General features: G+C 72.5%; 47 protein-coding genes (1 of these 47 running past the window's edge). 26 read left to right on the forward strand and 21 right to left on the reverse strand.

The window, feature by feature from the left end:
• Nucleotides 1-265: 265 nt before the first annotated feature.
• From ACFXAZ_RS06840 to ACFXAZ_RS06855, 4 genes are all read right to left on the reverse strand, one after another.
• Complete coding sequence (locus ACFXAZ_RS06840; RefSeq protein ID WP_384586056.1) at nt 266-1,948, reverse strand: BCCT family transporter; 1,683 nt, start codon at nt 1,946-1,948, stop codon at nt 266-268.
• Nucleotides 1,949-2,065: 117 nt separating this feature from the next.
• Nucleotides 2,066-3,286 (reverse strand): M14 family metallocarboxypeptidase, encoded by a 1,221-nt coding sequence (locus tag ACFXAZ_RS06845; RefSeq protein WP_384586272.1) that lies wholly within the window; start codon nt 3,284-3,286, stop codon nt 2,066-2,068.
• Between the two features lie 62 nt (nt 3,287-3,348).
• Complete coding sequence (locus tag ACFXAZ_RS06850; RefSeq protein ID WP_384586058.1) at nt 3,349-5,307, reverse strand: Xaa-Pro dipeptidyl-peptidase; 1,959 nt, start codon at nt 5,305-5,307, stop codon at nt 3,349-3,351.
• Between the two features lie 223 nt (nt 5,308-5,530).
• Entirely contained in the window at nt 5,531-7,180 is a 1,650-nt protein-coding gene (locus tag ACFXAZ_RS06855; RefSeq protein WP_384586060.1) for a TROVE domain-containing protein, read from the reverse strand.
• 566 nt (nt 7,181-7,746) lie between these two features.
• On the opposite strand from ACFXAZ_RS06855, the gene ACFXAZ_RS06860 reads away from it, so the two are divergent.
• Nucleotides 7,747-8,640 (forward strand): arginase family protein, encoded by an 894-nt coding sequence (locus ACFXAZ_RS06860; RefSeq protein WP_384586062.1) that lies wholly within the window; start codon nt 7,747-7,749, stop codon nt 8,638-8,640.
• A 226-nt stretch (nt 8,641-8,866) separates the two neighbouring features.
• On the opposite strand, the gene ACFXAZ_RS06865 is transcribed toward ACFXAZ_RS06860, so the two are convergent.
• From ACFXAZ_RS06865 to mmpA, 5 genes are all read right to left on the reverse strand, one after another.
• A complete protein-coding gene (locus ACFXAZ_RS06865; protein ID WP_384586064.1) occupies nt 8,867-11,044 on the reverse strand; it encodes a 3-hydroxyacyl-CoA dehydrogenase NAD-binding domain-containing protein in 2,178 nt (725 codons plus the stop codon).
• 44 nt (nt 11,045-11,088) lie between these two features.
• Nucleotides 11,089-12,303 (reverse strand): acetyl-CoA C-acetyltransferase, encoded by a 1,215-nt coding sequence (locus ACFXAZ_RS06870; protein ID WP_384586066.1) that lies wholly within the window; start codon nt 12,301-12,303, stop codon nt 11,089-11,091.
• A 150-nt stretch (nt 12,304-12,453) separates the two neighbouring features.
• Entirely contained in the window at nt 12,454-13,596 is a 1,143-nt protein-coding gene (locus tag ACFXAZ_RS06875) for a CaiB/BaiF CoA transferase family protein (RefSeq protein WP_384586068.1), read from the reverse strand.
• A gap of 117 nt (nt 13,597-13,713) precedes the next feature.
• Nucleotides 13,714-14,094, reverse strand: a complete 381-nt coding sequence (locus tag ACFXAZ_RS06880; RefSeq protein WP_384586070.1) for an MmcQ/YjbR family DNA-binding protein — start codon at nt 14,092-14,094, stop codon at nt 13,714-13,716.
• Nucleotides 14,095-14,297: 203 nt separating this feature from the next.
• Nucleotides 14,298-14,444 carry a morphogenic membrane protein MmpA gene (gene mmpA, locus ACFXAZ_RS06885; RefSeq protein ID WP_384586072.1) on the reverse strand — a complete coding sequence of 49 codons (147 nt, stop codon included), beginning with the start codon at nt 14,442-14,444 and terminating at the stop codon, nt 14,298-14,300.
• A 243-nt stretch (nt 14,445-14,687) separates the two neighbouring features.
• Between mmpA and ACFXAZ_RS06890 the strand changes: the two genes are divergently transcribed.
• Nucleotides 14,688-14,876, forward strand: coding sequence for a hypothetical protein (locus ACFXAZ_RS06890; protein WP_384586074.1), 189 nt, complete (start codon nt 14,688-14,690; stop codon nt 14,874-14,876).
• Here ACFXAZ_RS06890 and ACFXAZ_RS06895 read toward each other — a convergent pair.
• A complete protein-coding gene (locus ACFXAZ_RS06895) occupies nt 14,792-15,559 on the reverse strand; it encodes an endonuclease V (protein ID WP_384586076.1) in 768 nt (255 codons plus the stop codon). The genes ACFXAZ_RS06890 and ACFXAZ_RS06895 overlap by 85 nt on opposite strands.
• Before the next feature lie 641 nt (nt 15,560-16,200).
• On the opposite strand from ACFXAZ_RS06895, the gene ACFXAZ_RS06900 reads away from it, so the two are divergent.
• From ACFXAZ_RS06900 to ACFXAZ_RS06920, 5 genes are all read left to right on the forward strand, one after another.
• Entirely contained in the window at nt 16,201-16,617 is a 417-nt protein-coding gene (locus tag ACFXAZ_RS06900; protein ID WP_384586078.1) for an SsgA family sporulation/cell division regulator, read from the forward strand.
• A 313-nt stretch (nt 16,618-16,930) separates the two neighbouring features.
• Nucleotides 16,931-18,553: an ABC-F family ATP-binding cassette domain-containing protein gene (locus tag ACFXAZ_RS06905; protein ID WP_384586080.1), complete on the forward strand. Its 1,623-nt coding sequence runs from the start codon at nt 16,931-16,933 to the stop codon at nt 18,551-18,553.
• Between the two features lie 10 nt (nt 18,554-18,563).
• Nucleotides 18,564-20,933, forward strand: a complete 2,370-nt coding sequence (locus tag ACFXAZ_RS06910; protein WP_384586082.1) for an ATP-binding cassette domain-containing protein — start codon at nt 18,564-18,566, stop codon at nt 20,931-20,933.
• A gap of 97 nt (nt 20,934-21,030) precedes the next feature.
• Entirely contained in the window at nt 21,031-21,807 is a 777-nt protein-coding gene (gene ddaH, locus ACFXAZ_RS06915) for a dimethylargininase (RefSeq protein WP_384586084.1), read from the forward strand.
• A gap of 224 nt (nt 21,808-22,031) precedes the next feature.
• A complete protein-coding gene (locus ACFXAZ_RS06920; protein ID WP_384586086.1) occupies nt 22,032-23,009 on the forward strand; it encodes an acyl-ACP desaturase in 978 nt (325 codons plus the stop codon).
• A gap of 196 nt (nt 23,010-23,205) precedes the next feature.
• Here the strand turns inward: ACFXAZ_RS06920 and ACFXAZ_RS06925 are convergent, their stop codons facing one another.
• Nucleotides 23,206-23,451 (reverse strand): WhiB family transcriptional regulator, encoded by a 246-nt coding sequence (locus ACFXAZ_RS06925; RefSeq protein ID WP_384586088.1) that lies wholly within the window; start codon nt 23,449-23,451, stop codon nt 23,206-23,208.
• Between the two features lie 309 nt (nt 23,452-23,760).
• Here ACFXAZ_RS06925 and ACFXAZ_RS06930 point away from each other — a divergent pair, with 309 nt between their 5' ends.
• Both ACFXAZ_RS06930 and ACFXAZ_RS06935 read left to right on the forward strand, forming a co-directional pair.
• Entirely contained in the window at nt 23,761-24,555 is a 795-nt protein-coding gene (locus ACFXAZ_RS06930) for a VOC family protein (protein WP_384586090.1), read from the forward strand.
• A gap of 281 nt (nt 24,556-24,836) precedes the next feature.
• Nucleotides 24,837-25,451 carry a hypothetical protein gene (locus tag ACFXAZ_RS06935; RefSeq protein ID WP_384586092.1) on the forward strand — a complete coding sequence of 205 codons (615 nt, stop codon included), beginning with the start codon at nt 24,837-24,839 and terminating at the stop codon, nt 25,449-25,451.
• 19 nt (nt 25,452-25,470) lie between these two features.
• Here ACFXAZ_RS06935 and ACFXAZ_RS06940 read toward each other — a convergent pair whose 3' ends face one another.
• From ACFXAZ_RS06940 to ACFXAZ_RS06950, 3 genes are all read right to left on the reverse strand, one after another.
• Nucleotides 25,471-26,505, reverse strand: coding sequence for a LacI family DNA-binding transcriptional regulator (locus ACFXAZ_RS06940; RefSeq protein ID WP_384586094.1), 1,035 nt, complete (start codon nt 26,503-26,505; stop codon nt 25,471-25,473).
• A 136-nt stretch (nt 26,506-26,641) separates the two neighbouring features.
• Complete coding sequence (locus tag ACFXAZ_RS06945) at nt 26,642-27,574, reverse strand: ornithine cyclodeaminase family protein (protein ID WP_384586096.1); 933 nt, start codon at nt 27,572-27,574, stop codon at nt 26,642-26,644.
• A gap of 89 nt (nt 27,575-27,663) precedes the next feature.
• The gene (locus ACFXAZ_RS06950; protein ID WP_384586098.1) at nt 27,664-28,758 is read right to left on the reverse strand and encodes a multicopper oxidase domain-containing protein; all 1,095 of its coding nucleotides are present in this window, start codon (nt 28,756-28,758) and stop codon (nt 27,664-27,666) included.
• 275 nt (nt 28,759-29,033) lie between these two features.
• On the opposite strand from ACFXAZ_RS06950, the gene ACFXAZ_RS06955 reads away from it, so the two are divergent.
• Together ACFXAZ_RS06955 and ACFXAZ_RS06960 are read left to right on the forward strand one after the other, a co-directional pair.
• A complete protein-coding gene (locus ACFXAZ_RS06955) occupies nt 29,034-31,463 on the forward strand; it encodes a ThuA domain-containing protein (protein WP_384586274.1) in 2,430 nt (809 codons plus the stop codon).
• Nucleotides 31,464-31,522: 59 nt separating this feature from the next.
• Nucleotides 31,523-33,697: an OmpL47-type beta-barrel domain-containing protein gene (locus tag ACFXAZ_RS06960; protein WP_384586276.1), complete on the forward strand. Its 2,175-nt coding sequence runs from the start codon at nt 31,523-31,525 to the stop codon at nt 33,695-33,697.
• A gap of 69 nt (nt 33,698-33,766) precedes the next feature.
• Here ACFXAZ_RS06960 and ACFXAZ_RS06965 read toward each other — a convergent pair whose 3' ends face one another.
• The gene (locus ACFXAZ_RS06965) at nt 33,767-34,045 is read right to left on the reverse strand and encodes a hypothetical protein (RefSeq protein WP_384586100.1); all 279 of its coding nucleotides are present in this window, start codon (nt 34,043-34,045) and stop codon (nt 33,767-33,769) included.
• Between the two features lie 274 nt (nt 34,046-34,319).
• On the opposite strand from ACFXAZ_RS06965, the gene ACFXAZ_RS06970 reads away from it, so the two are divergent.
• Entirely contained in the window at nt 34,320-34,514 is a 195-nt protein-coding gene (locus ACFXAZ_RS06970) for a hypothetical protein (RefSeq protein ID WP_384586102.1), read from the forward strand.
• A gap of 61 nt (nt 34,515-34,575) precedes the next feature.
• Here the strand turns inward: ACFXAZ_RS06970 and ligD are convergent, their stop codons facing one another.
• Nucleotides 34,576-35,592: a non-homologous end-joining DNA ligase gene (gene ligD, locus ACFXAZ_RS06975; protein WP_384586104.1), complete on the reverse strand. Its 1,017-nt coding sequence runs from the start codon at nt 35,590-35,592 to the stop codon at nt 34,576-34,578.
• A 75-nt stretch (nt 35,593-35,667) separates the two neighbouring features.
• Between ligD and ACFXAZ_RS06980 the strand changes: the two genes are divergently transcribed.
• The gene (locus ACFXAZ_RS06980; RefSeq protein WP_384586106.1) at nt 35,668-36,738 is read left to right on the forward strand and encodes an ATP-dependent DNA ligase; all 1,071 of its coding nucleotides are present in this window, start codon (nt 35,668-35,670) and stop codon (nt 36,736-36,738) included.
• A 222-nt stretch (nt 36,739-36,960) separates the two neighbouring features.
• Here ACFXAZ_RS06980 and ACFXAZ_RS06985 read toward each other — a convergent pair whose 3' ends face one another.
• The gene (locus tag ACFXAZ_RS06985) at nt 36,961-37,107 is read right to left on the reverse strand and encodes a hypothetical protein (RefSeq protein ID WP_384586294.1); all 147 of its coding nucleotides are present in this window, start codon (nt 37,105-37,107) and stop codon (nt 36,961-36,963) included.
• Here ACFXAZ_RS06985 and ACFXAZ_RS06990 point away from each other — a divergent pair.
• Nucleotides 37,064-38,002 carry a DUF3048 domain-containing protein gene (locus ACFXAZ_RS06990; RefSeq protein ID WP_384586278.1) on the forward strand — a complete coding sequence of 313 codons (939 nt, stop codon included), beginning with the start codon at nt 37,064-37,066 and terminating at the stop codon, nt 38,000-38,002. The two genes, ACFXAZ_RS06985 and ACFXAZ_RS06990, sit on opposite strands and share 44 nt — an antisense overlap.
• 26 nt (nt 38,003-38,028) lie before the next feature.
• Here the strand turns inward: ACFXAZ_RS06990 and ACFXAZ_RS06995 are convergent, their stop codons facing one another.
• A complete protein-coding gene (locus ACFXAZ_RS06995; RefSeq protein ID WP_384586108.1) occupies nt 38,029-38,493 on the reverse strand; it encodes a MarR family winged helix-turn-helix transcriptional regulator in 465 nt (154 codons plus the stop codon).
• 255 nt (nt 38,494-38,748) lie between these two features.
• Here ACFXAZ_RS06995 and ACFXAZ_RS07000 point away from each other — a divergent pair, with 255 nt between their 5' ends.
• From ACFXAZ_RS07000 to pcaD, 7 genes are all read left to right on the forward strand, one after another.
• Nucleotides 38,749-39,504, forward strand: a complete 756-nt coding sequence (locus tag ACFXAZ_RS07000; RefSeq protein WP_384586110.1) for a CoA transferase subunit A — start codon at nt 38,749-38,751, stop codon at nt 39,502-39,504.
• On the forward strand, nt 39,504-40,166 hold the full coding sequence (locus ACFXAZ_RS07005; protein ID WP_384586112.1) for a CoA transferase subunit B: 663 nt from the start codon (nt 39,504-39,506) through the stop codon (nt 40,164-40,166). The genes ACFXAZ_RS07000 and ACFXAZ_RS07005 overlap by 1 nt, the downstream gene beginning before the upstream one ends.
• Nucleotides 40,163-41,365, forward strand: coding sequence for a thiolase family protein (locus tag ACFXAZ_RS07010; RefSeq protein WP_384586114.1), 1,203 nt, complete (start codon nt 40,163-40,165; stop codon nt 41,363-41,365). The genes ACFXAZ_RS07005 and ACFXAZ_RS07010 overlap by 4 nt, the downstream gene beginning before the upstream one ends.
• 8 nt (nt 41,366-41,373) lie before the next feature.
• Nucleotides 41,374-42,147: a protocatechuate 3,4-dioxygenase subunit beta gene (gene pcaH, locus ACFXAZ_RS07015; protein WP_384586116.1), complete on the forward strand. Its 774-nt coding sequence runs from the start codon at nt 41,374-41,376 to the stop codon at nt 42,145-42,147.
• 5 nt (nt 42,148-42,152) lie between these two features.
• Nucleotides 42,153-42,758, forward strand: a complete 606-nt coding sequence (pcaG, locus tag ACFXAZ_RS07020; protein WP_384586118.1) for a protocatechuate 3,4-dioxygenase subunit alpha — start codon at nt 42,153-42,155, stop codon at nt 42,756-42,758.
• Complete coding sequence (gene pcaB / locus ACFXAZ_RS07025) at nt 42,755-44,092, forward strand: 3-carboxy-cis,cis-muconate cycloisomerase (RefSeq protein ID WP_384586120.1); 1,338 nt, start codon at nt 42,755-42,757, stop codon at nt 44,090-44,092. Before pcaG ends, pcaB begins: the two co-directional genes overlap by 4 nt.
• Before the next feature lie 354 nt (nt 44,093-44,446).
• Nucleotides 44,447-45,580 (forward strand): 3-oxoadipate enol-lactonase, encoded by a 1,134-nt coding sequence (gene pcaD / locus ACFXAZ_RS07030; RefSeq protein WP_384586122.1) that lies wholly within the window; start codon nt 44,447-44,449, stop codon nt 45,578-45,580.
• Between the two features lie 78 nt (nt 45,581-45,658).
• Here pcaD and ACFXAZ_RS07035 read toward each other — a convergent pair whose 3' ends face one another.
• Nucleotides 45,659-48,349, reverse strand: coding sequence for an ATP-binding protein (locus ACFXAZ_RS07035; RefSeq protein WP_384586124.1), 2,691 nt, complete (start codon nt 48,347-48,349; stop codon nt 45,659-45,661).
• A 181-nt stretch (nt 48,350-48,530) separates the two neighbouring features.
• Between ACFXAZ_RS07035 and ACFXAZ_RS07040 the strand changes: the two genes are divergently transcribed.
• The 3 genes from ACFXAZ_RS07040 to ACFXAZ_RS07050 all read left to right on the forward strand — a co-directional run bounded on the left by ACFXAZ_RS07040 (nt 48,531) and on the right by ACFXAZ_RS07050 (nt 53,143).
• Complete coding sequence (locus tag ACFXAZ_RS07040) at nt 48,531-49,841, forward strand: MFS transporter (RefSeq protein WP_384586126.1); 1,311 nt, start codon at nt 48,531-48,533, stop codon at nt 49,839-49,841.
• A gap of 106 nt (nt 49,842-49,947) precedes the next feature.
• The gene (locus tag ACFXAZ_RS07045) at nt 49,948-51,111 is read left to right on the forward strand and encodes an anhydro-N-acetylmuramic acid kinase (protein WP_384586280.1); all 1,164 of its coding nucleotides are present in this window, start codon (nt 49,948-49,950) and stop codon (nt 51,109-51,111) included.
• An 808-nt stretch (nt 51,112-51,919) separates the two neighbouring features.
• Entirely contained in the window at nt 51,920-53,143 is a 1,224-nt protein-coding gene (locus ACFXAZ_RS07050; protein WP_384586128.1) for a DUF2510 domain-containing protein, read from the forward strand.
• Nucleotides 53,144-53,285: 142 nt separating this feature from the next.
• On the opposite strand, the gene ACFXAZ_RS07055 is transcribed toward ACFXAZ_RS07050, so the two are convergent.
• Nucleotides 53,286-53,957: a TetR/AcrR family transcriptional regulator C-terminal ligand-binding domain-containing protein gene (locus ACFXAZ_RS07055; protein WP_384586130.1), complete on the reverse strand. Its 672-nt coding sequence runs from the start codon at nt 53,955-53,957 to the stop codon at nt 53,286-53,288.
• A 246-nt stretch (nt 53,958-54,203) separates the two neighbouring features.
• Between ACFXAZ_RS07055 and ACFXAZ_RS07060 the strand changes: the two genes are divergently transcribed.
• Nucleotides 54,204-55,001: a phosphatase PAP2 family protein gene (locus ACFXAZ_RS07060; protein WP_384586132.1), complete on the forward strand. Its 798-nt coding sequence runs from the start codon at nt 54,204-54,206 to the stop codon at nt 54,999-55,001.
• Nucleotides 54,998-55,948 carry a DMT family transporter gene (locus ACFXAZ_RS07065; RefSeq protein WP_384586134.1) on the forward strand — a complete coding sequence of 317 codons (951 nt, stop codon included), beginning with the start codon at nt 54,998-55,000 and terminating at the stop codon, nt 55,946-55,948. Before ACFXAZ_RS07060 ends, ACFXAZ_RS07065 begins: the two co-directional genes overlap by 4 nt.
• A gap of 201 nt (nt 55,949-56,149) precedes the next feature.
• Here the strand turns inward: ACFXAZ_RS07065 and ACFXAZ_RS07070 are convergent, their stop codons facing one another.
• Nucleotides 56,150-57,671, reverse strand: the 3' portion of a protein-coding gene (locus ACFXAZ_RS07070) for a phosphocholine-specific phospholipase C (protein ID WP_384586136.1). 530 nt of this gene lie beyond the right edge of the window; only the last 1,522 of its 2,052 coding nucleotides appear in the window; the start codon falls outside the window, past its right edge; its stop codon occupies nt 56,150-56,152.

Below are 57,671 nucleotides of genomic sequence, written 5' to 3' on the forward strand. Positions count from 1 at the left end.
AGGAGGGCGGGGGGCCGCTGCCGGTGCCGGTGCCGCTGCCGCTGGGCTCACGAAGGCTCCCGCGACCCGGCACCGGCACCAGCACCAGCACCAGCCGACGCGACGCGACCCGATCCGGCCCGGCCTGATCCGACCTGATCCGGCCCGGCCAAGTCCGACCCGACCCGATCCGGCCGACCCAGTCACCCCGCCCACTCCGGCCCCACCTCACTTCCCGCCCCGGCCTGCCCCGCCGTGCCACGCCCCGCCATGCCGCGCCCCACCCTCACCTCCCGCCGGCCGGATCCCCCTCCACCCCGGGCGCCTCCCCCGGCCCGATCCGCAGTTCGAAGGCGCCGTCGTAGCGCTGTTGCCCCGCGGTCACCGCCGCCGCGACCGCCTCCGTGCCCCGCTCCTCGCACACGATGACCGGGTCCCGGCGCAGATCGCGCATCAGGGCCACGCACATGAAGAGCATGACGACGACGAAGGGGGCGGCGGCGAGGATGGTCAGGTTCTGGAGGCCGGTGAGGGCGTCGCCCTGGTCGCTGCCGACCAGCAGCATGATCGCGGCGACCGCGCCCGTGACCACGCCCCAGAACACGACGACGGGCCGGCCCGGTTCGAGCACGCCCTTCTGGGAGAGGGAGCCCATCACGATCGACGCGGCGTCGGCGCCGGAGACGAAGAAGATCCCGACGAGGATCATCACCAGCAGGCTGCTGGCGGTGGCGAGCGGGAATTCCCGCAGGACGGCGAAGAGCTGCCCCTCGGGCGTGGCCTCGTCGCCGAGCCGCCCCTGTCCCCGCAGGGTCATCGCCGTGCCGCCGAAGACCGCGAACCAAATCAGGCTGACCGTGCTCGGCACGAGGATCACCCCGCCGATGAACTGACGGATCGTGCGCCCCCGGCTGATCCGGGCGATGAACATGCCGACGAACGGCGTCCAGGAGATCCACCACGCCCAGTAGAAGACGGTCCAGTTGCCCAGCCACTCGGCGACGCCCCGGCCGCCGCTGGCCTCGGTGCGCCCGGCCAGTTCGGGCAGCTCGCCGAGGTAGGCGAAGATCGAGGTGGGCAGCAGGTCCAGGACGACGATGGTCGGACCGGCGACGAACACGAACAGGGCCAGCAGGAGCGCCAGCACCATGTTGACGTTGGACAGCCACTGGATGCCCCGCTCCACACCGGAGACCGCGGAGGCGATGAACGCCAGGGTCAGCACGCCGATCACGGCGACCAGCAGCCCGCTGTCCACCTCGTCCAGCCAGTCCAGTTCCCGCATGCCGGAGCCGATCTGGAGCGCGCCGAGCCCGAGGGAGGCCGCCGAGCCGAAGACGGTCGCGACGATGGCGAGCATGTCGATGACCCGGCCCCCGGCGCCGCCCGCGCCCCGCTCGCCGATGAGGGGCGTGAACACCGCGCTGACGGTCTGGCGGCGGCCCTTGCGGAAGGTGCTGTAGGCGATGGCGAGGCCGACGACCGCGTAGATCGCCCAGGGGTGGAGCGTCCAGTGGAACAGCGTGGTCGCCATCGCCGTCTCCATGCGCTCGCCGGGGTCGGCCGGTGCGGTGCCGGGCGGGGGCGCGAGGTAGTGCGTGAGGGGCTCGCTCACGCCGTAGAACATCAGGCCGATGCCCATGCCCGCGCTGAACATCATGGCGACCCAGGACACCGTGCGGAACTCTGGCCGCTCGCTCTCGGCGCCGAGGCGGATCCGGCCGTAGCGGCTGATGGCGAGCCAGAGGGCGAAGACCACGAATCCGGACGCGGCCAGCATGAACGCCCAGCCGCCGTTGTGCATCAGCCCGCCGAGCAGGATGCTGGAGACCTCCTCCAGGACATCGGTGGCGACGGCGCCCCACAGGACGAACGCGAGGGTGAGCGCGGCGGTGACCCCGAAGACCACCCGGTCGGTCCCCGGCCGCCCGGGGTCGGCGGCGGGCTCGGACGGACTGTCAGCTGTCACGGAGGGGCCTTTCGGTGGGCGTCCCCGCGACGAGGGCGGGGCGAGGACCGGGCGAGCGCAGAACGGGAGATTCCGCCCGCCCTACGCGCTACCACAGATCGCGCCCCGCTCCCCCGCTCAGCAGTCCGTGTCGGGTTCCCCCACCGTCAGGTGGTACGCCGCCCGCGCGTCCAGCAGCAGCGGCACCAGCGCCCGCAGCGACTGCCGCAGCGGTACGTAGGTGCCCTCGCGGTCCTGGCGTACGCGCACCCCGTGCAGGGCCAGCTCGTCCTTGACGTCCGTGTACTGGGCGTCGGTGAGCCGGTAGCCGCAGGGCGGGTCCGGGAGCACCTCGGCGGGCTCGGGCGGGTCGTTGTCGGCGCCGCCGAGATAGACCGGGCCGGTGTCCCGGTACCCGGCGTACCGGGCCGCCGTCGTGGCCGCCTCGATCCGGCCGCGCCGCTCGGCGCCGAAGGCGAACAGGCCGTCGAGCGCGGCGAGCTGGGACGCGACCCGGCGCCGGTTGTTGAGCGCCTCGTCGCGCCGCTCGGCCTCGGTGAGCGGGTCGACGCGGCTCTCGATGAGCAGGCCGACGGCGTGTTTGGCGCCGGAGATGTTCCGCAGGATGCGTTCCTGTCCGTCCCCGGCGACCTGCCGGACGGGCTCCCCCGTGACCGGGTCGGTCCAGATCCCGTAGGTGCCGGTGGAGTACCCGGCGGCCTGCGCGGCGGGCCGGACGTATGCCTCGGAGAGGGTTTGGGCCTCGGTGTGCACGGCGTCGGCCGTGTTGAGGTTGCGGGGCCACAGGTCGAACAGGGCCTTGTCGTAGTAGCCCGGGGTGGACCCGTATTCGTGCAGGTCGTAGATGATGTCGGGGTTCTTGTCGCGGATGACGGCGGCGAGCGCGCGGCCCTCCTCGGTGGCGAGGGCCACGTGGTCGCGGTTGATGTCGACGCCGTCGGAGTTGCCCCGGGTGTCGGCGGCCCGGCCGTCGGGGTTGGCGGTGGGCACGACGAGCACGGTGGTGCGCTCCAGGAAGCGCCGGGTGGCACTGTCGCGCGCGTGGGCCAGGTCCCGGACGGTGGTCAGACAGGCTTCGCGGCCGGAGGGTTCGTCGCCGTGCTGGCTGCACACCAGCAGGACGGTGCTGGTGCTGTCGCGGGCGCCGACGCGGACGAGTTGCAGCGGGCGGCCCTGTTTCGTCGTACCGATGGACGAGACCGAGACCCGGTCGCTCGCGCGGTCGACGGCGGCGAGGAAGGTCTGTTCCTCGGGCTGGGTGGTCCAGCGGGCGCCGCCGGTCTGTTCGAATCCGGTCCGTGGTGGCGCCGGGGTGGCGGCGCCGGCGGGTGCGGTCATGAGGGACGCGGCCAGGGACGCGGTGACGGCGGTGGTCAGGGCGAGGACGCGGACGCGGTGCTTCACCGGGCTCCCTCCGGGACGCGGTACGGGGTCTGCGGCGGCTGGACGCCGGACAGTTCGGCGGCGGGGGCGGTGGCCCGGGAACCGGCGGTGGCGCGGGCGAAGGCGCTGGTGCCGCCGACGACGGGGACGTACGCCGTGGTGCGGGCCAGATCGAGGGTGAGGGTCGGGCGGTCGGCGGGCGGTTCGATGAGGCCGTTGTCGGTGCCCGCGACGATCAGCGCGAGCCGGTGCCCGGCGGGGACGACATGGTCGGTGGCGGCCAGGTCGAGGGTGATCGTGTACGCCTTGCCCGGGGTGAGCGGGACGCCCTTGCCGGGGGCGGCGTAGGTGCCGAGGTCGGCCCAGCCACGGCTGACGATCGTGTGTTCGACGTCGGTGGTCTTCGGCGCGGTCTCCCGGTAGCAGGCGCTGTCGCCGGTGGTGCTCGCACCCCAGCAGGTGCGGTCGGTGAGGGTGATGATGCCTTCGCCGGTGCCCGCGTAGTCCCGGATGGTGTCGGGACCGAGGTCGACCAGGACGGCGCTGAGATGGGCCGTCGGGGTGCTGGGCGTGGCGGTGACGGTGACCTCGGAGGAGCCGGACAGCCGCAGATCGCGGGTGAGTGGTCCGGTGACGAAACCGGCCTTGTCGGGCGTGGACACGCCGAGGTCGGTGGCCCAGTCGCTCTCGTCGCGGGCGGGGTCGTCGGTGAAGGTCGCGGTGCCCCGGGTGGTGCGCAGGCCGAGGGTGCCGACGCCGGGCTCGGCGCCGCTCGCGGGCTTCAGCCGTACGGTGCCGGTGGTGCGGGGCGGCCAGGTGGTGGAGGTGACCCACTGGTCGGGCGCGCGTTCGATGTCGGCCATCGGTTCGTCGTCGATGCCGTTGTCGTAGCCGAGGAGTTCATGGTCGAACCAGCGGTGCAGGGTGGTCACCCAGTCGGCGCGGCGGAAGTCGAAGGGGTCGACATGGCCGACCTGGGAGAGCCAGATCTTGCGCTCGACGCCGTTCTCCGCGAGCGCGTCCCACCACTGGCCGACCTGCTGGGCGCGGACGTTGAGGTCCTGCATGCCGTGCACGGCGAAGACACTGGCCTCCACCTTGTCGGCGTCGGGGACGTGGTCGCGCTCGCTCCACAGTGCGGTCCGGTCACCGGTGCGCGGGGCGCCCTCGACCAGCTCCCGCTGTACGGCGGCGCAGCGAGCGCGGGCCTCGGGGGTCTCGACCCGGTTCGACAGCCAGTCCGGGCCGGAGTCGTAGAGGGGGGCGCCCTGGGAGAAGTAGTAGTCGTACCAAGAGGAGATCGCGCCGATCGGGACGATGGTCTCCAGGCCCTCGACGCCGGTCGCGGCGACCCCGTTGGCGATCGTGCCGTCGTAGCTCTTGCCGATCATGCCGGTGCGGCCGTTGCTCCAGGTCGCCTGGGCGCGGGTGGTGCCGGTGCGGGTGGTGTAGGCGGTGCCGCGGCCGTTGAGCCAGTCGACCACGGCCTTCGCGGACTGGATGTCGGAGCGTCCGCCGACGTCGACACACCCGTCGGAGCGGCTGGTGCCGGCGAGGTCGACACCGACGACGGCGTAGCCGCGCGGCACGAAGTAGTTGTCGTAGTACAGCGGCAGCTGGACGACGTTCCCGGCCGCGTCGTAGGTCTTGCGCTGGCTCTCGTTGCCGCGCCCGCAGCAGGAGTAGTACGGGCTGGCGTCCATGATGACGGGGACCTTTCGCCCCTGCTGGGCGGGTTCGGCGGGCCGGACGATGTCGACGGCGACCCGGTCGGTCCTGCCGTCGCCGTCCCCGTCCAGCCGGGTGTCCACCCAGACGGCCTCGCGTACGGCGCCGTCGTAGGAGTGGATCGGCCGGCTGGTGCGCGGGGTGGTGTGCTGTGCCTGTGCCGGTGTGGTGAGGCAGGTGGCCATCAGGGCGGCCGTGGCCGCCGTCGCGAGCGGTCTCCAGATCGTGAAGCGCGTGCGTAGAGGCATGGGGCGGACGGTACCCCCGTCAATTCCCCCGCAGAAGACGGCGTTTGTGTGATGCCTGTGAAGGAGAGTGGCCGGTGATGGTCCTGGGGGCGGGGGTCTCCGCGGAGGCCCGGAGGGCGATCGGGGGCCGGAAGGCCCCCGGCCCTTGGCCCCCGGCCCCGTGCGCCCTGCGTGGGCCCGCGTCGGCTGCGTGGGCCCACGTGTCCCGCCGGCCGACCGCCGGTCACCCCTCCCAGGGCCAGCCCGCGTCACGGCCCCGGGACAGCAGGTCGACCATGGTGAACAGCTGGTCGGAGAAGCCGCCGATCTCGTACCGGTGCGGTCGGCCGGTGTCGATCGACGCCGGGGCGTGGCCGGTGGTGTTGACGCCGAACAGCGGCACGTCGGCGGGGACGGCCTCCGACACGGACGTCGTACGGCCCCAGCGGCCCCGCCCGGAGCCGGGGTGGGCGAAGGCCTGCATGTCGGAGACGACCACGACCCGGTCGTGCCCGTCGTACGACGCGCGCAGCGCGGCGACCGTCTCGGTGCCGTGGCCGACCTCACCGACCCGGTCGCAGAACGCCTCCGTCTGCCGCAGCACCGACCCGCCCCGGGCCAGGGGGTGCCGGAAGGTGCCGTCCGCGTAGCCCACGAGGTCGACGGCGCAGCCGCGTGCCGCCAGGGCGACGGCGAACAGCGCGCCGACGTCGATGTGCCGGATCTCGCTGCGCGCCGACACCGGGCCGCGCATGGACGCCGAGGTGTCGACCAGGACGAGGGTGCGGCCGGGCAGCGCCGGGATGTTCGCCGTGGCCGCGGTCAGCGCCTGCTCCAGGGCGTGCCCCCAGCGCAGGGAGGGCGCGGCCCGGTACGCGGACAGGAACCGGTACGGGAACTGCCGCGAACGGCGTACCTCCTCCGGGTCGGCCAGCCGGGCGGCGATCCGCGCGGCCACGGCGTCGGAGACGGCGGCCTCGTCGAAGTTGCGCAGGTTGCGGGTCAGGGCCATCAGGCCCATCGACGGGACGACCGCCTCCCAGGCCGCGGCGTCCATCGGCCCCTGGAGCCAGCCCGCGAGCGCCTCCCAGGTCATCCCGGCCGCCGCCAGCCGCGCGGCGCCGTCCGGCCCGGTCACGACCGCGTGGCGCTCCTCGACGGGCAGCGCCGTCAGGTCGTGGTGCGCGGCGAGCATTCCGGCGGGCGGCTGCGCGGTTTCGGGGTGGTGGCGGCGGTCGAGCGCGTACTGGAACAGCTCGCCCTGCCACGGCTTGTCCGGGTGGGGCGCGGCGTGCACCAGGTTGAGGATGTCGCCGAAGCGGTAGCCCTTGGACGCCGTGTCGTACTTCAGCAGGGACCTGGCGCTGTAGAGGCGCCGGACGGCGTCCGCGACCCCGCGCTTCACCGGCTTGGGCAGCCGGCGCCCGTACGTGCGCGTCCAGTGGCCGAGCAGTTCGCCGGGCTCGTCGGGGCGCTGGAGGACGGAGGCGATGACCCGCCGGTTCCAGCCGCCGTCGTGCGCCGCGCGGGCGTCGGGTGCGAGGTCCGCGCGCTGCTCGGCGGTGAGCCGGGCCCGGACGAACTCGGCGGCGCCGACCACCGCCGCCGTGCGCATGTGGGCCGAGCCGCGCAGCCAGGCCAGCAGACCGGCGGTCCACTCCGGGTCCGCGACGGCCAACTGCCGTACGAGGGAGCGGAACCGGTCGTCCCGGTCCCCGGCGCTCTCGTAGAAGGTGTCCTGGCCTGCCAGGTTGACGACGGCGAGCAGAAAGAGGGCGCTCTTCGCGTCCCGGACGAAGGCGGCACCGCCCTCGTGGGTGCGGGTGCGGGCGCCGGTGGTGGTGACCGGGCCGCGGGCCGCCGGGCGCGAACCCCGGATGTTGAAGCGGGACATGAAAAACCCCTCGTAGAGGAGGGAGGCGAGGCGCGCGGGCGCGCGGGAAGGCCTCCCGAGATCAAGGTGGCAGCGGAGGGAGTTCCATGGGAGGGAAGTAACCGCGGCCTGCGCACCGGGAGGTGCTGTGAAGTCGAGTTGCTGTGCAGTTGAGGTGCTGTGACGTCGAGGTGCTGTGAAGTCGGGGCCCAGAGGTCAAGGTCGGCGACGGCATAAAGTGCTCTGCCAACTGAGCTACACCGGCCGAAACCGGTGGCAGGACTCGAACCTGCGACCGCTCGAATTCAGTCGAAGTATCCGTTGCCTTCGCACCTGGGCTGCGCCCCACGGTAGGCGCCCGCGTCCGGCACCCGCCAGTCAATAAAGCGGCCTTCGAACACACGAGCGGTAAGGCATCGGAGTGGCGCTGCGGGAACGTGGGGGACGCGCGTCGGTGCTGACGCGCCGGGGCGGGTTCCGCGGTCTACGGTGGGCCTGTGCGCCGGAGTGCCCGTACCGCACGGGTGCTCGTCGTGGCGTGCGGGTCCGCCGGGCGGGCCCTCGGACGCGAGCGAAGGAGCCGTTGCGTGCGGGACGTCGCGATCATCGAGGCACCGTCCGTCCTGGGACTGCGGCCGACCGGGGTCGAGGAACTGCCCGAGGCACTGCTGGGCGCGGGGCTCACCGAGGGCCTGCGGGCGGTCATGGCGGGGCGGGTGGAGCCGCCGCCGTATCTGCCGGACCGGGATCCGGAGACGGGCGTGCTCAATCCGGACGGCATCGCCGAGTACTCCGTGCGGCTCGCGGACGCGGTGGGCGCGGTACTGGACGACGGACGCTTCCCGCTGGTTCTCGGCGGTGACTGCGGCATCCTGCTGGGCAACCTGCTCGCGCTGCGGCGGCGCGGCCGGCACGGGCTGCTGTTCCTGGACGGCCACACCGACTTCTACCAGCCGGAGGCCGAGCCGGTGGGCGAGGTCGCGTCCATGGCGCTGGCCATCGCGACGGGCCGCGGGCCGCGGGTGCTGACCGACCTGGAGGGCCGCGAGCCACTGGTGGCCGACGAGGACGTGGTGGCCTTCGGCTTCCGGGACGCGACCGAGTCCGCCGTGTTCGGGGTGCAGCCGCTGCCCGAGGAACTCCACGCGATGGACCTGCACACGGTCCGCGAACTCGGCGCCGCGCAGGCGGCCCTGCGCGCGGTCGGGGCGCTGACCGGGGACGCCGGGAGCGGTGGCTACTGGGTTCATCTGGACGCCGACATCCTGGACGACGCGGTCATGCCGGCCGTCGACTACCGGTTGTCGGGCGGGCTGGCGTGGGCGGAACTCGACGTCGTACTGGCCACCGCGCTGGCCGATCCACGGGCGCGGGGGCTGGACGTGACGATCTTCAATCCCCGGCTGGACCCGGACGGGGACATCGCCTTGCGGCTGACGGAGTGTCTGGTACGGGCGTTCGAGGTCAGCGCCGGGCGCTGAGCGTCCCCTCGGTCACGGGCGGGGCCACAAGCACGCGTGGTGGCCTCCGGGACGGGTGAGGCGGTGGGTACGGCCGTCAAGGCGATGGAAACGACACGTCCCCACCCGGCCACCTTCAGTCACGGCGGCGCCGCCCTGGAGGCGGGCCTCGTCCCGGGTGCCGTTCCGGAGGCGGGCCTCCTCCCAGGTGCCGTTCCGGAGGGCGAGGCCCCGCGCTCCGCCCGGGTCAGCGTGGGTCCGTGAAGGTCTCTCCCTTCCGGGCCTTCGTCACCAGCAGCGCGGGCGGTTCGAAGCGCTCGCCGTAGCGCTCGGCCAGTTCCCGGGCGCGGGCCACGAAGCCGGGCAGGCCGCCCTCGTAGCCGTTGATGTACTGGAGCACGCCGCCGGTCCAGCCGGGGAAGCCGATGCCGAGGAGCGAGCCGATGTTGGCGTCCGCGACGTACGTCAGCACGCCCTCCTCCAGCAGCCGTACGGTGTCCAGCGCCTCGGCGAACAGCATGCGTTCCTGCATGTCCCGGAAGGGGATCGCGGCGTCCGCGCGGGTGAAGTGCTCGCGCAGGCCCGGCCACAGCCCGGCGCGTTCGCCGTCGGCTCCGTAGTCGTAGAACCCGGCGCCGCCAACGCGGCCGGTGCGGCCGAACGCGTCGACCATGCGGTCGATGACGGCCTCGGCGGGGTGCGGGGTCCAGGTGCCGCCGGACTCCTCGACGGCCTGCCGGGTCTCCGCGCGGATCTTGCGCGGGAGGGTGAGGGTCAGTTCGTCCATCAGGGAGAGCACCTTGGCCGGGTAGCCCGCCTGGGCCGCCGCCTGTTCGATCGAGGCGGGCTCGATGCCCTCGCCGACCATCGCCACGCCCTCGTTGATGAAGTGGCCGATGACGCGGGAGGTGAAGAAGCCGCGCGAGTCGTTGACGACGATCGGCGTCTTGTCGATCTGCCGGACCAGGTCGAAGGCGCGGGCGAGGGCCTCGTCGCCGGTGCGCTCGCCCTTGATGATCTCGACCAGGGGCATCTTGTCGACGGGCGAGAAGAAGTGCAGCCCGATGAAGTCGGCCTGGCGTTCGACGCCTTCGGCGAGGGCGGTGATGGGCAGGGTGGAGGTGTTGGAGCACAGCAGCGCGTCCGGCGCGACGACCTGCTCGATCTCCTGGAACACCTTGTGCTTGAGGCCGGTGTCCTCGAACACGGCCTCGATCACCGCGTCGCAGCCCGCGAGGTCGGCGGCCTCGGCGGTGGGCGTGATCCGCGCGAGCAGCGCGTCCGCCTTCTCCTGGGTCGTACGGCCCCGGGCGACCGCCTTGGCGCACAGTTTCCGGGAGTACGCCTTGCCCTGGGCGGCGGCTTCGGGCGACACGTCCTTGAGGACGACGTCGATGCCCGCGCGGGCGCACGCGTAGGCGATGCCGGCGCCCATCATGCCGGCGCCGAGCACGGCGGCCCTGCGGACCGTGCGGGGCTCGATGCCCTGGGGGCGGCCGGCGCCGGAGTTGACGGCCTGGAGGTCGAAGAAGAACGCCTGGATCATGTTCTTCGCGATCTGGCCGGTCGCCAGTTCCACGAAGTAGCGGGCCTCGATGAGCTGCGCGGTCTCGAAGTCGACCTGGGCGCCCTCGACGGCGGCGGCGAGGATGCTGCGCGGCGCCGGGTAGGGGGCGCCGTTCGTCTGCTTGCGCAGTGTGGCGGGGAAGGCGGGCAGGTTGGCGGCGAACTTGGGGTGGGCCGGGGTGCCGCCGGGGATGCGGTAGCCCGGCGTGTCCCAGGGCTGGCGGGACTCGGGGTGGGCGTCGATGAAGGCGTGGGCCTTGGCGAGCAGTTCGTCGGGCGTGTCGGCGATCTCGTGGACGAGGCCGCTCTCCAGGGCGCGGCGCGGGGTGTACCGGGTGCCCTGGAGGAGGACCTTGAGCAGCGCGTCGGTGATGCCGAGCAGCCGGACCGTACGGACGACGCCACCGCCGCCGGGGAGCAGTCCCAGGGTGACCTCGGGGCAGCCGATCCTGGAGCCGGGCGCGTCGAGGGCGATCCGGTGGTGGCAGGCAAGGGCGATCTCGTAACCGCCGCCCAGGGCGGCGCCGTTGAGGGCCGCGACGACCGGTTTGCCGAGGGTCTCGATGCGGCGCAGCGCGCGCTTGATAGCCATGCCGCCGTCGAAGACCTCCCGCGCGGTGCCGGGCGTGGCGCGGATCAGGTCCCGCAGGTCGCCGCCCGCGAAGAAGGTCTTCTTGGCGGAGGTAAGGATGATTCCGCGGACGGAGTCGCGTTCGGCCTCCAGGCGGTCGGTGATCGCGGCGAGCGAGGCTCGGAACGCCTGGTTCATGGTGTTCGCGGACTGGTCGGGGTCGTCCAGGACGAGGGTGACGACGCCGGTGTCGTCCTGTTCCCAGCGGATGGTGGTGCTCGTGGTCATGAGGGTCTCCGTGTGAGGTCTTACGGGGGCTGCCGCTGGGGAGGTCAGACGCGTTCGACGATGGTGGCGATGCCCATGCCGCCGCCGACGCAGAGGGTGGCGAGGCCGTAGCGCTTGTCCTGGCGTTCCAGTTCGTCCAGGAGGGAGCCGAGGATCATCGCGCCGGTGGCGCCGAGCGGGTGGCCCAGCGCGATGGCGCCGCCGTTGACGTTGACCTTGTCGAGACCGAGGCCCATGTCCTTCGCGAAGCGCAGGACGACGGCCGCGAACGCCTCGTTGATCTCGACCAGGTCGATGTCGTCGATGGTCAGCCCGGCCCGGGCGAGCGCCTTGCGGGTGGCCGGGGCGGGGCCGGTGAGCATGATGGTGGGCTCCGAGCCGGAGACGGCGGCGGAGACGATCCGGGCGCGCGGGGTCAGCCCGTAGCGGTCGCCGATCTCTTTCGAGCCGATGGCGACGAGGGCGGCGCCGTCCACGATGCCGGAGGAGTTGCCCGCGTGGTGGACGTGGTCGATCTTCTCGACCCAGTGGTACTTCTGGAGCGCCACGGCGTCGAAGCCGCCGAGGTCGCCGATGTCCGCGAAGGACGGTTTGAGGGTGGCGAGGGAGTCGGCGGTGGTGCCGGGCCTGAGGTGTTCGTCGTGGTCGAGGACGACCAGACCGGCGCGGTCCTTGACGGGGACCACGGACCGCTGGAAACGGCCCTCCTTCCAGGCGACGGCGGCCCGCTCCTGGGACAGTGCCGCGTACTCGTCGACGTCCCGGCGGGAGAAGCCCTCGATGGTGGCGATCAGGTCGGCGCCGATGCCCTGCGGTACGAAGTCGACCGCGAGGTTGGTCATCGGGTCGTTGAACCAGGCGCCGCCGTCGGAGGCCATCGGCACCCGCGACATCGACTCGACGCCGCCCGCGAGCACCAGGTCCTCCCAGCCGGAACGGACCTTGGCGGCGGCCATGTTGACCGCCTCCAGGCCGGACGCACAGAAGCGGTTCTCCTGGACCCCGGCCACCGTGTCCGGCAGTCCCGCGGCGATCGCCGCGATGCGCGCGATGTCGGAGCCCTGGTCACCGACCGGGCCGACGACGCCGAGCACGATGTCGTCGACGGCCGCCGGGTCCAGGCCGGGGAACCGGGCCCGGACTTCGTGGATGAGGCCGGTCACCAGGTCGATGGGCTTGGTGCCGTGCAGGGCACCACTGGCCTTGCCACGCCCGCGCGGGGTGCGGATCGCGTCGTACACATACGCTTCGGTGCTCACGGGTCGGGCCTTTCGGGGGTGTTCGAGGGGTGGGGGCCGCGGGGGGCTCAGAAGCTTTGGGGGCTTCGGGAGCTTTAGGCGTTTCGGGGACTTCAGGAGCTTTAGGCGTTTCGAGGGCTTCGAGGTGAGGGTGTTCGCGGGCCGCCGGGGTCATGCCCGGCCCTCCGGCGCGGGGCGCTCCGGTGCGGGTGTGCCCCAGTCGCGCTCCACCTCGGAGGTGTCCGCGCCGGGGCGGGCGGGGCCGCCGCGCAGGGCGGTGGGGGTGGCGGAGAAGCGGGGGGCCGGGGCGGGCTGGGTGATGCCCGCGTGGTCGGTGAAGGTGCCGCGCGCGGCGAGGTGCGGGTGCCCCGGGGCCTCGCGCAGGGAGAGCACGGGCGCGACGCACGCGTCCGTCCCCTCGAAGACGGCCGTCCACGCGTCGCGGGTACGGGTCCGGAAGCGGGCGGCGACCAGTGCGCGCAGTTCGTCCCGGCGGGCCGGGTCCGTGCGGGCGGGGGCCTGGCCGGCGATGCCCAGCAGGCGCAGGAACTCGTCGTAGAACCGCTGTTCCAGCGCGCCGACCGCCATGTACTCGCCGTCGGCGGTCTCGTAGGTGCCGTAGTACGGGCAGCCGCCGTCGAGGAGGTTGGCGCCGCGCCGGTCCTGCCAGCCGCCGGCCGCGAGCATGCCGTGGATCATCGCGCCGAGGTGGGCGGTGCCGTCGACGATCGCGGCGTCCACGGTCTGTCCGGTGCCGGTGGCGCGGGCGTGGTGGAGGGCGGCGAGGGCGCCGACCACGAGGTAGAGGGCGCCGCCCGCGTAGTCACCGAGGAGGTTGGCGGGGGCGGGCGGTGGGTGGTCCGGGTCGCCGATCATGCCGAGGGTGCCGGTGAGCGCGATGTAGGTGATGTCGTGGCCGGCGCGCTGGGCGAGCGGGCCGTCCTGGCCCCAGCCGGTCATCCGGCCGTAGACCAGGGCCGGGTTGCGGGCGTGGCAGTCCTCGGGGCCGATGCCGAGGCGCTCGGCGACACCGGGGCGGTAGCCCTCGATCAGGATGTCCGCGCGGGCGGCGAGGTCGAGGACGCGGGCGGATCCGCCGGGTGCCTTGAGGTCGACGATCACCGAGCGTTTGCCGCGGTTGGTGACGTCGTGGGCGGGGTCGATGGCGAGGCCGGGGCCGCCGGGGCGGTCCACGCGGACCACGTCGGCGCCCAGGTCGGCGAGGAGCATCGCGGCGAACGGGGCCGGGCCGATACCGGCCAGTTCGACCACGCGCACGCCGGTGAGCGGGCCCTGTCCGGGTGTCCCTGCCATGCGGCCCCCATCGCCGTGACACCGATGCTGTGACATCGGTGATGTTAAGAACGCGTTCCAGTTCACACAAGACATGGGCGAGCAAGCGCTTAGTCCAGCACGGCGCGCGTCACACGGTCAGCGCGCGTCCAGCTCGGCTATCAGCCGTCTGGGGGCGATGGCGCGATAGCTCTCCTCCACCCAGTCGCACAGCAGGTCCGCGGCCGGGGCGCCCCGGGGCTCCAGCGGGACCACGACCCAGCCGCTGCGGCCCAGGCCGTACCCGGCGGTCTCGGCGCCCGGGGCGGTCAGGGCGTGGGCGTGGCAGGTCTCGTCGGCGAGCTTGACGGTGATGCGCAGCGGATAGCCGCTGCCGGGGGCGCCCATGAAGACGAACACCTTCTTGTTCACCTTGGCGACGGCCTCGCCCCACGGGAACTCCTCGCCCGCACCGGGCATCCCGAGCGCGAACGCCCGCGCCGCCTCCCACTTCCTCAGGGCACTCCTGGCCACCGCCACCTGGGACCTCCGGGCTCGTCGACGGTCTCCGCACCCAACACGCTAGCCCCAGCCACTGACAGCGGCACGAGAGGCGACACGCGGGGGAGGCGGCTGTCCGGGGGATCGGCGCATGGGTGATGCCGTGACGCACCGTCGCCCCGCGGCTCGTCCACCACCCGGCACGCGCGCTGGAGCGTCCCGGACCCGGGAGGGCAATGCGATCAGAAGGACCACGCGATCAGTGTGCAGATCATTCCCACGATCCAGCCCAGCCCCGCCAGCACGCCGAGCACCAGCGCCGCCGTCACCGCCCGCTCGACGGGACGGGAGGGGTCGGTCAGGGGCTTGGGGGCTCGGTGTGCGGTCATGCGGCCAGCGTGTCGGAAGGGACGGGAGCATGACATCCGTACAGGTACTCAGACGACGTACTCGGATCTGGTGGGCGGGCGCTCGGCGTGCCGCTTGCCCGGCCGCTCACCCCGGTTTGAAGGTTGAGGGCGGAAAGTCCCCTGTCTGCCCCGGCCCCTGCCATCAAAAGTCTCACTGGGGACGTCAATGAAACACTTGAAGGGAGTCGGACAGGGAAATCGGCGGGAAGGCGGGTGGAGTGCGTGAAGTTCGTCCTTGAGGTCACGCTGGATGACGGGGCCGTGGCCAAGGATCCGGTCGGTGAGGTGGGGCGGGTCCTGCGGTACTGGGGCGGGAACCTCGGCCATTACGCCATGCGGCCGGGTGACGGGAGCGCGATCCACGACTCGGAGTACTCGGAGGTCGGCGCCTGGCGGGTGATCGCCTCCTGAAGGGCCGCGCGGCACAGCGCGTCCGCCCTGCGGGTGGTCTCGGGGAGGCGATAGGCGGGGGTGAGCGCGAGGGTGTGGGCGCACGCGGTGTCCAGGCTCACCCGGTGGCCCACGGAGACGTACACGGGCTTGACGCCGTCCCGCGTGCGCAGCGCGCGGCCGACCTCCTCGGCGCCCGCCAGGAGCGGGGCGGACGCGCCACGCCGGGCGCCCGGGGTGTCGTACGTGAAGGTGAACGGGTTCTTGGCCACGCCGATGGTCGGCAGGCCGGTCAGGACGCCGAGGTGGGCGGCCAGGCCGAAGCGGCGGGGGTGGGCGAGACCGTAGCCGTCGCACACCACCAGGCCGGGCGGCCGGGGCAGCGCCTCCAGGGCGGCCAGGACCGTGGGGATCTCACGGAAGGCGAGCAGGCCGGGGACGTACGGGAAGGAGATCCGCCCGACGGCGGTGGCCTCGGCGAGCACGTCGAGGGTCGCCGCGTCCAGGACGACGGCCGCCGCGGCGACGAGGTCACGCCCGTCGTCGTAGGCGACGTCGACCCCGGTGACGTGGCCGGTGCCCGGTGCCGGTCCCGCTTCGTCGAGGACCACCCGCGCGCGGAGAGCGTCCTGCACCGCGCGGGCCTCCTCCTCGGTGGCGGGCCAGCCTTCGGGAATGTCTACGGGCGTCGACGTGGATCTCATGATGGGCCGAGCCTAGGCCCGACCGCCCGCGCCGTACCAGGTCCGGCCCGGGCCGTGTGTGCCGCGGCGGCGGCTGCGCGGACCGCGTCGGTCGCGGGGTCGCGGTCGCGGAGGGCGTGCGCGACGACGTCCCGCGCAGGGGTCGTGGGCCGGGACCCGGCTGTCGGTGGCGGTCCAGGAATGAGGCCGCGGTCGGCGGAAACACAGCACCCGCGCGCGTGCCGCTCCCCCGGCGGCCGGCCACGTCTCCCGCGCTCCCGCCGCGCCCCGGGCACTGCCCGGACAACCGCGCGGCAGGCGTCGAGCGCCTCGATGTCCCGGAGCCGGAGCGCGCGCCTCCCCCTTCGAGGAACGGCCCGATACCGATAAACCCGAGCGGCATCGGCGTCAACAAGAAGGCGGCGAGAAGTCGGCAAGGAGTCGACAGGAAAGGGATATGACAGGAATAGCGAGGATCGGTCCGGAATGGAAAGGCGTCAGGGATGTGTAAAGCACGGTGACAGACGTCACCGGGATTCAAGTGCACTTCCCGGCCCATTTATTCGTCTCTCCCCATGACCGGCCTCATCCGTCCGGAGCGGTGCCGCCGGCAGCCCGGAAGCCGTTCCGCCGTCGTTCCGCCGTCTCAAGGGAGCAAGGCCATGAGCACTGTCATCGAGCAGCCCGTGGAGGCCCGCCTCGTCGCCGCCGCGCCCCGCATGCCGCAGATCCCCGCCACGCTGCACTACGACCCCCGGGACCCGTTCGCCGTCCGGATGACCTTCCCGGCGCAGGCCACCCTGGAGGGCGTCGAGGTGTGCTGGACCTTCGCGCGCGACCTGCTCGCGGCGGGATTGCAGGGCCCGGCGGGCGACGGCGACGTCCGCGCCCGGCCCTACGGGTACGACCGCACGGTGCTGGAGTTCCACGCCCCTGAGGGCACCGCCGTGATCCATGTGCACTCGGCGGAGGTGCGCCGCTTCCTGGAGGCGACGAGCGCTCTCGTGCCGCAGGGGCTGGAGCATCTCCAGTTCGACCTGGACCGTGATCTCGCCGAACTGATGGGCGACGCCCGTTGACACCCCTCCTCTCGTCTCGTACGGTGTAAAAGTCCTGTTGCCGCCGATTGGAGAAGGACGTTGCTCGTCTGAGGTCCTGAGACACCTCGTCACACATCATTCGTGTGCGTTGCGTGCGACCTCGGCATTCGAGCCGTCCCAGCGGAGCAGGGCTTTCTCATGAGCCCCTGACCTTCCAGGAATCGTCCAGGCACGGTCCGAGACTTTCCCAGGATTCCTCCAGGACTATCTTCGGCTCCTCCCCCGGTCGCCGCTCCCGGTGTCTCGATACGCGTTGCTGCCCCCTGTCACACCAAGCAACCGCGAGGCCCGTATGTCTACTTCGCTCACCTTCACCTCCCTGTCCTACGCCTGGCCCGACGGCACCACCGTCTTCGAGGGCCTGGACGCCTCCTTCGGCTCGGGTCGCACCGGGCTGGTCGGCGTCAACGGATCGGGAAAATCAACCCTGCTGAAACTCGCCGCGGGAGAACTCCACCCGTCCGACGGCACCATCCGTCTCGCCGGCGAGGTCGGCCATCTCCCGCAGAACGTCACCCTGGACACCGCGCTGCGGGTCGACCGCGCGCTCGGTATCGCCGAACGGCGGGCCGCGCTGCACGCCATCGAGTCCGGCGATGTGTCCGAGGCGCACTTCGAGACCGTCGGCGACGACTGGGACGTCGAGGAACGCGCCCTGGCCACGCTCGGTGAACTCGGTCTCGGGCACATCGAGTTGGACCGCACCATCGGTGAGGTCTCCGGCGGCGAGTCCGTCCTGCTCAGACTGGCCGCGCTGCTCCTTCGGCGGCCGGACGTGCTGCTGCTGGACGAACCGACCAACAACCTCGACGTGTACGCCCGTAAACGGCTGTACACGGCCGTGGAGACCTGGCCGGGCGTGCTCATCGTGGTCAGCCACGACCGGGAACTCCTGGACCGGGTCGACCAGATCGCCGATCTGCGCTCCGGCGAGATCACCTGGTACGGCGGGAACTACTCCGCCTACGAGGAGGCGCTCGCCGCCGAGCAGGAGGCGGCCGAACGGATGGTCCGGGTCGCCGAGGCCGATATGCGCAAGCAGAAGCGCGAACTGGCCGAGGCACACATCAAACTGGCCCGCCGCAAGAGGTATGGCCAGAAGATGTTCGAGGAGAAACGTGCGCCGAAGATCCTGATGGGGACGAGCAAGCGCGCGGCGCAGGTGTCCGCGGGCAAGCTCCGCATCCTGCACGAGGAGAGGCTCGCGGGCGCCAGGGAGCGGCTGGACGAGGCGGCGGAGGCGGTACGGGACGACGACGAGATCCGCGTCGACCTGCCGTACACCGCGGTCCCGGCCGGGCGCACGGTACTCACCCTGCGGGACCTGGAGCTGTGCTACGGCGCCCGCGTCGACGGCGGTTTCGATCTGCACGGTCCGGAACGGATCGCGCTGATCGGCCGCAACGGCGCGGGCAAGACCACGCTGCTGCGCACCATCGCCGGGGAGTTGGCGGCGGTGTCGGGCACGGCCACGGCCCATGTGCCGCTGCGGTTCCTGCCACAGCGTCTGGACGTGCTCGACGGCTCGCTGACGGTCGCCGAGAACGTGGCCCGGTTCGCGCCGGGCGCCACCCACCAGCAGATCCGGGCACGGCTCGCGCGCTTCCTGTTCCGGGGACAGCGCGCGAACCAGCGCGCGGAGACACTGTCCGGCGGCGAGCGCTTCCGGGCGACACTGGCGGCGCTGATGCTGGCCGAGCCGGCCCCGCAACTGCTGATGCTGGACGAGCCGACGAACAACCTGGACATCGCGAGCGTGCGGCAGCTCACCACCGCGTTGGAGGGATATGAAGGGGCCCTGATCGTGGCCAGCCATGATCTGCCGTTCCTGGAGTCGATCGGCATCACGCGCTGGCTGCTGCTGGATGGAGAGCTCTCGGAAATCACGCCAGAAGCTGTCGGGTTTGACGCCTAGCGTCGCTCCCATGCGCGAGCACAGCGATTTGAGCGGTAGTTGCAGGGATTCCAGCGGTATCGGCGATATCGGCGGGTACATCACGCTCACCGGAGCCCGGGAGAACAACCTCAAGGACGTCACCCTCCGGATCCCGAAAGGCCGGCTGACCGTGTTCACCGGCGTCTCGGGGTCCGGGAAGTCGTCCGTCGTCTTCGACACCATCGCGGTGGAGTCGCAGCGTCAGCTGAACGAGACGTTCACCTGGTTCGTCCGCAACCGGCTGCCCAAGTACGAGCGGCCCCACGCGGACGCGCTGGCGGACCTCACCCCCGCGATCGTGGTCGACCAGCGGCCGATCGGCGGGCACTCCCGCTCGACGGTCGGCACGATGACGGACATCTACTCGGTGCTGCGGGTGCTGTTCTCCCGGCACGGCGTCCCGAGCGCCGGGGCGGCGACGGCGTACTCGTTCAACGACCCGGCGGGCATGTGCCCGCGCTGCGACGGTCTGGGCCGCACGGTCCAGCCCGACTGGGAGCGCGTCCTGGACCCCGCCCTGTCCCTCGCGGACGGGGCGGTGCGCTTCCCGCCGTTCACCGCCGGCACCTGGCAGGGGCAGACGTACGTCAACACCGAGGAGCTGGATCCGGGCAAGCCGGTCGGTGAGTTCACGGCCGCCGAGCGGGAGTTCCTGATGCGCGGGCGGTCCGGCAGCAAGGTCACCATCAGCGGCTCGGGCGGCACCTGGATCACCGACTACGAGGGCCTCGCCGACCGGTTCGAACGGCTGTACCTCAAGCGGGATCTGTCGGGGCTCAGCCAGAAGACCCGCGATCTGGTCGGCGGGTTCCTGGCGGAGGGGGTCTGCCCCGAGTGCCGGGGCGCGCGGCTGAACGCGGCGGCGCTCGCGTCCCGGATCGGCGGCCGGTCGATCGCCGACTGCGCGGCCATGCAGGTCACCGATCTGATCGAGGTGCTGAGGCAGATCGGCGACCCGCTGGCCCGGCCGATCGCCGCGGCGGCCGTCGCGGCGCTGGAGCGGATCGACACCATCGGCCTCGGCTATCTCAGCCTGGACCGGGAGACCTCGACGGTGTCCGGCGGCGAGGGGCAGCGGCTGAAGACCGTACGGCACCTGGGTTCCAGCCTCACCGGCATGACGTACATCTTCGACGAGCCCAGTGTCGGGCTGCACCCGCGCGATGTGCACCGGCTCGGGGAGCTGCTGCTGCGGCTGCGCGACAAGGGGAACACCGTGCTGGTGGTGGAGCACGATCCGGACGTCATCGGGCTCGCCGACCATGTGGTGGACATGGGGCCGGGCGCCGGGGCCGACGGCGGCACAGTGGTGTTCGAGGGCACCCCACGCGCGCTGGCCGCCGCTGACACGCCGACCGGGCGGTACCTGGGACGGCGTACGGCCCTCAAGGAGCGGGTGCGCGAGGCCGTCGGCGGGAGGTGGGTGAAGGGGGCCGGCCGGCACAATCTGCGGGACGTGACGGTGGAGTTCCCGACCGGGGTGCTCACCGCGGTGACCGGGGTCGCCGGGTCGGGCAAGAGCACGCTGGTCGCGCAGTTCACCGAGGCGCATCCGGACACGGTGGTCATCGACCAGTCGGCGATCGGCATCTCGGGGCGCTCGACCCCGGCGACGTATCTCGGGGTGCTGGATCCCGTGCGGCGGCTGTTCGCGCGGGAGACGGGGGCCGATGTGGGGCTGTTCAGCTTCAACTCGGCCGGTGCCTGCCCGGCCTGCGAGGGGCGCGGGATCATCTACAACGACCTCGCCTTCATGGACCCGGTCACCACCACCTGCCCCGACTGCGAGGGACGGCGGTTCAAGGCGGAGGTACTGGCGCTGACCGTGGGCGGGCACTCCATCGCGGACGTGCTGGAGATGACCGCCGGGCAGGCCCTGGGATTCCTGACGGACCCGGGCGTACGCAGACGGCTCCAGGCGCTCCAGGACGTCGGCCTGCCCTATCTCACCCTCGGGCAGCCGATGTCCACGCTGTCCGGCGGTGAGCGGCAGCGGATCAAGCTGGCGACCCGGCTGCGCGGGGAGCCGGAGACCGCGACGCCCCGCGGGCGACGCGACACGCCCGGCGCGATTACGGGCACGGGCACGGTGTACGTGCTTGATGAGCCGACGACCGGGCTGCACATGTCGGACGTGGACCGGCTGCTGGCGCTGCTCGACCGGATCGTGGACGGCGGCGACACGGTCGTGGTGGTCGAGCACAACCTGGACGTGGTGGCGCACGCGGACTGGATCATCGATCTGGGGCCGGACGGCGGGCGCGCCGGCGGGCAGGTGATGTTCGAGGGGACCCCGCGTCAACTGCTCACCGCGCGGGACTCGTTCACCGCCGACCATCTGCGGCGGGCCACCGCCTGAGATCCGGGGGGTTTCGTCCGCGCGGGCGGCACTGCATCATGGCCCACCGGGGCCGCCCGCCCGCACCGCCGCCGTCACCGACCCGGAGTGATCCCTCGTGCCCAGCAAGAAGGCGCTCGTCCGCCGCCCCGGCCCCCGCCTGGCCGAGGGTCTCGTCACCCACATCGAGCGCACCGGCATCGACACCGGCCTCGCGGCGGAGCAGTGGGACGCCTATGTGGCGGCGCTGCGCGCGCACGGCTGGGAGACCGCCGAGGTCGCCCCGGCCGACGACTGCCCCGACGCGGTGTTCGTGGAGGACGCCATGGTCGTGTACCGGAACGTCGCCCTGATCGCCCGGCCCGGCGCCGAGTCCCGGCGCGGGGAGACGCTGGGCGTCGAGGAGGCGGCGGCCGGGCTCGGCTGCTCGGTGAACTGGGTCTGGGAGCCGGGCACCCTGGAGGGCGGCGACGTACTGAAGATCGGCGACACGCTGTACGTCGGCCGGGGCGGGCGCACCAACGCGGCCGGCGTCCAGCAGCTGCGGGCCACTTTCGAGCCACTGGGCGCCCGGGTGGTGACGGTGCCGGTGAGCAAGGTGCTGCATCTGAAGTCGGCGGTCACCGCGCTGCCCGACGGGACGGTGATCGGGCATCTCCCGCTGCTGGACACGCCGTCGCTGTTCGGGCGTTTCCTGCCGGTGCCGGAGGAATCCGGGGCGCATGTGGTGCTGCTCGGCGGCGACACGCTGCTGATGGCCGCAAGTGCGCCGAAAACGGCCGAGCTGTTCCAGGATCTGGGGTACGCGCCCGTACTCGTCGACATCAGCGAGTTCGAGAAACTCGAAGGGTGTGTGACGTGCCTCTCGGTGCGGCTGCGTGATCTGTACGCCTGACGGGTGATTCGATCACTCCAACGGCCCTGGGACCTGCACTCCCGGGCGTGTCGTCGACCGCCCTGCACGGGCGGCTGACCTCCCTTGTGCAGGGCGTGAGCTGGGGTCTTTACCGCGGACTTAACCTACGGTTTCGTAACCTACGGATACGTAGCCTACGATTCCGTAGGTTCCGGCCCGCTCGCCGGTCACGCCCCCCTGTACGACGTCCCCCTGGAGTTCCCGTGACGATCACCACCCCTCCGCAGCTCGGCAGCCCCTCCGTCTGGACCGACGCCCGGCTGCTGTACGCCCTGGAGGAAGTGGTCGAGAAGGAACTCAACCGGCATCTGAAGGTCGCCAAGGACTGGATGCCGCACGAGTACGTGCCGTGGAGCGACGCCCGTAACTTCCCCGGCTTCTTCGAGGACGGCGAGTCCTGGGACAAGGAGCAGTCCAAGGTCACCGAGATCGGCCGGATAGCCCTGGTGGTCAATCTCCTCACCGAGGACAACCTGCCCAGCTACCACCACGAGATCGCCTCGCTCTTCGGCCGGGACGGCGCCTGGGGCACCTGGGTGCACCGCTGGACGGCGGAGGAGGGGCGGCACGGCATCGTGATGCGGGACTATCTGCTGGCCTCGCGCGCGGTGGACCCGGACAAGCTGGAGCAGTTCCGGATGTCGCACATGAGCGAGGGCTTCGAGTCGGACAACCGGCACTCGATGCTGCACTCGGTCGCCTATGTCGCCTTCCAGGAGCTGGCGACCCGTATCTCGCACCGCAACACCGGCCACCAGTCCGGGGACCCGATCTGTGACCGGATGCTCGCCCGTATCGCGACGGACGAGAACCTGCACATGGTCTTCTACCGCAATCTCCTCGGCGCGGCCTTCGAGATCGCCCCCGACATGACCATGCAGGCTGTGCGGGACGTCGTGGTCGACTTCCGGATGCCGGGCCACGGCATCCCGGGCTTCGAGCGGGCCGCCGCGCAGATGGCGATCGGCGAGGTCTACAACCTGCGGATCCACCACGACGACGTGCTTCAGCCGGTGCTGCGGTTCCTGAAGGTCCTGGAGATCGACGGTCTCGGCCCCGAGGGGCTCAAGGCGCAGGAGGAGCTGGGCCTGTACATGGGCGGGCTCAACGAGGAGGCGTCGAAGTTCGACGAGAAGCTGGCGGCCAGGAAGGCGCGGATGGCGGCGCGCGCGGCGGGCTGATCCGACGGTCCGGCTGAGGCGACGGCCAGGCTGACATGACGGTCCGGCTGTCACGACGGCGGGGCTGACACGACGGCTGGGCCGACACGACGGCTCGCGGGCGGCGTCGAGGGGTTTCCCCTCGGCGCCGCCTTCGTCGTTCGCCGGGCCTTCGGGGCACCTTCGCGGGCACCTTCGCGGGTGCGTCCCGTGGGGCTCAGTGGGAGGTGCGGCGCAGGTGCAGCCGTTCCTTCTCGGAGAGGCCGCCCCAGACGCCGAAGCGCTCGTCGTTCGCCAGGGCGTAGTCCAGACAGGCGCGGCGCATGTCGCACATGCCGCAGATGCGCTTGGCCTCGCGCACCGAACTGCCCGGCTCGGGGAAGAAGAAGTCCGACCCGGTCTGCGCGCACAGGGCCTGGTCCTGCCAGGCGGCAGCGGCCGGGGTGAGGGAATCGAGGTGCATGGCGAGGATCGTGCCGGGCCCCGCAAAACGTTCGCTCAACGCGGGATCAACGGCAGGGCCGAGTCGTCGTTGGCGCCAGGGGCGGCCGGTCGGTGTGTGTGCCGGGGCCGGTGTGATGGTGCGACGCCGGGACGGCCCGGGGCACGGCGGCGCGCGGTGTGGGCTGGAGGGCGGGGACTGGGGGCTGGGGCGGCTGGGAGGGCTGGGGGCTGGGCGGGCACTCCGGCAGCGATTGTCAGTGGGCGGTGCAAGACTCGGCAGTGGACAAGCACAGGCAGTGAACAGGCAGTGGCCTCCGGGAAGGTGATCATGCTCAGCACCCATTTCGTCACCGGCGCACCGAACTGGATCGATCTCGGTACCGCCGACATCGACCGGGCCACCACCTTCTACCAGGCACTTTTCGGCTGGCAGTTCCAGTCCGCCGGGCCCGGGGCCGGTGGGTACGGGTTCTTCCGGCTGGACGGCAGGACGGTCGCGGGCGTCATGCCGACCGACCCCGGGCAGGGCCCGTCGGCCTGGACGGTCTACTTCCAGAGCCCGGACGCGGACGCCACGGCCGAGAAGGTCCAGAAGATGCGCGGCAAGGTGCTGACGGAACCGCTGGACGTGATGGGCCAGGGCCGGACGGCGATTCTCACGGACCGCTCGGGCGTGCCGTACGGCATCTGGCAGCCGGGGCGGGTGAAGGGCGTCGACGTGGTCGGTGAGCACGGCTCGCTGGTCTGGCTGGAGCTGCACACGCGGGACATCGCGGCGGCTGCGGGCTACTACAACGCGGTGCTCGGCTGGGAGACCTCCTCGGTCCTCTACCCCGGCGGCTCCTACACCTGCGTCAACCCGGCCGGGCAGGGTGAGGACTCGATGTTCGGCGGACTGGTCCCGCTGGACGAGGACCCGGCGGAGGCGGGCGGCGAGCCGTACTGGCTGCCGTACTTCTCGACGGCCGACCCGGATGTCGTGTGCGCCCGCGCCACCGAGCTGGGCGGCACGGTCCAGGTGGAGCCGGTGGATGTGCCGGACGTGGGCCGGATCGCCAGGCTGGCCGACCCGTTCGGCGCGAGATTCGCGCTGCTGCGACCGCTGCCGCGGCAAGGGGGCTGAGTCGCCGGGCCGGCTCGGCGGGTCATCTCGCCGGGGCCGGTGTCCCGCTCTGTGGGTGCCGTGGGGTGCCGTGTTCGCCGACTGGCCGTCGGCCTCGTCGGCGATAGCATTCTGCCCCAACTCATCCATAAATCGGGAGACAAAGCGTGACCGCGAATGGATCTTCCTTAGGCGAGGGCGGATCGGCCGGTGCGGGAAACCCGGGTCCGGGCCCCACGGGAGCCCCTCCGGGAGATGACGGATCCGGGTGGACCAGCCTGCACAAGCTGACCGCTCTCGGTGTGGTCGCCACGCTCTTCGGCGGCCTGGCCACGCTCATCGCTCCCCTGCTCGTGACCCAGGACGACGGCAAACCCCCGGCACCCGCGGCGGCGACATCCACCGGCCCGCCGGGCGGCTCAGGTCCCCCACCTGACGGGCCCGCTCAGGACGAGCAGCGGACGGCGTACCGGGAGGTGTACGCCGAGCGCCTCCTCACACTGCGCACCCCTCGGTCGAGTGAATGCCGGAACTCGTTCGTCGACTTCGACGAAGGCTCGGTGGGGTCCGATCGCAGCCGCGTGTCCCTGCCGGAGGAGTCGGATCTGTCGCTCAACACCTGCGCGTCGTTCGGCCTCGGACTCCAGGCACCCGCCGCCGGTACGTCGGACATTCCCGTGCCCTCCGCGGAGGAGTGCCTTGAGGTCGCCAGGCAGGGCGGGATCCAGACCGTCGATGGCTACGACCTGCTCAAGGACGAGAATCCGATCAGACGTGGCACGGTGCTGTGCGTGGAGACCGTCGAGGGAACGGTCGTTCGAGCCGTCGCCGAGGAAGTGACCTGGGTCCACCTCAAGCGCGTCTATGTCGAATGGGGTGTCGACTACACCTTCAGGACAACGGCCTGGAAACGGTAGGACCAAGCACGCTGGTGCTCTACGCCGACGCGCGCGGCACCAGCGTGGTCGGCAGGATCACGCCCGTGGGCAGTTCGGCGCCCGGGTCGCCGCGCAGTCGTTCCAGGAGGCGGCGGGCCATCAGCCGGCCCATGCCCTCGATGTCCTGACGGACCGTCGTCAGCGGGGGGTCGGTCTGCTCGGCGATCGGCAGCATGTCGTCGAAGCCGATCACGGCGATCTCCTCCGGCACTCGTACGCCCCGCTCCCGCAGCACGCGGAGGGCGCCCACGGCCGTGAGGTCGTTCGCCGCGAACACCGCGTCCAGGTCCGGCCGCCGGGCGAGCAGTTCCCGCATCGCCCGCTCACCGCCCGCGGGGGTGAAGTCGCCCGGCGCGACCAGGGCCGGATCGGCGTCCGGCAGGACATCGCGGTAGCCGTCGAGCCGGTCCACCGCCGAGGTCTGGTCGGGAGCGCCGGTGATGTGCGCGACACGGGTCCGGCCGAGCGCGAGCAGGTGCCGTACGGCCTCGCGCGCGCCACCCCGGTTGTCGCTGTCGACGTACACCGTCGGCTCGGTGCCCCGCTCGCCGTCGCCCCAGCCGGGACGGCCGCCGAAGACGGCGGGGACCTTGGCGCCCCGGATCAGCGCGGGCAGCGGGTCGTCCAGGTGCAGGGAGAAGACGAGGGCGCCGTCGACATGGCCGCCCGCGAGATAGCGGCCCACCCGGGCGTGGTCGTCGCGGCCCTCGGTGAGCAGCAGCACGAGTTGGTTGTCGTGGGCGGTCAGTTCCTTGCTGATGCCGCGCAGTTGGAGGGCGAAGAAGGGGTCGGCGAAGATCCGGCTCTCCGGTTCGGCGACGACCACGGCGATCGCGTCGTGGCGCCGGGTCACCAGGCTGCGGGCGGCCCGGTTGGGGACGTAGCCGAGTTCCTCGACGGCCCGGCGCACCCGGTCCACGAGCGGCGCCCGTACCCCGTCGCCGCCGTTGACGACCCGTGAGGCGGTGGCCCTCGACACCCCTGCCCGCGCGGCCACTTCCTCCAGTGTGGGACGCGGCACTGCCTCGCTCACCCGGCACCCCTCATCGACGGCTGCCGGTCAGGATAGCCAGCGGTCGGGAGGGCGGTGAGAGCGCTCTCGCCCGCGGCTGGGCTGTGCGCGGGCGGACGGCCGACCCCTGGGGTTGCCCACCCCACACCCCACCCCCTCACCCCAGGAGATCCACCTCCACCCCCACCCCCTCCCGCGCCGCCCGCTCGTACGCGGGCCAGGCCAGTGCGAGGTCCTGCCAGGGCAGGCCCACCGGGGTGTACACCGTCCGTTCTGTGGGCTCGGTGCGGCCCGGGTGCTCGCCGCGCAGTACCTCGCCCAGGGTCGCGGCGGCTGCCTCCGCCGGGAGGCCCGCCGTCGCCAGCGCCCCGGTTTCGGCGGCCAGTCGGCGGTCGTCGACGATGAGCAGGGCGTGCGAGAGAAGGTCGGCGGACAGTTCCCGCTTGCCCGGTTCGTCGGCGCCGAGGCTGGTGAGGTGGCGGCCGGGCGGCGTGTCCGCGAGGCCCAGGAGGGGTTCTCGTGACCAGGTCGCCAGCAGGACGATGTCCGACGCCGCCATGACCTCCCGTACGGAGGCCGCCGCCCGTCCGTCGTGCCGCTCGGCGAACGACCGTGCCCGCGCCGGGTCCAGGTCGTGCACGGCGAGTTGGGTCCGCGGACGCAGTGCCGCCAGTCCGCGGACCATCACCTCGGCCTGGGCGCCCGCCCCGATCACGCCCACCGCCGTGCCCACCCCGGCCAGGGCATGGGTGCCGACGGCGGCGGCGAGGCCGGTCCGCCAGGCCGTCAGGGTGGCGGAGTCCAGCAGGGCGAGCAGCTCGCCGTCCCGTCCGCCGTGCAGACAGACCACGCCGCGCAGGGCCGGACGCGCGCCCGGGAACTTGGCGTTGACCTTGACGGTGTAGGCGTCGATGCCCGGCAGCAGGCCGGGGATGAGGGCGGTCGCCGTGCCGGGGAACGGGAGGTCGGTCCGCACCCGCCGCCCCGTCGTCGCGGCGGGCGCGCGGACGAACCCCTCCCGCAGGGCGGCCACGCACTCCGCCGGGTCCAGCACGGCTTCCAGATCACTTCGGGTGAGCAGTCGGGTCACCCGCACATGATCCCCGGTGCGCGGGAGCGGGCCGGCGGCGCCCGGCAGGGCTCAGTGGGCGTGCCCCGACCCGGTCCCGGCCCCCGCGCTCAGTGCGCGTGCCCGGCCCCAGCCCCGGACCCCGCTCCGTCCGACCCGCTCTCCTTTTCCGCCGGAGCACCCGACTTCTCGGCCGGAGCACCCGACTTCTCCGCCGTGTCGCCCGGTCCCGTCGACCCCCCTTGCGCCGCCGCCCCGTGCCCCGCATGCGGGTCGTACCCCGGGATCGTGCCGTCCGTCTTCTTGACCAGGAACAGGCCGACCATCCCCATGTCGGAGTGGCTCTGTACATGGCAGTGGTACATCCACGCGCCCGCCCCCACCCCCTCCCCCGCGATCACCTGGAAGCCGAAGGAGTCGGCGGGGCCCACGATCTTGTTGTCGATGACCTGGCTGGGGTCGTCGGGGCCGGTGAGCAGGCCGGTGCGGTTGTCGGCCCAGCGATGACCGTGCATATGGAACGTGTGGTAGTACTCGCCGTGCGTGATCATCACGAACTCCACCCGGTCGCCGACGGTGGCCTCGAAGTCCGGGCCGCTGTGCGCGGGGCGGTTGTTGATGGACATGTTGTTGAAGACGACGGTGTGGGTGCGGTCCGGCAGGATGTCGCCCTTTCTCCGCACGATCACCGGTCCGTACAGGCCGTTGCGGATGCCGCCGGTGCCGTGCACGGTGCCGACCACATGGTCGTGGTAGTGCCAGTAGCCCGCGCTGCCCGCCCGCCAGGTGCCGTCCTTGCGGCGGCCGGGGACATGGGTGCGCCAGGTGTAGGTGCGGGTGTCGCCCGGCTCGACATGACTGTTGTTCATCATGGTGCCGTCGCTGGTGATCTCGTAGTTCAGGCCGTGGACGTGCAGGCTCACCGGCACGTCCATGGTGTTCTCGAACTCGATGTGCAGGGTGTCGCCCTCGGTCAGCTCGATCAGCGGGCCCGGGACGCTGGCCTTGCCCTTCTCGAAGCCGTAGCCCATCTTTCCGCCGTCCAGCCGCTCGGCGTAGAGCTTGATCCGCCGGGTCTCCCCGCCGGCCGGGGCGGTGCGGGCCGGGGTCGCGGTGGCGCTCACGGCTTCGGGTCCCAGGGACAACGAAGTCGCGACCGCCGCACCGCCCAGCACGATCCGCCGGTTGAATGCACGTCTGTCCATGCCGAACTCCCTACGTCGGTACGGGATTCGGAGTCGAGACGCTAGCCGGAGCCGCAGAGTTTATCCACACTCAGGACAAAGTTTGTTTCTTCACGGTCATACCTATTGGCGAACCGGGAAAAGACGTCTAGCTTTCCTAGGCGCTGGCTGTGAACCGACGAGGGGTGGAAGACCACATGCGGTCCACCACGCACCAAAGACCCTTTTCCGCACCAGGGTCGGGCGCTGCGCGACACACCGGGAAACGCACCGGGCGACGGGTCCTGACGGCCGCACTGGCCGCCGGATTCGTCACCGCGGGGCTGCTCTCCGGCCCGTCCGCCACCGCGCGCCCGGCCCCCGATCCATCACTGGCAACGATGTCCATCAAGTCGCCCCCGGGCGGCGCGAACGTACGGGTGCTGGCCTTCTACGGGTCCGCCGCGGGCGGCGAGGAGTCGCCCGTGGTGAACGCCGGGATCGAGGCCATCGAGACCATCGGGCTCACCGGGCCCACGAACCAGCGGTTCAGCACGGAGGCCACCGACGACGCCTCCGTCTTCACCAACGCGACCAAGCTGGGCCGCTACAACGCGATCGTGTTCCTCACCGGCGGCGGGGACATCCTCGACCCGGAGCAGGAGGCGGGCCTGGAGGCGTACATGGAGGCCGGGGGCGGTTTCCTCGGCGTCCATGACGCGGCCAGGGCCGAGCCGTACTCGGACTGGTTCACCGGGCTGATCGGCGCCCGGCCCGCCGCGTCGAGCCCGGCGAACGTGCAGCGCGCCACGGTCGAGATCGGCGACCGGCAGCACCCGGCCACCAAGAATCTGCCGCTGACCTGGAAGCGGCCCGACGTCTGGACGAACTGGGTGAAGAACCCGTCCGGCCAGGTGCACACGGTCGCCCGGGTGCGCGAGTCGACGTACAAGCCGGGCGCGAGCGCGAACGGCTGGGACCACCCGGTCAGCTGGTGCCGCGACTACGACGGCGGGCGCTCCTTCTACACCGGCATGGGCGGTACGGCGTCGGCGTACGACGAGACCGACTTCCGCGGTCATCTGCGCGGCGCGCTGCTGTGGACGACCCGGCTGGTACGGGCCGACTGCTCGGCGACCATCACCGCCAACTACAAGGCGGAACGGCTCACCAAGCCGAATCAGCCGGGCCAGAACGACCAGATCGGCGAGCCGCACGGGCTGGTCACCGCACCTGACGGCCGGGTGTTCTACATCGGCCGGGGCGGCGCCGACTCCTCGCAGCCGGTGGTCACCGACTGGAACGACCCGAACATCGGCAAGGGCAAGGGCGAGATCCACGTCTACGACCCGAAGACCGGGCAGGTCACCCTGGCCGGCGCGCTGACCGTGTTCGGCAACAAGGGCGGCGGCGACGAGCTGCGCAAGGTCGAGGAGGGGCTGCTCGGCATCGAGCTGGACCCGAGGTTCGCGGACAACGGGTGGGTGTATCTGCACTACACCCCGCACGATCAGATCAACCGGGACACCCGGATGGCCGATCGGCGGGTCTCCCGGTTCACCCTCGACCAGGCCACCAACAAGCTGGACCTGAGCAGCGAGAAGGTGCTGCTGGAGTGGCCGGTGCAGATCCACAGCTGCTGTCACGCGGGCGGCGGGATGACCTGGGACTCAGAGGGCAACCTGTACATCGCGACCGGTGACAACAACTCCAGTGGCTTCAGCGGCGGTTACTCGGGCAACAACCCGCAGCCGAACTACAAGGGCGTCTCCTTCGCCGACGCGCGCCGCACGGCGGGCAACACCAACAACCTCAACGGCAAGATCCTGCGCATCCACCCGGAACCCGACGGGACCTACACCCTGCCGAAGGGGAACCTCTTCACCGGCAAGGAACCCGACGAGGGCGGCGGCAAGACCCGCGGCGAGATCTATGTGATGGGCGTGCGCAACCCGGCGCGCATCTACGTGGACCAGCAGACCGACATCCTGTACGCGGGGTGGGTCGGCCCGGACGCCGGGTCGCCGTCGCCGACCTGGGGGCCGGCGAAGTACGACACGTTCGCCGCGATCACCGAGGCGGGCAACCGGGGCTGGCCGTACTGCATGGGCAACAACCAGCCCTACCGGGACCGCAATCTGCCCGATCCCGCCCAGCCGCTGGACTGGTACGACTGCGACGCGCCGAAGAACGAGTCGCCGAACAACGACGGTCTGGTCAACATCCCGCCGGTCACCAAGAACAACATCTGGTACTCCCCGCAGGGCGGCGCCCCCGACTTCCCGCGTGACGCGAACGGTGTGCCCTCCTACAAGCAGGAGGAGGCGACGTACGCGCTGCCGTGGCTGAAGGGCGGCGGTCAGGCCGCGATGAACGGGCCCGTCTACCGCTACGACACCGCCTCGGCGAGTGCGGTGAAGTGGCCGTCGTACTGGGACGGCAAGTGGTTCGTGGGTGACTTCTACGACTCCGACCAGCCGCGCAACGCCGTGGTGATGGACCCGAAGACGGTCGGCGCGGGCGGCATCCCCGTGCACTCGGAGTCGCTGAAGAAGATCGTGCCGGTCGGCAACGACGGCATCAGGAACCTCATGGACTGGAGGTTCGGTCCGGACGGCGCGCTGTACGTGCTCGACTACGGCCGGGGGTTCTTCACCTCGGACGCGAGGTCGGCGCTGTGGCGGGTCACCTACCAGGGCGCCGGGCCGACCCCGGCCGCGAACCAGCTCGCCAAGGGGGCCAAGTGAGACGGCCGATACGAAGAGTGCGCCGGGGCAGACTGCTCACGGCACTGCTGGCCGCCGTGATGGTGATGCTCGGGCTCCAGTCGGCTCCGGCGCTCGGGCAGCAGCCGGACGCGCCCGCCGCACCGGCCGCACCGGCCGCCGGGCAGACGCTGACCTGGACTGCGGGCGACCCCATCGACCGCTATCTGTCGGTGCCGACGACGGCGGTGGCGGGTCCGGCGACGATCGTCTTCGAGAACAGCAGGGCGACCGGCAACACCACCGGGATGCCGCACACACTGACGTTCGTGACGAGCGACCCGGAGTTCAACAGCGATGTCCAGCTGAACATCCTGGCCAACCCGTCCGACGCCCAGGGCGGCAGGCACACCGCGACGGTGAACCTCACCCCGGGGCGCTACTTCTACCACTGCACGATCCCCGGCCACGGCCAGATGCAGGGCATCCTGGTGGTGACCGAGGGCACCGGTGAGGACACCACCGCACCCGAGGCCACGGCCCGGGTCACCGGGACGCAGAACACCCAGGGCGAGTACGTCGGTGCCGCGACCGTGGCGATCGACGCGACGGACGAGACGGGCGGCTCGGGCGTCGACCGCATCGAGTACGCGATCGGCGACGCGGGCGCCTGGCAGCCCTACACCGCCCCGGTGGTGGTCGATCAGGTCGGCGCGCACCAGGTCCGCTACCGGGCCACCGACAAGGCCGGCAATGTGTCGGCGGAGAAGACGGCCCGGTTCACGGTGGTGGCCCCGCAGACGGACGACACCACCGCGCCGGAGACCTCGGCGACCGTCACGGGTGAGCGCAACCCGGACGGGACGTACATCGACATGGCGACGGTGACGGTGTCCGCGTCGGACACCGGATCCGGGGTCAACACCATCGAGTACGCCATCGGGGCCGACGGCGCCTGGCAGCCGTACACCGCCCCGGTGATGGTCCACCAGGTGGGCGACCACACCGTGCGCTACCGGGCGACCGACAAGGCGGGCAATGTGGCCGCCGAGAAGAATGTGCGGTTCACGGTGGTCGCCGCGCCGCCGGAGGACACCACGGCACCGGTCACGGGTGTCGCGGTGGACGGCGCGCGCAACTCGGACGGGGCGTACATCGGCAACGCCAAGGTGACGGTGACGGCGACCGACGAGGGCGGCTCCGGCGTCGACCGGATCGAGTACTCGCTGGACGGCGGCCCCTACCTGGCGTACTCCGGCGCGGTGGTGGTCGACCGGGCGGGGGCGCATTCGCTGGCCTACCGGGCGACGGACAAGGCGGGCAACACGGCGGCGGCACGTACGGTGCACTTCACCGTGGTGTCGAGCGGTCCGCCCGCGCCGAACTGCGCGGAGTACGACGAGCGGCTGACGGTCATCGTCGGCACGGTCGACTCGGGCGTGCCGAACCGGCTGACCGAGAGCCGGTGCCGGATCAATGAGCTGATCGAGGACGAGAAGCGGTGGACGTCCCACGCGCTGTTCCTCAAGCACGTCAAGACGGTCCTGGACAAGCTCCGCAAGGACGGGGTGATCGACAGGCGGGAGTACAACGCGATCACCAGGGCCGCGAAGCAGTCCGGCATCGGCACACCCGGCCAGACGACGGGGTACGTCCCGGTCTTCGACGGCACGGCGGGCTCCTTCGCCAAGTGGCAGCACGTGGGCGGCGGTTCGTTCGGGCTGAACGCGGACGGGTCGATGACCAGCGGCACCACCAAGGGCGGCCTGGGCATGCTGTGGTTCCCGCAGCGCAAGTACGGCGACTTCTCGCTGCGCTTCCAGTGGCGCGACGACGCGCCGGGCACCGGGAACGCCAACTCGGGTGTCTTCGTGCGCTTCCCGAGCGTCCTGAACCACCCGGAGGAGACCCGTCCGGAGTGGGTCGCCATCAAGTACGGGCATGAGGTGCAGGTGTTCGACCGTCCCACCGGCGACATGTACAAGACGGGGTCGATCTACGGCTTCGACCGCGTGGGCCTGGCCGGGGCGGGCGTGACCCAGAAGGGCACCTGGAACGACTACGAGATCCGGGTGGTCGACCAGCACTACTCGATCTACCGCAACGGTGTGCTGATCAACGAGTTCGAGAACAGCGGCGGGCAGGAGTTCACGCCGCCGCGCGGGGACGACCCGGGCACCGACGGCCGGCGGTTCGCCTCCGGTTACATCGGGCTCCAGGTGCACGGCACCACGGATGTGGTCTCGTACCGGGACATCCGGATCAAGGACCTGTAAGGAGGGGCGACCTCAGGAAGGGCGGAGCGCCCGTGACCGGACACCGGTCGCGGGCGCTTCGCGCTGCGGTCAGGGGCGCCAGAGTTCCAGGGCCCACTGGTCGGGGGCGATCTGGTAGCAGTTGAAGTAGGACGCGCCGGCGTTCATGACCGCCCAGTTGCCGGCGTAGAAACAGGCGCCCTGGCTGGAGTACGTGCCCCAGGGGACCCACTGGGTGGGGCCTGCCTCCGTGGCGGTGACGGTGGCCTCGGTGGTGGTGGCCGCCTGGGCCGCCGGAGCGGCGAGGAGTCCGGCGGTGGCGACGGCGCCGACCACGGCCGCGCTCGCGAGCATCTTGCGCAGGGACATGACGTTGAGCCCTCCCTTTCGTCGAGGTCATCCGGGTTCGCCCGGGATGACAGGGGAAAGATTGGTCCAGACCTCCTGTCCACCACAACAGGAAGTGTGTCATTCCCTGACATATTGGCCGATAGCTGGATCACCTGGCCGGAAATCGATGCCCGTGAACACGGAAAACCGGCGAATCGATTCAGCAGACTCGTTCGAGTGACCGAAGGAGAAGTGAACGCATACATCAGGGCAGGCTCGACGCGAACATCCACCGCTCCCTTGGAGGAAGCCCATGTCCCGTCTCGCCGCCACCGCCCTCGGCGCCGTCGCCCTGCTCGGCATGCTGGCCACGCCGGCCGTCGCGATCCCGGACCCGGTGGCCACCGTCGACTGCGCGGTCCAGGAGGTCACCGGCCTGGTGTCGCTGGGCGCCCTCGCCGTGCCCACCGCGGTGCCGGGCACGGGCTGTCTGGCGCTGGCTCCCTGAAACACGACGGGGGGACCGGGTCCGTTCGAGGCTCCGAGCCGAACGGGTCCGGTCCCCGGCGTCACTCCTTCCTGGCCCGGCTCGGCTGCACCCGCTTCGGCTCACCCGGCATCTTCGGGTACTCGGGCGGGTACGGCAGATCGCCGAGGCCATGGTCACGTTCGTCCTGCGCGGCCAGGTCGAGCAGCGCCTCCAGCGAATAGCGGTGGTCGTCCATGTCGGAGTGCACATCACCGGCCTCCGCGAACCGCACCGGCATCGTCGCCAGGTCGAAGTCACGCGGGTGGACGGCACCGACCTCCACCTCCGCCCAGCGCAGGGGCGCCGAGACCGGGGCGTGCGGGCGGGGACGTACGGAGTAGGCGGAGGCGATCGTGCGGTCACGGGCCGTCTGGTTGTAGTCCACGAAGATCCGTTCGCCGCGCTCCTCCTTCCACCACTTGATGGTGACCCGGTCCGGCATCCGGCGCTCCAGCTCACGGCCCACGGCGATGGCGGCGCGGCGGACCTGGGTGAAGGTCCAGCGCGGTTCGATGGGCACGAAGACATGCAGACCGCGCCCGCCGGACGTCTTCGGGAAACCGCGCAGCCCGCCGAACTCGTCCAGGACCGCGCGCAGTTCATGGGCGGCGCGCACCGCGTCGTCGAAGTCGGTGCCGGGCTGCGGGTCCAGGTCGATCCGGAGTTCGTCGGGATGGTCGACGTCCGCCCGCCGCACCGGCCAGGGGTGGAAGGTCAGGGTGCCGAACTGCGCGGCCCACACCACGGCCGCCTCCTCCGTGGGGCACATCTCGTCGGCGCTGCGTCCGCTGGGGAAGGTGATGTGGGCGGTGGGGATCCAGTCGGGCATGTTCTTGGGCGCCCGCTTCTGGAAGAAGGACTCGCCGGTCACCCCCTCGGGGTAGCGCTCCAGGGTGGTGGGACGGTCACGCAGGGCGCGCAGGATGCCGGGGCCGACGGCGATGTAGTACCGGGCGAGGTCCAGCTTGGTGAAACCGCGCTCCGGGAAGAACACCTTGCCCGGACTGGACAGCCGTACGCTCCGCCCGGCCACCTCCAGCTGCACCGCTTCGCCCATGCGAGACACGGTAGGCGGGTCATCCCCACCCCGCATATCGGGCAGAACGCCCACGCGGGGCGGAGAATCTCTGGCATGGACCTCCCGGTGATGCCGCCCGTGAAGCCGATGCTCGCCAAGTCCGTGGCGAAGATCCCGCCGGGCATGCAGTACGAGGCCAAGTGGGACGGGTTCCGGGCGATCGTGTTCCGCGACGGGGCCGAGGTCGAGCTGGGCAGCCGCACCGGCAAGCCGCTGACCAGGTATTTCCCCGAGCTGGTGGCGGCGCTGCGCGAACGGGTGCCGAGCCGGTGCGTGCTGGACGGGGAGATCGTGATCGCCCGCGAGGGACGGCTGGACTTCGACGCGCTGACCGAGCGGATCCACCCGGCGGACTCCCGGGTACGGCAGCTCGCCGAGCGCACTCCGGCCTGGTTCGTGGCGTTCGACCTGCTCGCCCTGGACGACGAGTCGGTCCTGGACGTGGCCCTCGCGGATCGGCGGACGCTGCTGGCCAGGGCCCTGGCCGGGGTCACCCCGCCGGTGCATCTGGCCCCGGCGACGACGGACGCGGAGCGGGCCGGGCGGTGGTTCGAGCAGTACGAGGGGGCCGGGCTGGACGGGGTGATCGCCAAGCCGCTGACCCTGCCGTACCTCCAGAACGAGCGCGCGATGTTCAAGATCAAGCATGAGCGCACGGCGGATGTGGTCGTGGCGGGCTACCGCTTCCACAAGAGCGGGCCGGTGGTCGGCTCGCTGCTGCTGGGGCTGTACGACGACCGGGGCACCCTTCAGCATGTCGGGGTGTCCGCCGCGTTCGCCATGAAGCGGCGCGAGGAGCTGATCGGGGAGCTGGAGCCGCTGCGGATGGCGGACGCCGCCGGGCATCCGTGGGCGGCCTGGACCGAGGAGTCCGCGCACGAGGGGGCGCGGCTGCCGGGGGCGCCGAGCCGCTGGTCGGGCAAGAAGGATCTGTCCTGGGTGCCGCTGCGGCCGGAGCGGGTGGCGGAGGTGGCGTACGACCACATGGAGAACGGGGCGCGCTTTCGGCATACGGCCCGCTTTCGCCGGTGGCGGGCGGATCGGACGCCGCGGAGCTGTACGTATGCGCAGTTGGAGGAGCCGGTGGGGTACGACCTGGCGGAGGTTTTCGGGAGGGGCGAGTGAGGGGTGGGTGGCGGCTTCGTCGGGAGGTGCGGGCCGGTGGGGGCTGGTCGCGCAGTTCCCCGCGCCCCTGACGGGGCACGCCGACGTCCCCCGGCTGCCGGGCTCCTGCTCCGATCGGCCCACCTCCGCCACCCGGCCGGCGGTGAATTCGCGATGCCGTCACGGAACAGTGGACAGTGTGTGGGTATGACCATCTAACAGCCGATAAGCGCTAATAACCGATCAGCGCATCATCGGACGCACGAGTGGGTGGGTGGCGACGTTGGGCAGGGCAGTGGCAGGGGCGGACAGGGCGCGGACGCGGCGGGTCACCAGGACGGCGGCGCTGCTGGTCACGGCGGTGTCGGTCGCGGTGACGGCGAGTTGCACGGTGGGTGGCGACCGTGACCGGCGCGACGACAGCCGGGCGAAGGAGACCCCGCCCGCCCCGACGCGGAGCGCCCCGGCAAAGACCGGCCCGGTCCTTGCCGTGAAGATCGACAATGTGCCGCAGGCCCGTCCGCAGACCGGTCTGAACGCGGCGGACGTCGTGTACGCCGAGCAGGTCGAGGGCGGTCTGAGCAGGCTGATGGCGGTGTACGCGACGCGGCTGCCGGACCGCGTGGGGCCGGTGCGCAGTGCCCGGGAGAGCGATCTGGAGCTGTTGCGCCAGTTCGACGAGCCGGTGCTGGCCTTCTCCGGGGCGCAGAGCAGGCTGCTGCCGCTGATCGACGCGGCCCCGGTGCAGGCGGAACCGCCCGGCACCGCGTCCGACGCCTACACCCGGGCCGCCGACCGTCCCTCCCCGCACAATCTCTACGCCCGCCCCGGCCGGCTGCTGTCCGCCGCCCCCGGCGCCGACGCGCTGACCACGGGCTTCCGCTTCGGTCCGGCCCCGGCCGGCGGCACGGCGGTGAACTCGCGGACCGTGCGCTATCCGACCGCCGAGTTCACCTTCACCTGGTCGCCGCAGCGGCACCGCTGGCTGGTCGCCATGGACGGCACGGAGGCGGTCACCACCGACGCGGGTGCCCTGGCCCCGGCGACGGTCGTCGTCCAGCAGGTGACCGTGCGCCCGTCCGACTTCCATGACTCGCTCGGCAATTACACGCCGTACACCGAGACGGTGGGCTCGGGCACGGCGGAGGTGCTGCGGGACGGCAAGGCGTACGACGCCAAGTGGCAGCGTGCGGATGGCGCCGACGGCACCCGGTTCACGACGGACGACGGCAAGCCGCTGAACTTCGCGGACGGGCAGGTGTGGGTGGTGTACGCCCAGCGGTGAGGTGTCCGATCCCCCGTCCCGGCGGGTCAGGGCCGGCCGACCAGGGGCTCCGCCGGATTGCGGAGCCCCTCCGCCGCGTCCGCGACCCGGCTGATCAGGTCGAGGAACAGGGTCCGTTCGTCGGCGGTCAGCGGGGCGAGGAGGACCTGGTTCATCCGGGCGGTGCGCAGGGCGAGCCGACGGTGGGTGCGTGTGCCGTCCTCGGTCGGGCGCAGCAGGAAGCGGCGGCCGTCCTGCGGGTCGCGCACCTTGTCCAGCAGTCCGCGCCGGTCGAGGCGGCTGATCACCTCGGCGACGGTCGACCGGTCGAGCCCCACCCGCTCCCCCACGGTCCGCTGGTCCAGGCCGGGCTCGGCGACGAGCGCGTTCAGGACGGCGAACTGCGGTGAGGTGATCTCCTCGGAGACCATCGTGTTCCACAGCAGGTAGTGCGCCTGCTGGAGCCGCCGGGCGAGGTGCCCGGGGTGGGTGGTGATGTCCACCGCGGCCATGTGCGCTCCCTGGTCCGAATTCGTTGGTGCACTGAGCAATTCGTTGGCGCACTGAACGATACCTGGGTGGCGAGTGCCTGTTTGCGACCTGGAGCCGCGACCGGGAGCCGGGAGTCTGCCCGGAATATTCCCGCTCTTGACGGTTGAGCCGTCCCGGTGGCAGCGTGAGGGCAAGCTCGTGGAGATAATCAGTGCCCTGACTAATTGAGAACTCTTCAAGAGGTCGGGACGCCTGGCAGAGATGGGGCTTCGGGGATGGACAAGGTGGTCGCCTCGGCCGCGGCGGCGGTGGCCGATGTGCCGGAGGGCGCGTCGCTGGCGGTCGGCGGGTTCGGGCTGAGCGGGGTGCCGAACGTGCTGATCCAGGCGTTGTACGAGCGCGGGACCGGCGGGCTTTCGGTGGTGTCGAACAACTGCGGCGCGATGGAGTCCGGGCTCGCGGTGCTGCTGGCGGCCGGGCGGATCGCCCGGGTCACCGGCTCCTACATCGGCGCGAACAAGGAGTTCGCCCGGCAGTATCTGGCCGGTGAGCTGGAGGTCGAGATGATCCCCCAGGGCACCCTCGCGGAGCGGCTGCGCGCGGGCGGCGCGGGGATTCCCGCGTTCTACACACCGGCCGGGGTCGGGACGCAGGTCGCCGAGGGCGGGCTGCCCTGGCGCTACGACGGCTCCGGCGGGGTCGCGCTGGCCTCGCCGCCGAAGGAGGTCCGGGAGTTCGACGGCGCCGAGTATGTGCTGGAGCGTGGCATCCGGACCGATTTCGCGCTGGTCCGGGCGGCCCGGGGCGACCGGCACGGGAACCTCGTCTTCAACAGGTCGACCCGGAACTTCAACCCGCTGGCCGCGATGGCCGGGAAGATCACGATCGCCGAGGTCGAGGAGCTGGTCGAGCCCGGCGAGATCGACCCGGACGCGGTACATCTGCCGGGGATCTTCGTGCGGCGGGTGCTGGCGCTGACACCCGAGCAGGCGGCGGACAAGAAGATCGAGCAGCGGACGGTGAGCAGCTGATGGCCTGGACCCGGCAGGAGATGGCCGCGCGGGCGGCGCGCGAGCTGACCGACGGTCAGTACGTGAATCTGGGGATCGGGCTGCCGACGCTGATCCCGAACTATCTGCCCGAGGGTGTGGAGGTGATCCTGGAGTCGGAGAACGGCATCCTGGGCACCGGGCCGTACCCCACCGAGGACCAGGTCGACCCGGATCTGATCAACGCGGGCAAGGAGACCGTCACGGTCCTGCCGGGCGCGTCCTTCTTCGACTCGGCGCTGTCCTTCTCGATGATCCGGGGCGGGCACATCGATGTCGCCGTGCTGGGCGCGATGCAGGTCTCGGCGGGCGGGGACCTGGCGAACTGGGCCATCCCCGGGAAGATGATCACCGGGATCGGCGGGGCGATGGACCTGGTGCACGGCGCCCGGACGGTGATCGTGGTGATGACCCACACCGCGAAGGACGGCTCCCCGAAGATCCTGGAGCAGTGCGCGCTGCCGCTCACGGGCAAAGCGTGTGTGAACCGGGTCATCACCGATCTCGGCGTGCTCGACATCACCGACGACGGGCTTGTCCTCACCGAGACCGCGCCCGGCGTCACCGCCGACGAGATCGTCACCAAGACGGCCGCCAAGGTGCGGATCGCCGAGCAGCTGACCGCCGGGGAGGCACAGTCATGAGGGACGTCTACATCGTCGACGCCGTCCGCACACCCATCGGCCGCTACAACGGCGCCCTCGCCCCCGTCCGCCCCGACGACCTCGCCGCCCACGCCATCCGCGCGCTCCTCGACCGCACCCCGGAGCTGGACCCGTCCCGTATCGAGGACGTCTACTTCGGCAACGCCAATGGCGCCGGTGAGGAGAACCGCAACGTCGGCCGCATGGCCGCCCTGCTCGCCGGGCTGCCCACCAGCGTCCCCGGCGTCACCGTCAACCGGCTGTGCGCCTCCGGCCTCGAAGCCGTCATCCAGGCCGCCCGTGCCATCGCCGCCGGGGATGCCTCCATCGCCCTCGCGGGCGGCGTCGAGTCGATGACCCGGGCCCCGTACGTGCTGCCCAAGTCGGACCGGCCCTTCCCGGCCGGGCACGCCGAGCTGTACTCGACCACCCTCGGCTGGCGCATGGTCAATCCCAGGATGGATCCGCAGTGGACCGTCCCCCTCGGCGAGTCGGCCGAACTGATCGCCGACAAGCACAAGATCACGCGCGAGCAGCAGGACGAGTTCGCCCTGGCCAGCCATCGCAAGGCCGCCGCCGCGCAGGGAGCGGGGCTGTTCGATGCCGAGCTGGCGCCCGTGGGCATCCCGCGGCGCAAGGGTGAGCCGGTGGTGTTCGCCGCCGACGAGTCCGTACGCGCCGATGCCTCCCTCGCCGCCATGGCCGGGCTGAAGCCGTCCTTCCGCGCGGAGGGCGGCACGGTCACCGCGGGCAACGCCTCCCCACTGAACGACGGGGCCGCGGCGCTGCTGCTGGTGGACGAGGAAGGCCTGCGGGCCACCGGCCGTGAGCCGCTGGCCCGGGTGTCGGCGACCGGCGTGTCCGCCATCGAGCCGCACTACTTCGGGCTGGCCCCCGTCCAGGCCGTGCACCGCGCGCTCGGCAAGGCGGGCCGGACGTTCGACGACCTGTCCGTCCTGGAGCTGAACGAGGCGTTCGCCGCCCAGGTCCTCGGCTGTGTGGCCGAGTGGCCGGAGTTCGACCCGGCGGTCCTCAACCCCCAGGGCGGTGCCATCGCCCTCGGTCACCCGCTCGGCGCGTCCGGCGCACGGCTCGCCGGGACCGTCGCCCACCAGCTCGCCCGGCGCGGCTCGGGCACCGGCGTGGCCACCCTCTGCATAGGCGTCGGCCAGGGCCTGGCCCTGGTCCTCGAACGCTAGGAGTCCCCATGACGCTCACCCAGCACGACATCGACCAGGAGATAGCGGCGCAGCACGCCGCCTATGAGAAGGGCCTCGCCGAGGGGGCGCCGGTCGAGCACCACCCGCGGCGCGACTACGCGCCCTACCGGTCCTCGATCCTGCGCCACCCCCGGCAGCCGCTGGTGGCGATAGACGTCTCGAAGGACCCGGAGCTGGTGGAGCTGGCCTCCCCGGCGTTCGGGCAGCGCGACATCACCGAGAGCGACAACGATCTGACGATCCAGCACAGCGGTGAGCCGGTCGGCGAGCGGATCACCGTCTCCGGGCGGCTGCTGGACCGCTCCGGGCGCCCGGTGCGCGGTCAGCTCATCGAGATCTGGCAGGCCAACTCGGCGGGCCGGTACGCGCATCAGCGCGAGAAGCACGACGCCCCGCTCGACCCCAACTTCACCGGCGTCGGCCGCACCCTCACCGACGCCGACGGCGGCTACCGGTTCACCACCATCCAGCCCGGCCCCTACCCCTGGCGCAATCACGACAACGCCTGGCGCCCGGCGCACATCCACTTCTCGTTCTTCGGCACGGCGTTCACCCAGCGCCTGGTGACGCAGATGTACTTCCCCGCCGACCCGCTGTTCCCGTACGACCCGATCATCCAGTCCGTCACGGACGACGCCGCCCGGCAGCGGCTGGTCGCCACGTACGACCACAGCCTGTCGGTGCCGGAGTTCTCGATGGGCTACCACTGGGACATCGTGCTCGACGGGCCGAACGCCACCTGGATCGAAGAAGGACGCTGACCGCCATGACGAAGATCGACACCAGCAGCCCGGAACAGGTGCTGCCGACCCCGTCGCACACGGTCGGCCCGTTCTACGGCTACGCGCTGCCCATCACCGGCGGCGAGGAGATCGCGCCGCTCGGCCACCCGGACACCGTCGCCGTGCACGGGTATGTGACGGACGGCGAGGGACAGCCGCTGCCGGACGCCCTCGTGGAGATCTGGGGGCCGGACCCGGACGGCAACGTGTCCCGGACCGACGGTTCCATGCGACGCGACGCGGCCTCCGGCGGCTACGCGGGCCGCAACGGGGTGGAGTTCACCGGCTGGGGCCGGATCCAGACCGACGCCGACGGCCACTGGTACGTACGGACGCTGCGGCCGGGGGCGCGCGGGAGCAGTGCCCCGTACCTGAGCGTGTGTGTGTTCGCGCGCGGGCTGCTCGTGCACCTGTTCACCCGGATCTACCTTCCCGGCGACGAGGCCGCGCTCGCCGCCGACCCGCTGCTGTCGGCGCTGCCCGAGGCGCGCCGGGACACACTGGTCGCGCGCTCCGAGGGCGCGGGCGCCTACCGTTTCGACATCCGCCTTCAGGGCGAGGGCGAGACGGTCTTCCTGGAGTACAGGTGACATCCGAACCATCCGGCACAGGTATCGGCACTCCATCCGGCACAGGTATCGGCACCGACAGCGGCCTGCTCGCGCCCGGGTGGGCGGGCTCCGCCGCCGCGTCCTCGACCGGCGACCGGGCCTACCTCCAGGCCCTGCTGGACGCGGAGGCCGCCCTGACCCGGGCGCAGGCCGGGCTGGGAATGGTCCCGGCCGGGGCGGCGACGGCGGTCACCGAGGCGGCCGACGCGGCCCGCTTCGATCTCTCCTCCCTGGCCGGGCGGGCGCGCGGCGGCGGCAATCCGGTGATCCCGCTGGTGGCCGATCTGACGGCGGCGGTGGGCGCGGAGTGGGGGCCGTACGTCCACCGGGGCGCGACCAGCCAGGACATCCTGGACTCGGCGGCCATGCTGGTCGCGGTCCGCACGCTGGGCCCGGTCCTCACCGACCTCGCCCGTACGGAGGCGGCGCTGGCCCGTCTCGCCGCCGCCCACCGCGACACCGCGCTGCCCGGCCGCACCCTCACCCAGCACGCCGTCCCGACGACGTTCGGGCTGAAGGCGGCCGGGTGGCGGTCGCTGGTGCTGGACGCGCGGGACCGGCTGACGGCCGTCCGGGACACGCTGCCCGCTCAGCTCGGGGGCGCGGCGGGAACGCTGGCCGCCTTCGGCGCGTACGGCGCGGACGATCCGACCGCGCTGCCGGGCGCGTTCGCCCGTGAACTGGGCCTGCGGGCCCCCACGTTGCCCTGGCACACCCTGCGCACGCCGGTCGCCGATCTCGCCGGGGCCCTCGCCTTCACGGCGGGCGCGCTCGGCAAGCTCGGCGTGGATGTGCTGACCCTGTCGCGGACGGAGATCGCGGAGGTCGCGGAGGGCGGGGGCGGCGGCTCCTCCGCGATGCCGCACAAGTCCAATCCCGTACGGTCCACCCTGATCGTCGCCGCCGCGCGCCGGGCACCGCAGCTCGCGGCGACGCTGTACGGGTCGCTGGTCGCGGAGGACGAGCGGCCCGCCGGGGCCTGGCACGCCGAGTGGGAGCCGCTCAGGGAGCTGCTGCGGCTGGTCGGCGGGGCGGCGAGGGACGCCGCCGAACTGGCCGAGGGGCTACGGGTACGGCCGGACACGATGCGCGCGCATCTGGAGCTGACGCACGGGGCGATCGTCTCCGAGCGGCTGTCCGCCGAGCTGGCCGCGACGCTGGGCCGGGCCCGTGCGAAGGAACTGCTCAGCAGACTCGCCGCCGAGGGACGGCCCTTGTCGGAGGCCCCCGAACTGACGGACTCCGACCTCGACCCCACCCACTACACCGGCTCCGCCGGTGCCCTCACCGACCACGCACTGGAGCGACGGTGAACCCGGCCAGCCACCTCACGGAAGGGTCCACGCCAACCGCGACGCTGGGCCGGAGCCGCGCGCAAGAGCCGCCCGGCAGACCCGCCGCCGAAAGGCAGCGTCACTCACACGCCCCCGAGCCCACCCATCGCACCGGCTCCGCCACAGCCCCGACCGGCCACGCACTGGAGCGACCGTGACCCCGCTCAACCACCTCACGGAAGGGTCCACGCCAACCGCGACGCTGGGCCGGACCCGCGCGCAAAAGCCGCCCGGCAGACCCGCCGCCGAAAGGCCGCGTCACTCACACGCCCCCGAGCCCACCCATCGCATCGGCTACGCCACAGCCCTCACCAGCCACACACTGGAGCGACCGTGACCCTGCTCAACCATCTTGTGGAAGGGTCCGCTTCCGCTCCCCCGCTGTTGCTGGGGCCCTCGCTCGGGACGTCCTACGCCCTGTGGGACGAGGTCGCGCCCGAGCTGTCCGTGGCTCACCGGGTGATCCGCTGGGATCTGCCGGGACACGGCGGGTCGGCTCCGGGGCTGATCGGGGCGGGGGCGACCGTCGGTGATCTGGCCGGCCTGGTGCTGGCGCTCGCGGACGCCCTCGGCGTCGAGCGGTTCGCGTACGCCGGGGTGTCGCTCGGCGGGGCCGTCGGGCTGCATCTCGCCGTGCACCACCCGGAGCGGCTGTCGTCGCTGGCGGTGATCTGCTCCTCCGCCTGCTTCAACGGGGACCGGCCATGGCGGGAGCGGGCCGCGCTGGTGCGTGCCGAGGGGCTCGCCCAGCTCGCCGAGAGCGCGAACACGCGATGGTTCGCGGGCGGCTTCACCGTGCCCCGGCTGGTCCAGGACCACCGGGACACCGACCCGGCGGCGTACGCGGCCTGCTGCGACGCCCTCGCCGCCTACGATCTGCGGGACCGGCTCGGGGAGATCTCCACCCGGACCCTGCTGATCGCCGGGCGCGAGGACCCGGCGACCCCGCCCGCGCATCTGCGGGAGATCGCCGACGCCGTGCCGGGCGCCGCGCTGGTGGAGATCCCGGGCGCCTCGCATCTGGCGCCCGCGCAGTGCCCCGAGGCGGTGCTGAGCGCCCTGCGCACCCATCTCGACGGGCCCGCGCGGCGCGGGATGGCGGTACGCCGGGAGGTGCTCGGCGACGCCCATGTCGACCGCGCCCAGGCCCGGCAGAACCCGTTCACCGCCCGCTTCCAGGACTTCATCTCGCGCTACGCCTGGGGCGAGATCTGGACCGACCCGACGCTCACCCGGCGCGAGCGCAGCATGATCACCCTGACCGCGCTGGTCGCCCACGGCCACTACGACGAGCTGGCCATGCATGTGCGCGCGGCCCGGCGCAACGGACTGACGCCCGACGAGATCGGGGCGGTGCTGTTGCAGACGGCGGTGTACTGCGGGGTACCGGCGGCGAACTCGGCGTTCGCGGCGGCCCAGCGGGTGCTGGCGGAGGAGCCGGACGAACGGGACCAGCGGGACCAGTGAGGGTGACCCTGGCGGTCGGGGGGGCACCGGCACCGGGCCGGGGGCCCGCCAGGCTCATGGCGTGACGGGCCGTCAGACCTACGGCGTCGGTCCGTCAGGTGACGTCGCCAGGGCCTCCAACGCCGCCTCCGCGCGCTGGACCAGGCCGTCCGCGCCGCACGAGCGGGCCAGGGACAGGCCCCGGTTCAGCTCGGACGCGGAGCGGGCGGCGATGCCGTGTTCGACGCGGGCCGCCGCGTGTTCGTACTGGCAGGGCGATGCCTCCAGATAGGTGACGGCCTGGGCGGCGAGGCGGACCCTGCGCTGACCGGTCTCCAGGGCGGCGGCGCACCGCAGAGCCTCGCCGATCGCGGTGTCCGTGCCGAAGTGTTCGGCCTGGCGGCGGGCGTCGGAGGCGAGCCGGGCCGCGCGGGCCGGGTCCTCCGCGGCGAGGGCGACGGCGAGATCCACGGTCCACGGCGCGAGCACCGGGTTGTGACCGCCGCGTGCCGCTGCCGCCTTCTCCGCCGCTTCGAGTTCGTTGACGCCGTCCTTGGTGCGGCCGACCGCGAGCAGCAGCCTGCCGCGTACGCTGCGCGGGTCGGGCAGCACCATCGTGGACGGGTACGGCGGCGAGAAGCCGTACTGCTCGGCGATCGACCAGGCCTCGTCGACATGGCCGCGGGCGAGCAGGGTGTCCACCAGTCCGCAGGTCGCCGACCAGTGCAGCGGCAGACGTCGGCCGACACGCTCGGCGAGCCGCAGGGACTCGCGCAGCACCTCCTCGGCGTCCTTGAGCCGGCCGCGTCTGCGGTGCGCGAGGCCCAGATAGGCGTGGGCGAGCGCCAGATGCCCGCCGCTCCAGCCGGCCGTGGTGTAGGCGCGCAGGGCCTCGGCGAAGAGGCTCTCCGCGCGGTCGATCCGGTCGGCGTAGGCGTAGCTGCTGCCGAGCATCATCAGCAGCTCGACGCCCCACTCGGGGTCGGTCCAGCCGAGGCCGGGCGCGAGCCGTCCGTTGACCATGGCGCGGTCGCAGTTCTCTATGACCACCTCGGCGTTCTCGCCGTGGGTCATGGCGTCGAAGGCGCGCAGGATGAGCAGCGCGCGTTCGGAGTTGTCGCGGCCGGTGCAGGCGCCGGCCTGGGCGGCGAGCCGCTCGGAGCGGCCGGGCGGGGCGGTCTCGCTGTAGATGCCCTCCCACATGTACTGCACGGCCTGCAACCGCATCCGGGCGGGGCCCGCCGGCTGGCGTGCGGCCTCCGCCTCGACCGTGCGGACGGCCTGTTCGAGCTGGTCGTTGTGGAGCAGGGCCTGGGAGAGGCGGTAGACGGCGTTGACGCGTTCGCCGCCGTCCAGGCCGGGCATGGCGAGCGCGTTCTGGAGGTGGTCGACGGTGGTGGCGGGCGCGGTGAGCAGGGTGGCGCAGCCGAGTTCGAAGAGGACCTGTGCGTGCACCTGGGGCCGGGGCGGCTCCCTGAGAGCGCGTTCCAGACAGAGGCGGGCGGCGTCCGGGGCGCCGACGCCCAGATGTTCACCGGCGGCCTCGCGCAGCTGCTCGACTATCTCGGCGTCGTCCTCCGGGTGGACCGGCAGCAGATGCCGGGAGGCCGCTGCGGCGCCGAGCCCGGAGTCGATGACGAGCTTGGCCGCTATCCCGTGCATCGCGGTGCGCAGTCCGTCGGGGATGGAGTTGTAGACGGCGGACGCGATCAGCGGGTGCACGAACTCCAGGTCGCCGCCGCCCGCGCGGGCGCCCGCCGGGTCGGGTGCGGTGAGGATCCGGGCGGTGCGCAGCAGTTCGGCGCAGCGCGCGGCCTCGTCGTGTTCCACGGTGATCAGCTCGGCGACCAGGTCGACGGTGATGCCGGTGCCGAGGATGGCGGAGGCCCAGGCGAAGCGGGTGGCGTTGATGCCGAGTTCGCCGAGCCGGTCGACGAGTCCGCCGCCGCGCGCCGAGCGGTTGAGGTCGCGCAGTTCGTCCGCCGAGGACTCACTGGGTTCCATCTCGCTGTCGCGGACCTTGGCCAGGAGTTCGACGGTCTCGTACGGGTTGCCCGCGGTGACCGCCCAGACCTGGCGGCAGAACGGGCCGTCGGCGTGCTCGCCGACGGTGGCGCGGGTGAGGGCGGCGGTGGCGTCCGGGGTCAGGGCGCTGAGGCTGGTGACCCGGTCGCTCAGCTCGGCGATCCGGTCGAGGTAGCGGGCGCTCTCGCCGCCCACCTCGCCGGGCCTGCGGGCGACCACGACGAGCACGGACAGATCGTCCAGCCGCTCGGCGAAGGCGGCGAGCCACCGCAGGGTCTCCTGGTCGGCCCAGTGGGCGTCGTCGATCAGCAGGACGAGCGGCCATTCGCGTGTGGCGAGGCGGCGGACGGCCACGACCAGGCCGTCGCACACGCCCTGTGGGAGGGGCTGGACCTCGCCGGGCTCCGCTATCCCGAGGGCGGGGCCGGAGATGTCGAACCAGTCCCCGAGGTAGTCGCGGGCCTCTTCGGGCAGCAGGGAGATCAGCGCGGGCTGGAGGAGCTGCCGTACCACGTTGAAGGGGACGGACCGCAGGGTCTCGCCGCCACGGGCGGACCAGACGGTGCAGCCCTGTGCCTCGGCGAACTTCCGGGTCTCGGTCAGCAGTGCCGTCTTGCCGAGTCCGGCGTCGCCGCGCAGCATCAGCAGACTGCCGCGGGAATCGCCGGTGTGCAGTGATTCCACGGCCTGCCGGAGGGCGGCGACTTCCTCGTCCCGCTCCCACAGCGGAGCCGAGGCGCCCGCCGTGGGCCGTACCTCCGTCATCCCGCTACCTCCCCAAGTCGCTCGAATGACGTACAGACCTTGAGCGTAGCCGCCCGATGCGCCCCGTGGTGGCGGGTATCGGGCAGCCGTTGCCGGGTCGGGTGAACAGGGATGCCGCCGGATGGCGCGCCGGGCGTGCGACGGGGGTTTGCGGGGCGCCCGCGCGGTCAACAGCCCTGGGGTGAAAGAGACTTTCCGCGAGCGTCGGCGGCCGGACGCGGCGCGGCCCGGTGTGCGGGCGCTGGCGGCCGGTTCGGTGGGCAATTTCATCGAGTGGTACGAGTTCGGCGTCTACGGCTACTTCGCCACCGTCATCGCCGCGCGGTTCTTCACTCCGGAGGGTGGCGGCGAGGCCGAGGCGCTGGTGCGGACGTACGCGTCCTTCGCACTGGCGTTCTTCTTCCGGCCGGTCGGCGCGGCGGTGTTCGGGCGGCTCGGTGACCGGATCGGGCGGCGGCCGGTGCTGATCCTGGTGGTGTCGCTGATGACGGGCGCGACGGCGCTGATCGGCCTGCTGCCGACGTACGCGTCGGTCGGCGCGCTCGCCCCGTGGCTCCTGACGCTGCTGCGGGTGGTGCAGGGGCTGTCGGCGGGCGGGGAGTTCGGCGGGGCGGTCGCGCTGATGACGGAGTTCGCGCCGCGGGGGCGCCGGGGGCTGTACGGGGCGTGGCAGTCGTTCACCGTGGCGCTGGGACTGCTGGGCGGGGCCGGGGTGGCGGCGGTCCTGGCGACCGTACTGACGGAAGGTCAGGTGCAGTCGTGGGGCTGGCGGGTGCCGTTCCTGCTGGCGCTGCCGCTGGGGGCGGTCGCGCTGTGGCTGCGGTTGCGGCTGGAGGAGACGCCGTCGTTCCGGGCGGAGGAGCGGCGGGCGGTGCGGGTGCGTCCGCCCGCGCGGGCGGTGGCCGGGGCGATCGCGCTGGGCGCCGGGCGGATCATGGGCTGGTCGGCGGCGGGCTACACCTTCCTGGTGGTCCTGCCCTCGTATCTGCAAAGCACCCTGAACGCGAGTTTCCGGCAGGCCCTGCTCGCCACCGTGCTGGCCAACCTCGGTTTCGCGGCCACGATCCTCCCGGCGGGCGCGCTGAGCGACCGGATCGGCCGGCGTCCGGTGATGCTGACCGGCGCGGCCTTGGTGGTGGCCCTCGCCCTGCCCCTCATGAACGTCCTCCAGGACACCGGCGCGTCCGGCGCGGCGAAGGGGGCCGCGCTGTTCTGCGCGGGTGCCGTGGTCGGTCTGATGGCCGGTCCCGGCCCCGCCCTGCTCGCCGAGATGTTCCCGACCACCGTCCGCTACACCGGCCTCGGACTCGCCTACGCCCTGTCCAATGCCGTCTTCTCCGGCTGCGCGGGCCTGATCATCACTCAGACCGTCGAACGCACCGGGAACGCCGACATCCCCGCGTACTATGCCGCCGCGACGTGCGCGGTGAGCGTGGTCGCGCTGGCGTCGGCGGCGAAGGGGGTGCGGACGGTGGCGGACGAGGCGCGGTGAGGGAGAAGCGGCCTCATGGACGCAAGGGAAGCCTCATGGAATCAATGCAAGCAAGAGAACCGAGGGATGCAAGGGAACGAGGGAACGGATGGAACCGAGCGGGCCCATGCGGGTGATCGGGCTGATGTCCGGGACGTCGTACGACGCCATCGACGCGGCGGCGTGCGAGCTGCGGATCACCGGGGACGCGCTGGTGCTGCGCCCGCTGGGGATGGTCCGCGCGGGGTACGAGGACGGGTTGCGGGCGGCGCTCGCGGCGGCGCTGCCGCCGGGGACGGTGACGATGGCGGACGTGTGCCGGCTGGACACCCGGATCGGGCAGGCGTTCGCGGCGGCGGCGGTCCGGGCGGACCATGAACTGTGCGACGGGCGGGCCGAGTTGGTGGCCTCGCACGGACAGACGGTCTACCACTGGGTGGACGGTACGACGGTCCACGGCACGTTGCAGCTCGGGCAGCCCGCGTGGATCGCGGAGGCGACCGGGCTGCCCGTGGTCGCCGACTTCCGGCCCCGGGACATCGCCGCGGGCGGGCAGGGGGCACCGCTGGTCAGCCTGGTGGACCTGCTGTGGCTGCGGGGCCGCCCCGGGACGCCCGTCGCGCTCAACCTCGGCGGCATCGCCAACCTCACGGCACCGGACGGCACGGCGTTCGACACGGGCCCCGGCTGCGCCCTGACCGACGCCGCCGCGCGGGGGTTCAGCGGCGGGCGGCTGGAGTACGACGCCGAGGGGCGGCTCGCGGCGGCCGGGCGGGTCCACGAGGCGCTGCTGGCCCGGCTGCTGGCGGAGCCGTACTACGCGCTGTCCGCGCCGAAGACGACCGGCAAGGAACTGTTCCACCCCGGCTATCTGCGCGAGGCGCTGGCCGGGGTCGGCACCACGCTGTCCGCCGAGGACATCATCGCCACGCTCACCGCGCTGACCGCGCGCACGGTCGCCGACGCGGTCCGCTCGGTCGGCGCGACGGAGGTACTGGCGTCGGGCGGCGGCACCCGCAACCCGACGCTGATGGCCCAGCTGGCGGCCCGGCTGCCCGGCATCCCGGTCCGCCCCTCCGACACCCTGGGCCTGCCGTCCGACGCCAAGGAGTCCTACGCCTTCGCCGTCCTGGGCTACCTCAGCGCCCACGGCCTCCCCGGCACCGTCCCCGCCGCCACGGGAGCCCGCCACCCCAGCGTGCTCGGCTCGGTGACCCCGGGCCGGACGGGGCTGCGGTTACCGGGGGTGGCTACGGGGGGTGGGCCTCGGCGGCTGGTGATCGAGAGGTAGGGGGTGGGGGTGGGGGGCGGCGCCCGGGGCGTGGCGGGGTGGTGGCTGGCCGCAGGGGCCACGGGGGCGGTGGCCCGGCTTGGGGGCACGGGGGGGGCGGCCCGGTTCCTGGGGCCGCGGGGAGGGCGACCCGGCTTGGGGCACGGGGGGGGCGGCCCGGTCCCTGGGGCCACGGGGAGGGCGACCCGGCTTGGGGCCGCAGGGGAGAGTGACCCGGTCCCTGGGCACGTGGGGCGGTGGCCGGTCCTTGGGAGCCGTCGGGGAGGTTGGTTGGCCGGTCCAGGCCCTGGGGCCACGAGCGGCGGCCGACCGACTGCCAGGGCCACGCGGAGTGGAGGTCGGCCAACTCCCAGGGCCACGCGGAGCGTTGGCCTGCCGCCCCGGCCGCACACGCGAAGACCAGCCGATCCCTGGGGCACCGACGGAAGTGGCCGTCACGGCCTGCGCAGGGGCCCGCCCGCAGACGTGTTCAGTTCGGCGTGGTCGCGCCGCTCGGCGAGGCGGGGCGGGGCGCCGCCCCCGGAATCGTTACCGCACGCCTGGCCTGGACCGCCGCCCGCCCGCACGTCGTACGCCCCTCAGCAGACCCCCGGCGGGAGTCGTACCCGCCGACGCCGGAGCGGAGCGGCGCCGCCCGCACGTCGTACAGGGCGAGCGGGCCCCCTTCCACGAGGGACCGGATCCTCCCAGGTCGGCACCCCGCCGGAGGCGGTCCGGTGCCCGTGTAACAAACCCGTGTGAGAGTCGGGTCGCAGGCTTGGCCGGTCCCTCTCATCCCTCTTTCACAGATGCCTCATACGGTTAGGTCATGACGCAGGTGACTCCTCCCGGGTGGTATCCCGACCCCGGGCAGACAAGTGACGGTCCGCCCACCGAGCGCTGGTGGGACGGCAAGGCATGGACGGAGCGGACCCGTCCCGCGGGCCAGGCCGCCGCGTGGGGTCCCCCGGGGCAGCCGCCGGCCACCGGGGAACCGTCGGCCGACGCCCCCGACCCGGCCGATTCCCCCGGCGCTCCGCCGGCCACCGTACTGTTCGACAAGCCCCCCGCCGACGAGGCGGGCCCGGCCGACATCGTGGCGCACCCGGCCGAACCGGTGGCGGACACGGCCGTCCAGCCGACGCAGCCCGCCTACCCGGTGTACCCGGGCCAGCCGGGCCAGTTCGGGCAGCAGGCGTATCCGGGGTACCCCAAGCCGCCCGGTCCGCCGGGGCAGGGCGGGTTCCCGGGGTATCCCGGCTACCCCGGCTATCCCGTGCAGCCGCCGCCCGCCAAGCGCCGTGGGCTGCGGACCGGGATCGCGGTCGGGGTCGCCGCCGCGGTGCTGGCCAGCATCGGGGTCGGGGTCTACGCGCTGGCCGGCGACGACGGCAGCGACCAGGCGGGGGCCGGTACGCCGACTCCGAGCGCGCCCGGCCAGCGGAATCCGTTCGGCGAGGGCGGCGGGGGCGGTCAGTCGCCCGCGCCCGAGCAGCCGCAGCCGTCGGCACCGCCGGAGGTCGAGGGCGGCGGCACGGTCTCCGACCCGGTCAACGCGATCAGCATCGAGGTGCCGGAGGGCTGGACCGGGCAGGCGATGAGCGTCGGCGCGCAGATCACCTCCGACGACACCTACGACTGCCCGGGCGACCCCGCCAAGAGCTGCACCAAGGGCGGCGCGTACTCGGCGCCCGCCATCGCGCACGGCACCGAGGGCACCACGCCCGAGGAGGTGGCGAAGGCGGACATCGAGGCCAACGCCGAGGAGTCCTACGGCGGCACCACCTACGGCGAGATCACCTCGCACGAGGTGCTGACCTCCGAGGCGATCACGGTGGCCGGCCAGAAGGGCTACCAGGTCCGCTGGAAGGCGGTCACCAGCAAGGGCGCCGACGGCATCGTCGAGTCGCTGGTGTTCCCCTCGCCCGCCAGCCCCGAGCAGCTGGTGATCGTCCGCATCGGTGTGGACGCCGGGGAGAACGACGCTGTGCTGGACGAGATAGCCGAGGGCATCAAGGCGTCCTCGGGCGGCGGCACCGGCCAGGGCGTCTGAACGGCCCGCACACAGTCCGGCCGGGTGAGGCACCCCTCCGCTCCAGAGGAACCCCACCCGGCCGGGGGGTGCGCGCCGCCCCCGTCCCCACGGTGCGGCGCGTACAGGTCACCGCCCGGTCATCCCGGGACGGCGGCCTGGCTCAGGGGTCGCCCGACACTCCCGTACCGGCGGCGCGGGGCGCGGGCACCCGGCCCGGCGGGGTGAGGCCGAGCGCGGGCAGCACCGCGACCTCGACGAACCGGGCCAGATAGCCCTGGTCGGCGTTTCGGTTTTCCAGCACCGGCCGGGCGCGCAGCACACCGAGCATCATCACCGGTACGTACTCCAGCGCCGGATGATCGGCGGGCACCTCTCCGCGTGCCACCCCGCGGCGGAGGATCTCCCGCAGCGCGGCGACCTCGGGCTCCACGACGGCTTCGTGCAGCGCCCGCGCGAGCTGCTTGTCCTGGACGACCGCGTGCCCGAGCGCCTGGAACAGCCGGGTGTCGTCGGCGGAGACCTCACCGGCGGCCCGCCCGGCCTCGATCAGATCCCCGGCGAGCGAGCCGGTGTCGATCCCGCAGAACCGCACCCGCCGGTTGGCGCGCAGGGCGGCGGCCACGAACCGCGGTTTGGTCTTCCACTGCCGGTAGAGCGTGGACTTGCTGCACCGGGTGCTGGCGGCGATGCCCTCCATGGTCACCGCGTCGTAGCCGCACTGACGGAGCTGGGCGAGCACGGCGTCGTAGAACTCCCGCTCACGCTCGGGCGTCAGCTTGGAGCGGCGCGAAACACCGGCCGCCTCCGGCCGGTCCGCGGCCTGCGACGTCATGGGCTCTCTCTCCTCGCTGCCGGCCGGAAGGGATGGCGGGGACGGAAAGGACGGACGGGACATAGGGCGTAGAAGGCGACCGAGTCACTCGCGGTGTGCCGAACGCCACCGAGACGCCAGTGTACCGGTACTAAGTCGTATCGGTACACTGGCGTATCGATACGAACCAGTGTCGATGCCATATGCATGCGCCATGAGTCAGTCCGTCCGCATGCGACATGAGTGACATGAGTGAGGGGCCGGGGGATGAGCGAAGCAGAGCCTTCCGGAGCGGAGTCCGATCCCCCGGAACGCCCGCCGATAGTCCGGGAGCTGCTGCTCGTCGTGGGGCTCTTCCTCGTCTACAAGCTGGGCCGGCACCTGGCCGACGGCCACACCGCCGAGGCGTTCCGCAACGCGCGTGACGTGTGGGGCTGGGAGCGCGCCCTGCGCCTGCCCGACGAGGGCTCGGTGCAGGCGCTGCTGCTGCACGGCGACGGTCTGATACGCGCGGCCAACACCTTCTACGCGACCGTCCACTTCCCGGCCACCGTCCTGTTCCTGGTCTGGCTCTACTGGCGCCGCCCCGCGCACTACGTGCGGACCCGCCAGGTGCTCGCCGCCGTCACCGCCGCCGCCCTGGTCCTGCACCTCACGTTCCCGCTGGCCCCGCCCCGGCTGCTCGCCGAGACCGGGCTGATCGACACCGGGCAGGTCTACGGCCCCACGGTCTACGGGCCGCCCGAGACCGACCAGCTCTCCAACCAGTTCGCGGCGATGCCCTCGCTGCACTTCGGCTGGGCGCTGATCCTCGCCCTCGGCGTGATCGCGGCCACCCGTACCCGCTGGCGGTGGCTGTGGCTGCTGCACCCGCTGGTGACGCTGCTGGTGATCGTCGGCACGGCCAACCACTACTGGCTCGACGCCCTCGTGGCGGGCGGGCTGGTCGCCGTGGCCCTGCTGCTGGTCGAGGCGCCGCGCCGGGTCCGGGGCCGGACGCGCCGCGCGGCCGGGGAGCCCCGGCCCGCCGAACGGCCTCCGCTGGTCGGGGCGGCGGGCCGGTGAACGCCTCCGTGCTGGCCGTCGCTCTGTCCCTGCTGTCCGCCGTCGGCTACGCGTTCGCCGCCGTCGCCCAGGAGCGGCTCGCCGCCCGCTCCCCGGGCACCGGCCTGCTGCGGCTGCTGCGCGGCGGGGCCTGGTGGGGGTCGGTGGTGCTGAACGCCGCCGCCGCGCTGCTGCATGTGGTGGCCCTCAAGTACGGTCCGCTGACCGTCGTCCAGCCGCTCGGGGCGCTCACCCTGGTCGCCGCGGTGCCACTGGGCGCGCGGCTGGCCGGGCGGCGGGTCAGCGCGACCGAGTGGCGGGGTACGGCGCTGACGCTGGCCGGGCTCGCCGCGCTCCTGGTGACGGCGACCGGACCAGCGCCCGACGATGTGCTCAGCGTCCAGGAGGCGCTGCTGGTCTCCGGCGCCACGGCGGTGCTGATCGGCACCCTGTGCCGGCCCGGCGTACGGCCGGGGCTGCGGCACGCCACCGCGTCCGGGGTCTCCTCGGGGGTGGCCTCGGCGCTCACCCAGACGGTGACGGTGGCGACGACGGACGGTTCCGGATCGCCGCTCGGCCTCCAGGTGATCGGGGTGGCCGTGCTCGTGGCGGCGTTCGCGGCGGGCGGGCTGCTGCTGGCGCAGACCGCCTACCGGGACGGCCTGGGCGCCCCGCTCGCGGTGGTCACCCTGGCCAACCCGGTGGCCGCCGCGGTGATCGGGCTGTCCCTGCTGGGCGAGCGGTTCCGGGGCGGCGCGGCCGGCGTCCTGCTCGCCCTCACGGGCGCGGGCCTGGCGGCGTGGGGCGTGGTCCTGCTCTCCCGGGCCGAACCCCGCACCGCACCCCCTCCCCCGGCGAGACGCCCGCCCCCCGAGGCCGCTTCCGCCGACCGCCCGACAGTACGGGTGCCCCGCCAGCCGGAAACGGCACCGGACCACCTGACCCCCGTGAGCAAGCCCGCGCCTTGACCCCCGCGAGCCGCCCCGCACCCGGACTCCGCTGAGCCGACCCGCGCCATGACTCCGTGGGACCAACCCACACCCCGGCCCCGCCTGCGGGCCGTCCGGCACCCCGACCCCCGTGGGCTGGCCCGCCCCCTGCGCCCCCTTACAGACCGCCCCGCACCCTGCCCCCCCCGTAAGCAGGCCCGCCCGCGACCCCGCGCCGCCCTACCCCGTGATGATCGCCGGGTCGCTCACGCCCGGCCTCCCGTTCTCCACGTGTCCGGCGAAGCGGCGCAGGAACGTGGGGTCGGTGTCGGAGGTGACCGTCAGGTCGTACCAGCGGCGGCTGCGTTCCAGGTCGACGGTGAGGGTGCTCCTCGCGCCGGGGCGGACGCGGACCGTGCGGGACCGGCCGCCGTACCCGTCGGCGACCTTGAGGGTGACCGTGGCGGTGCCCGCGTTGGTGAAGGTCAGCTCGATGTCGTCGCCGTCGTGGCGGGCGGTGACCTCGGGTCCGGCCGCCTTGTTCGGGCCCTGGAAGGTGCGCAGGAAGCCGTTGGGGCCGTGCACGGTCAGATCGTAGGAGCCGCCCGAGTGGGCGGAGTTCCAGGTGTCGGCGAGGGACTTGCCGGCCTCGGTGGTGTACTGCCAGGGGCCGTCCGTGCGGTTGCCGGAGGTGACCAGGAAGGCGGCGCCGGCCTGGGTGCCGGAGGCGAAGCCCAGGGTGAAGGTGCCCGCCGCCGCGTCCACCGAGCCGTCCACCAGCGGGGCGTACTTCAGCGGCCGGGTCGGCCGGGAGCCGCGCTCCTGCTTGGGCATGTCCGGGTCGGCCGGCGGGGTGGGCCGGTAGTCGGGGTGGCGGTCGCGGTCCGGCGGCTCGTAGGCGTCGGTGTCCGGCAGCCGGGCGGGCTTGGTGTCCGTGCGGGAGAAGTCGAACGCGGCCGTCAGATCGCCGCAGACCGCCCGCCGCCAGGGCGAGATGTTGGGCTCCTGGACGCCGAAGCGGCGTTCCATGAAGCGCACGATCGAGGTGTGGTCGAGGGTCTCGGACAGGACGTACCCGCCCTTGCTCCACGGCGAGACGACCAGCATCGGCACCCGCGGACCGAGCCCGTAGGGCCCGGCCGGACGCCCGCCGCCGCCTTTGAACAGGTCGAGGGAGACATCGACCGTGGACTTGCCCTGCGCGGCCGATCTCGGCGGCAGCGGCGGCACCACATGGTCGAAGAAGCCGTCGTTCTCGTCGTACGTGATGAACAGCGCGGTCTTCGCCCAGACGGCCGGGTTGGCGGTGAGCGCGTCCAGGACCTGGGATATGTACCAGGCGCCGTAATTGGTGGGCCAGTTGGAGTGCTCGGAGAACGCCTCCGGGGCGGCGATCCAGGAGATCTGCGGCAGCGTGTCCGCGGCGACATCGGCGCGCAGCCGGTCGAAGTAGCCGTCGCCGTTCTTGACGTCGGTGCCGGTGCGCGCCTTGTCGTACCAGGGCTCGCCGGGCTTGGCGTTGCGGTACTTGTTGAAGTAGAGGAGCGAGTTGTCGCCGTAGTTGCCGCGATAGGCGTCGGAGATCCAGCCCCAGCGGCCGGCCGCGTCCAGGCCGTCGCCGATGTCCTGGTAGATCTTCCAGGAGATCCCGGCCGCCTCCAGCCGCTCGGGGTACGTCGTCCAGTCGTAGCCCAGTTCGTCGTTGCCGAGGACCGGGCCGCCGCCCTTGCCGTCGTTGCCCGTGTACCCGGACCACAGGTAG

Source organism: Streptomyces sp. NPDC059477 (assembly GCF_042749375.1).
Lineage (GTDB): Bacteria > Actinomycetota > Actinomycetes > Streptomycetales > Streptomycetaceae > Streptomyces.

Excerpts from the sequence above, each read along its gene's own strand:
- ACFXAZ_RS06845 (WP_384586272.1), bottom strand. The coding sequence starts at position 3,286 with ATGACCGCACCCGCCGGCGCCGCCACCCCGGCGCCACCACGGACCGGA.
- ACFXAZ_RS06850 (WP_384586058.1), bottom strand. The coding sequence starts at position 5,307 with ATGCCTCTACGCACGCGCTTCACGATCTGGAGACCGCTCGCGACGGCG.
- ACFXAZ_RS06855 (WP_384586060.1), bottom strand. The coding sequence starts at position 7,180 with ATGTCCCGCTTCAACATCCGGGGTTCGCGCCCGGCGGCCCGCGGCCCG.
- ACFXAZ_RS06865 (WP_384586064.1), bottom strand. The coding sequence starts at position 11,044 with ATGACCACGAGCACCACCATCCGCTGGGAACAGGACGACACCGGCGTC.
- ACFXAZ_RS06875 (WP_384586068.1), bottom strand. The coding sequence starts at position 13,596 with ATGGCAGGGACACCCGGACAGGGCCCGCTCACCGGCGTGCGCGTGGTC.
- mmpA (WP_384586072.1), bottom strand. The coding sequence starts at position 14,444 with ATGACCGCACACCGAGCCCCCAAGCCCCTGACCGACCCCTCCCGTCCC.
- ACFXAZ_RS06895 (WP_384586076.1), bottom strand. The coding sequence starts at position 15,559 with ATGAGATCCACGTCGACGCCCGTAGACATTCCCGAAGGCTGGCCCGCC.
- ACFXAZ_RS06900 (WP_384586078.1), top strand. The coding sequence starts at position 16,201 with ATGAGCACTGTCATCGAGCAGCCCGTGGAGGCCCGCCTCGTCGCCGCC.
- ACFXAZ_RS06905 (WP_384586080.1), top strand. The coding sequence starts at position 16,931 with ATGTCTACTTCGCTCACCTTCACCTCCCTGTCCTACGCCTGGCCCGAC.
- ACFXAZ_RS06910 (WP_384586082.1), top strand. The coding sequence starts at position 18,564 with ATGCGCGAGCACAGCGATTTGAGCGGTAGTTGCAGGGATTCCAGCGGT.
- ACFXAZ_RS06925 (WP_384586088.1), bottom strand. The coding sequence starts at position 23,451 with ATGCACCTCGATTCCCTCACCCCGGCCGCTGCCGCCTGGCAGGACCAG.
- ACFXAZ_RS06930 (WP_384586090.1), top strand. The coding sequence starts at position 23,761 with ATGCTCAGCACCCATTTCGTCACCGGCGCACCGAACTGGATCGATCTC.
- ACFXAZ_RS06950 (WP_384586098.1), bottom strand. The coding sequence starts at position 28,758 with ATGGACAGACGTGCATTCAACCGGCGGATCGTGCTGGGCGGTGCGGCG.
- ACFXAZ_RS06960 (WP_384586276.1), top strand. The coding sequence starts at position 31,523 with ATGGTGATGCTCGGGCTCCAGTCGGCTCCGGCGCTCGGGCAGCAGCCG.
- ACFXAZ_RS06965 (WP_384586100.1), bottom strand. The coding sequence starts at position 34,045 with ATGTCCCTGCGCAAGATGCTCGCGAGCGCGGCCGTGGTCGGCGCCGTC.
- ACFXAZ_RS06970 (WP_384586102.1), top strand. The coding sequence starts at position 34,320 with ATGTCCCGTCTCGCCGCCACCGCCCTCGGCGCCGTCGCCCTGCTCGGC.
- ligD (WP_384586104.1), bottom strand. The coding sequence starts at position 35,592 with ATGGGCGAAGCGGTGCAGCTGGAGGTGGCCGGGCGGAGCGTACGGCTG.
- ACFXAZ_RS06980 (WP_384586106.1), top strand. The coding sequence starts at position 35,668 with ATGGACCTCCCGGTGATGCCGCCCGTGAAGCCGATGCTCGCCAAGTCC.
- ACFXAZ_RS06995 (WP_384586108.1), bottom strand. The coding sequence starts at position 38,493 with ATGGCCGCGGTGGACATCACCACCCACCCCGGGCACCTCGCCCGGCGG.
- ACFXAZ_RS07000 (WP_384586110.1), top strand. The coding sequence starts at position 38,749 with ATGGACAAGGTGGTCGCCTCGGCCGCGGCGGCGGTGGCCGATGTGCCG.
- ACFXAZ_RS07005 (WP_384586112.1), top strand. The coding sequence starts at position 39,504 with ATGGCCTGGACCCGGCAGGAGATGGCCGCGCGGGCGGCGCGCGAGCTG.
- ACFXAZ_RS07010 (WP_384586114.1), top strand. The coding sequence starts at position 40,163 with ATGAGGGACGTCTACATCGTCGACGCCGTCCGCACACCCATCGGCCGC.
- pcaH (WP_384586116.1), top strand. The coding sequence starts at position 41,374 with ATGACGCTCACCCAGCACGACATCGACCAGGAGATAGCGGCGCAGCAC.
- pcaG (WP_384586118.1), top strand. The coding sequence starts at position 42,153 with ATGACGAAGATCGACACCAGCAGCCCGGAACAGGTGCTGCCGACCCCG.
- ACFXAZ_RS07035 (WP_384586124.1), bottom strand. The coding sequence starts at position 48,349 with ATGACGGAGGTACGGCCCACGGCGGGCGCCTCGGCTCCGCTGTGGGAG.
- ACFXAZ_RS07045 (WP_384586280.1), top strand. The coding sequence starts at position 49,948 with ATGCGGGTGATCGGGCTGATGTCCGGGACGTCGTACGACGCCATCGAC.
- ACFXAZ_RS07050 (WP_384586128.1), top strand. The coding sequence starts at position 51,920 with ATGACGCAGGTGACTCCTCCCGGGTGGTATCCCGACCCCGGGCAGACA.
- ACFXAZ_RS07055 (WP_384586130.1), bottom strand. The coding sequence starts at position 53,957 with ATGACGTCGCAGGCCGCGGACCGGCCGGAGGCGGCCGGTGTTTCGCGC.
- ACFXAZ_RS07060 (WP_384586132.1), top strand. The coding sequence starts at position 54,204 with ATGAGCGAAGCAGAGCCTTCCGGAGCGGAGTCCGATCCCCCGGAACGC.